This window comes from Paramicrobacterium humi (assembly GCF_900105715.1).
In the GTDB taxonomy this organism is placed as follows: Bacteria; Actinomycetota; Actinomycetes; order Actinomycetales; family Microbacteriaceae; genus Paramicrobacterium; species Paramicrobacterium humi.
This window is the reverse complement of sequence record NZ_FNRY01000001.1, coordinates 2,577,701-2,633,586: the sequence shown is the minus strand read 5'-3', so window position 1 is coordinate 2,633,586 and position 55,886 is coordinate 2,577,701. Positions and strand designations below refer to the sequence as shown.

Here is a 55,886-nt window from a genome sequence, read left to right as displayed (position 1 = left end):
GTCTGCAAGGCGTATGCGGCCTCGGCGAGCTGGTTCCAGTCGACGTCGGGGGCGAAACCCTGCACGACGGCATCCGGACCGTCCTCGGCCTTGCGCGTGACCCGGTAGCCGGCCTTTGTGAGCTCATTGATGAGGCCCTCGCCGCCAACGACGAGAACGAGAGCGCCGTCGGAGACGCGGTCGCGGAGCAGTCGAACCGCGGCCTGGGGGCTCGTGACGATGTCGGACGCCTTCGCGCCGAGGCCGAACCCGGAGAGTTGTTCGGCGACGGTCGCATCCGTTCGGGAGGCGTTGTTCGTGATGTATCCCACGCGAATGCTCTCGGCGACACGGTTGAGGCTCTCGACCGCGTGCGGGATCGCAGCGTGGCCGGCGTACACGACGCCGTCGAGGTCCACGAGCACGGCATCGACGCCATCGAGGGGTTGCACGGTCTTAGTCCTCCGTCGAAGCAGCGCCATCGTTCTCCTCTTCCTCGGCGGCGTGGGCTGGGCCGTCGTCGGTCTCGCGGGCATCGGCGTCGAACGCTTCCGCCGCGTCAACGTCGTCGTCGCTGATCTCGACGGGGATCTCCTCCACGTCTTCCTCTACGACGATGATCGTCTCGTCTTCACCCACGTGGTTGGCTTCCGCGAGTGCCTTCTCGGCGACCTGCGCACGGGCACGCCAGTTGACGGACTCATCCATGCGACCCAGCTCGTCCAGCACCTCCGCGTAGGCGAAGAAGAGATCAGGGCTCCAGCTGTACGCCACAGAAGGATCGAGCTGGCTGATCTGGAGCTCGCCGAGCGCGAGTTCGGGCTGGCCAAGATCGAGTCTCGCCCCGGACATGGCGATGGCAAGCGCCACTTGGCTGCCGACGCTGAGTTTCTCCCGCGGAACCGATCGGCCAAGCTCGAGGGCTCGCTCGGGTCGTCCGACGCCGCGTTCGCTGTCGACCATGAGCGGCAGCTGCTCGTCGGAACCGCCGATCCGGCGGAAGGTGCGCAGCTCCCGAAGCGCCAGAGCGAAGTCGCCTGTGCGGTAGGCGGTGATCGCCAGGGTCTCGCGCACAACAGCGATGCGTCCCGCGCGGCGGGCGGCGCTCTGCGCGTGCTTGTGCGCCTCCTCCGGGTCCACCTCGATGAGGCGCGCCGCCATGGCGAGGTGTCTACCGACCCATTCCGCGTTCTCGGCGCTCAAGGTCTTGAGTTCGTTGCGGGCGACACGGTCGAGATCGTTCAGGGTGACATCGTCCGGCAGATCGGGGTCGTCGTGTCGGGGACGCACCGAACGCAGCTCGCGTTGTCTCAGCTGCTCCACTGTGAGCTCCTGCTCTGCGCGATGTGCGTCGCGGTCTCCACGAGCAGGCCGGCCGTCGCGAGTCCACAGCTTCTTGTCGCGGTCACCGCGCCCGCCGGGCGCTTGACGCGCTCCGCGGTCGCCTCGCTGGTGCGGAGCACCGGAGCGGTCAGGGCGTCCCGCACGGTCATCTGACCACCGGCGTGCGCTCTCGGAGCGATCCCCGCGATCCGGACGTGCCCCCCGCTCGCCGTGGGGACGCGCACCACGGTCAGAGAAACTGGACCGACCGTCGGCAGGGCGGCGCGCACCGTCGCCGCGAGACCGCTGCGCACCACCGTCATAGCGGCGCGCGGCTCCGTCGCCCCGCGCGCCCTCGCCCGATGTCCACTCGCGCCGTCGCTCAGAACTTCCGTCACGGGAAGCCGTGTTTCGACGCTCACCATCACGTGGCGTCCACTCTCGGCGCGCAGGTTTGCCCTCGCGAGGCGTCCAGTTGCGTCTTTCGCCTTTACCCTCGCGCGACGACTTTCCCTGGCCACCCTCACGGCGACCGCCATCGCGACCGGACCCCGATCGCGGCTGCCCGCTGCTTCCGCGCGGCGACCATTCCCGACGCTCGCCTCGGCCGCTGGGGGCGCCGCCTCTGCGGGGCCCGCCACCACGATTTCCCTGCGCTGGTCCGTCGCCACTCGAGGGCGTGCGGGGACCAGAAGAGCGATCGGGGTCGTCGCCGGCGTTCGTCATGATTCTGGTCCTCCTGGTCGGATGCGCATATTGAGTTGAAGCGCCGAAGTCCTTCGGCCTGATCAAGGATACGTCACTAGACTGAGCGCGTGGATAACGCGCTGACGCGCCTTCTCGAAGGCAGAACGGTTCCCATCTTCAACGCCTCAATGGCGGGTGCGGCCGGTGCGCGCCTCGCTTCAGCCGTGAGCGCAGCAGGAGCGATCGGAATGCTTGGGGTCCCGAGCGCTCCGGAACTCGGCACACTCGACCAGGCGGCAGCGGAGCTCGAGGAGCAGGGCGCGGTATGGGGCGCCGGCTTCCTCTCATTCGCTCTCGAACGCGACCTGACGCCGCTGACGCGCGTCCTCTCCCATCACCCCCACGTGATCTCGCTCGGCTTCGGCGAGAGCAGAGCCGCGCTCGATGCTGTCCGCGATGCCGGCGCCGTCGCCCTGGCGCAAGTGGGAAACGTCGACGAGCTCCACAGCGCCATGATGGCCGGTGTAGACGGCATCATCGTTCGTGGCAGTGAAGGCGGCGGGCATGGCCGGAATGAGCTGTCAACGCTCACGCTCCTGCAGATCGCGCTCGACGAGACCGACATTCCGATCATCGCCGCCGGAGGAATCACGACGTCACGAGGACTCGCAGCCGTCATGGCTGCGGGAGCACGTGGAGCATGGATAGGAACCCGTTTCGCGTCGGCGATCGAATCGGACTTCCAAGAGGCGGCGAAGAAGCGTCTCGTCTCCGCAGAACCGGGCGACACCGTCTATACGCGGACCTTCGATATCGCCCAACGCGCAGGATGGCCACCGTACTACGGCGGCCGTGCGCTCGTGAATGACTTCGCCGAGAACTGGCACGGCAGAGAAGACGAGCTGCAGAAGGCGCTCGAGTCGAACGAGACCATGACAACGGACATGCTCGCAGCCCGGAAGGACGGTCGGTTCGATACTGCACCGATCTACGCCGGGGAGGGCTCGGCCCTCATCCACACGATAGAGAGCGCGACGGACATCATCGCGGACCTCACTCGATACCGGGAGCATCTCACGGCAGCGAAGCAGCTCTGAACCGGAACATTCCGGATCCGGCATACGGGGAAGACGGAAAGCAGAAGAGGTTGCAGGGCTTCCAAAACCGGCCCCGTCATCGCAACGCTGTTTGGTGCGTTAAATGCGGAAGGCCACCCCGAAACTGGGGTGGCCTTCCTGACGTTAAGTCCGGCGGTGTCCTACTCTCCCACAGGGTCCCCCCTGCAGTACCATCGGCGCTGAGAGCCTTAGCTTCCGGGTTCGGAATGTGACCGGGCGTTTCCCTCTCGCTATGGCCGCCGTAACAACCATCAACACACGTAAACCATGTGTCAAACCATGTTGAGTTTGTGTTTGGTTCTGACCGTGCGTCAGGAACCACAAAGTGGACGCGAACAACATTTTTTGGACTTGTTGTGTAATCAAGTTGTCGGCTTATTAGTACCAGTCAGCTCCACACATTGCTGTGCTTCCACATCTGGCCTATCAACCCAGTCGTCTGGCTGGGAGCCTCTCCCCCCGAAGGGGATGGAAATCTCATCTCGAGGCCGGCTTCCCGCTTAGATGCTTTCAGCGGTTATCCATCCCGAACGTAGCTAATCAGCGGTGCTCCTGGCGGAACAACTGACACACCAGAGGTTCGTCCAACCCGGTCCTCTCGTACTAGGGTCAGATCCTCTCAAATTTCCTGCGCGCGCAGCGGATAGGGACCGAACTGTCTCACGACGTTCTAAACCCAGCTCGCGTACCGCTTTAATGGGCGAACAGCCCAACCCTTGGGACCTACTCCAGCCCCAGGATGCGACGAGCCGACATCGAGGTGCCAAACCATGCCGTCGATATGGACTCTTGGGCAAGATCAGCCTGTTATCCCCGAGGTACCTTTTATCCGTTGAGCGACAGCGCTTCCACAAGCCACTGCCGGATCACTAGTCCCGACTTTCGTCCCTGCTCGACCTGTCAGTCTCACAGTCAAGCTCCCTTGTGCACTTACACTCGCCACCTGATTGCCAACCAGGTTGAGGGAACCTTTGGGCGCCTCCGTTACTTTTTGGGAGGCAACCGCCCCAGTTAAACTACCCACCAGGCACTGTCCCTGAACCGGATCACGGTTCGAAGTTAGATATCCAGAGTGACCAGAGTGGTATTTCAACAACGACTCCACGAACACTAGCGTGCCCGCTTCACAGTCTCCCACCTATCCTACACAAGCCACACCGAACACCAATACCAAGCTGTAGTAAAGGTCACGGGGTCTTTCCGTCCTGCTGCGCGTAACGAGCATCTTTACTCGTAGTGCAATTTCGCCGAGTTCGCGGTTGAGACAGCTGGGAAGTCGTTACGCCATTCGTGCAGGTCGGAACTTACCCGACAAGGAATTTCGCTACCTTAGGATGGTTATAGTTACCACCGCCGTTTACTGGGGCTTAAATTCACAGCTTCACCCCGAAGGGTTGACCGTTCCTCTTAACCTTCCAGCACCGGGCAGGCGTCAGTCCGTATACATCGTCTTGCGACTTGGCACGGACCTGTGTTTTTAGTAAACAGTCGCTTCCCACTGGTCTCTGCGGCCACCACACCCTTTCGGAGCAAGTCCTAATAGGCGGGCGGCCCCCCTTCTCCCGAAGTTACGGGGGCATTTTGCCGAGTTCCTTAACCACGATTCTCTCGATCTCCTTAGTATTCTCTACCTGACCACCTGTGTCGGTTTGGGGTACGGGCAGCTAGAACCTCGCGTCGATGCTTTTCTCGGCAGCATAGGATCATCGGATCATACCCTTTACGGGTTCCCCTTCGACTCTCAGCCTATGTGGGAGACGGATTTGCCTACCTCCCGGCCTACAGCCTTGGCCTGGGACAACCATCGCCCAGGACCGACTACCTTCCTGCGTCACACCTGTTAATACGCTAGCCGCACCAGCACGGGGTCGAGCGTTCACCAGAACCCATCAGCCCCCGAAGGGACATCCGGAATCCTGGCTAGGACTCTTAGCACCACTGGATTGACTCGGGCGGTTCTTCGCCGGTACGGGAATATCAACCCGTTGTCCATCGACTACGCCTGTCGGCCTCGCCTTAGGTCCCGACTTACCCAGGGCGGATTAACCTGGCCCTGGAACCCTTGGTCTTCCGGAGGACGGGTTTCTCACCCGTCTTTCGCTACTCATGCCTGCATTCTCACTCGTGTAGCCTCCACGGCTGGGTTACCCCGCCGCTTCACCGGCCACACGACGCTCTCCTACCCATCAACACACCTGAACCAACACGACAAGTCGTGCGGCTTGGTACTAATGTCAATGCCACAACTTCGGTGGCGTGCTTGAGCCCCGTTACATTGTCGGCGCGGAATCACTTGACCAGTGAGCTATTACGCACTCTTTCAAGGATGGCTGCTTCTAAGCCAACCTCCTGGTTGTCTCTGCAACTCCACATCCTTTCCCACTTAGCACGCGCTTAGGGACCTTAGATGGTGGTCTGGGTTGTTTCCCTCTCGACGATGAAGCTTATCCCCCACCGTCTCACTGCTGCGCTCTCACTTACCGGCATTCGGAGTTTGGCTGACGTCAGTAACCTGGTAAGGCCCATTAGCCATCCAGTCGCTCTACCTCCGGCAAGAAACACGCAACGCTGCACCTAAATGCATTTCGGAGAGAACCAGCTATCACGAAGTTTGATTGGCCTTTCACCCCTATCCACAGCTCATCCCCTCCATTTTCAACTGAAGTGGGTTCGGCCCTCCACGACGTCTTACCGTCGCTTCAGCCTGGCCATGGATAGATCACTTCGCTTCGGGTCTAGGACATGCGACTGAATCGCCCTCTTCAGACTCGCTTTCGCTACGGCTACCCCACACGGGTTAACCTCGCCACATATCGCTAACTCGCAGGCTCATTCTTCAAAAGGCACGCTGTCACCCCAACAAGGAGGCTCCAACGGTTTGTAAGCAAACGGTTTCAGGTACTATTTCACTCCCCTCCCGGGGTACTTTTCACCTTTCCCTCACGGTACTTGTCCGCTATCGGTCATCTGGGAGTATTTAGGCTTATCAGGTGGTCCTGACAGATTCACACGGGATTTCTCGGGCCCCGTGCTACTTGGGATACTTCATACCGCGCTCATGGCATTTCGACTACGGGGTTCGCACCCTCTCTGACCGGCCATTCAAAACCGTTCGTCTATACCACTCACCACAGCCACCGCGTGTCAGCACAATGACAGAAGTCCCACAACCCCGAACATGCAACCCCTGACAGGTATCACACATGCACGGTTTAGCCTCTTCCGAGTTCGCTCGCCACTACTACCGGAATCACTATTGTTTTCTCTTCCTGTGGGTACTGAGATGTTTCACTTCCCCACGTTCCCTCTACCCGCCCTATACATTCAGACGGGAGTCACCAGGTCAGCACGCCGCCTGGCGGGGTTTCCCCATTCGGAAATCCTCGGATCACAGCTCGTTTATCAGCTCCCCGAGGCTTATCGCAGATTACGACGTCCTTCTTCGGCTCCAGATGCCAAGGCATCCACCGTTTGCCCTTAGAAACTTGAATACATGAGTCCAAAAAATCGATTCCTTCGAAAAGAAATTGACCAGCAACCCACACGACCGAAGCCATGCGGGAAACTTTATTCAAGAAACACCCCCAAAAAGAGGTGCTTCTAAGATGCTCGCGTCCACTGTGTAGTTCTCAACGTACGGTCGGTACCCCAACCCCTCACCCAAAGCGAGAAAGGCCGGAGTCCGAGAAACCATACCCGACACCCGAAGGCACCGGTTTCTGGTCCCTCAGGACCCAATAGCGTGCCGGCCCACCCGGTTGCCTCAAGCCCCGTTCCAACCACTCCCGAAGAAGCGGCGTACTAGAAACCCCAGACACCAAATGAGCCATGTCAAATGTTCCACCCATGAGCTCACCAGCAACACACGGTCGGTGTTGATCTGGTGCTCTACCAACCCGAGGGTTGGAGATGCTCCTTAGAAAGGAGGTGATCCAGCCGCACCTTCCGGTACGGCTACCTTGTTACGACTTAGTCCTAATTACCGGTCCCACCTTCGACAGCTCCCTCCCACAAGGGGTTAGGCCACCGGCTTCGGGTGTTACCGACTTTCATGACTTGACGGGCGGTGTGTACAAGGCCCGGGAACGTATTCACCGCAGCGTTGCTGATCTGCGATTACTAGCGACTCCGACTTCACGTAGTCGAGTTGCAGACTACGATCCGAACTGGGACCAGCTTTTTGGGATTCGCTCCACCTCACGGTATCGCCGCCCATTGTACTGGCCATTGTAGCATGCGTGAAGCCCAAGACATAAGGGGCATGATGATTTGACGTCATCCCCACCTTCCTCCGAGTTGACCCCGGCAGTATCCCCTGAGTTCCCACCATTACGTGCTGGCAACAGAGAACGAGGGTTGCGCTCGTTGCGGGACTTAACCCAACATCTCACGACACGAGCTGACGACAACCATGCACCACCTGTATACGAGTGTCCAAAGAGAACCCTATTTCTAGGGCGTTCCCGTATATGTCAAGCCTTGGTAAGGTTCTTCGCGTTGCATCGAATTAATCCGCATGCTCCGCCGCTTGTGCGGGCCCCCGTCAATTCCTTTGAGTTTTAGCCTTGCGGCCGTACTCCCCAGGCGGGGAACTTAATGCGTTAGCTGCGACACGGAGACCGTGGAAAGGCCCCCACATCTAGTTCCCAACGTTTACGGGGTGGACTACCAGGGTATCTAAGCCTGTTTGCTCCCCACCCTTTCGCTCCTCAGCGTCAGTTACGGCCCAGAGATCTGCCTTCGCCATCGGTGTTCCTCCTGATATCTGCGCATTCCACCGCTACACCAGGAATTCCAATCTCCCCTACCGCACTCTAGTCTGCCCGTACCCACTGCAGGCCCGAGGTTGAGCCTCGGGATTTCACAGCAGACGCGACAAACCGCCTACGAGCTCTTTACGCCCAATAATTCCGGACAACGCTCGCACCCTACGTATTACCGCGGCTGCTGGCACGTAGTTAGCCGGTGCTTTTTCTCCAAGTACCGTCACCCGAAGGCTTCTTCCTTGACAAAAGAGGTTTACAACCCGAAGGCCGTCATCCCCCACGCGGCGTTGCTGCATCAGGCTTTCGCCCATTGTGCAATATTCCCCACTGCTGCCTCCCGTAGGAGTCTGGGCCGTGTCTCAGTCCCAGTGTGGCCGGTCACCCTCTCAGGCCGGCTACCCGTCGTCGCCTTGGTGAGCCATTACCTCACCAACAAGCTGATAGGCCGCGAGTCCATCCCCAACCAGTAAACCCTTTCCACCAAACCCCATGCAGGGCCAGGTCATATCCAGTATTAGACGCCGTTTCCAGCGCTTATCCCAGAGTCAGGGGCAGGTTACTCACGTGTTACTCACCCGTTCGCCACTAATCCACCCAGCAAGCTGGGCTTCATCGTTCGACTTGCATGTGTTAAGCACGCCGCCAGCGTTCGTCCTGAGCCAGGATCAAACTCTCCGTAAATGCATAAACGCACGAACAGCCACAAAGACCATCCGGCACATTCAACATGTGCGACACCCACCGGGAAAACGGCAGACACCACACGAGTTCAATCTGACTAACAGAAACAAAACATCATTACTGACATTCGTTATCCAATTAATCCAAAGGAATCTCAAACCCAACCAAACGGTCAGGCCGAGGATAATTTGGCATTTGACATGTGCACGCTATTGAGTTCTCAAGGACCAGACGCACCCGACTTCAAGTCTCGCGACTCTCACTTCGGGGCAACTTCGCTATCGTATCACCATTCACGACTGTTCAGACCGAGTTATCGGCCGCTTTGCGTGAGGTGGAATGTCTGCCGATTGAGGCCCGTGAGCTCTTCCGCTCTTCGGCACCTTTGTGGCGACGAATGAATACTTTACGCACGCAGAACCGCCGTGCCAAATCACCACTGCATCCCGGGCGTGTCGTGATGATCCGTCGCATTCGCGGGCGTTCCCGGAGTGCGCAGAAGGGGCGGTCTCCCCTGTGGGAAACCGCCCCTTCGGCGCGAGATCGCGCGGCAGTTCAGGACGCGATGGTGACCGCGGCGAGCGTCTTCTTGCCGCGACGGAGCACGGCATAAGAACCGTGCAGCAGGCCGGCCGCCGGCTCGGCGGCATCCGTCACCTTGATGTTGTTGAGGTACACCCCGCCCTGGTCGACGGCGCGGCGCGCCTCGCCGAGGCTCTTGGTCAGTCCGGTCTCGACGAGGAGCTGCGCGATCGAGGTATCCGCCGCAGCGGTCACGCCGGGAAGCTCGTTGAGTGCCGCGACGAGAGTCGCCTCGTCGAGTTGAGTGAGGTCTCCCTGGCCGAAGAGCGCTTCGGCGGCGAGGATCACGGCCTCCGTCTGCGCGACGCCGTGAACGAGGGACGTCACTTCCCAGGCGAGCCGCTTCTGGGCTTCGCGCCGGAACGGCTCGTCGGCGACCTTCTGTGCGAGCTCCTCGATCTCGGCTCTGCTCAAGAACGTGAACACCTTGAGCCGGTCGATCACGTCGGCATCGGACGTGTTGATCCAGAACTGGTAGAACGCGTACGGGCTCGTCATCTGGGCGTCGAGCCAGATGGCGTTCCCCTCGCTCTTGCCGAACTTCGTTCCGTCGGAGTTCGTGATGAGCGGCGTGCCGATCGCGTGCACGCTCTGGCCCTCGACCCGGTGGATGAGGTCGGTGCCGCTTGTGAGGTTGCCCCACTGGTCGCTGCCGCCGGTCTGCAGCACGCAGTCGTAGTTGCGGTACAGCTCGAGGAAGTCCATGCCCTGCAGGATCTGGTAGCTGAACTCGGTGTAGCTGATGCCCGCATCCGAGTTGAGCCGCGCCGCGACGGCGTCTTTCTTGAGCATCGTGCCGACGCGGAAGTTCTTGCCGATGTCGCGCAGGAAGTCGATCGCCGAGAGCGGGCTCGTCCAGTCGAGGTTGTTGACCAGTCGCACGGCGTTGTCGCCGTCCGGGCTCAGGAACGTGGAGACCTGAGCCTGGAGCGAGCGCACCCACTGCTCCACGGTCTCGCGGGTGTTCAAGGTCCGCTCGGCCGTGGGGCGAGGGTCTCCGATGAGGCCGGTCGAACCGCCGACGAGACCGAGCGGCTTGTGACCGGCGAGTTGCAGGCGGCGCATGAGCAGCAGCTGCACGAGGTTGCCCAAGTGCAGGCTCGGCGCCGTCGGGTCGAAGCCGCAATAGTAGGTGATGGGCTCCCCCGCCAGCAGGTCCTTCAGCGCCTCTTGCTCGGTAGAGACGTGCACGAGTCCGCGCCAGACGAGTTCGTCCCAGATGTCCTCGAAGGCGGCATCGTTCGATTGCGTTGAGAGTACGGGGTTTGCCACGTCAGTTACAGTACCAGCGCGCGAAGGCTCGTATCTGGACCGCTTTAGTCCACACCCTAAATGTTGTTGACTTTAGGTTGGGCGCTAACGTAACCTGTGGTTGAGTGAAATCCTCAAGGAGGGGCCCGTGTTCGTGATCACGGCCGATCAGGTCGACAGCCGGCACAGCGCCGATTATGTCGAGGCCGCGCTCGACCGGCTGAACGACGCCTACGGAGCCGACCTCGTCCTCCCCGCCGAACGCACAGCGGGTGACGAGATCCAGGCCCTCACCTCCAGCGCCGCAACCGCTCTGGGAATCGTGCTCGAGCTCTTCCGTGCCGAGCGCTGGAGCATCGGACTCGGCGTCGGAGCAGTCGACCGTCCCCTCGGATCGAGCACTCGTGCGTCCCGGGGTGAGGCGTTCTATGCCGCTCGCGACGCCGTCGAACAGGCCAAATCCTCGCAAGTGCGCTTCGCCGCGGCTGCCGGAGATCACACCGACGACATTCTCACGCGCGATGCGGCCGCGCTCATCGCGCTCTTGCTGCTCATGCTCGAACGGCGCACTGCCGGCGGCTGGGAGATCCACGACCTGCTCGCGGCCGGACTCAGCCAGGCACAGGCTGCCGAGCGCGTCGGAGTCACTCCCGGCGCGGTCAGCCTCCGTGTTCGCACGGCAGGACTTAAACTGCAGGATGCCGCGGTCGACGCGCTCGTTCGAATGCTCGAGTCCGCCGACGCGTCGACAGAGGAGGTCTCGTGATCGGATCAGCGATCGTGATGCTGGTGTACTGGGCTGTGCTCGTCATCGTCCTCGCGGCCGCGACCGCGCTCGCGGTCGGCGCACTTGGCCGCAAGAGTGCGACGCTCGTGCTGTCGAGCGCGGTGCTGCTCGCAATCGCGCTGGGGCTGGCAGCGTGGCCGACATCGCAGCCTCCGGTCATCGTCGCCATGGCCCTCGGTGTGCTCTCGCTCGCGCTGGCCGTGGTCGGCGGCGGTCCAGCCGCCTCGTATGTGCTCGCCGTGGCCACGCGCGGCAGTGTCGCAACCGGCACGTATGGCGGCATCCTCGTCACGGCGGACGCGAGCGACGGTGAGGCTCCGACCAGCGGGCGCCGCGAAGAGGTCATGCGCGGCGGACTCGTGATCGGTCTGCTCGAGCGCCTCGCGATCGGGGCGTCGCTCATGTCCAGTTTCCCCGGCGCCTTCGCCGTCGTGATCGCGGTCAAGGGCGTCGGCCGGTTCACCGAGCTCGCGGCATCCGAAGCGCGCGAGCGGTTCATCATCGGAACCCTCGCGAGCCTGATCTGGGCCACGGCGGCCGTCGGCGTGTGGCTGCTGTGCGTGTGAGCCTCAGTGCGACTTCGGGTGCCGCTTGTACGGCGACACCGTCGGGTCGCCGGGGATCCAGAACCGCCACGGGAACTGCGCCCCTCCCCCTGCTCCGCTGATTCCCGTGCGCGGGCCGGCCATGACGTCCGTCGGTCGCGTCCCGGCGGTCAACGCGAAGGGAGCGGCGAACAGGTCGCTCCCGTCATCGTCCAGCCGAAGCCCGAGTGCCGTGGCGAGTCGCCCAGGTCCCCGCGCGAGATCGCGGTCCTTCTTCGCCGCCGGCCGGCGCAGGCGCGCCAGCTCGAGACCCTCGACCACTTCGCCCGCGCGCATGAGCAGACCGGCGGGCTCCCCCTCGGGCGAGCACACCATGTTGCCGCACACGTGCATGCCGTACGTGAAGTAGGCGTACAGGTGCCCGGGCTCGCCGAACATCGAGGAGTTGCGTTTGGTCTTGCCGCGGTAGGCGTGCGAACCCGGGTCGACGCCGTTGCCGATGTAGGCCTCGAGCTCGGTGAGCCGGATCGTCACGGTGCCCTCATCGGTCGTGTGCGAGATGAGGGTGCCGAGCAGCAGCGGCCCGAGATCGACGGCTGAGCCGAGCAGGTCCGTTCGAGTGAGGCGACGCTCCATCGGGTCAGGCCAGTCCGAGCTCGCTCGCGAGATGCGCCACCCTCTCCGTGAGCTGCGTCTGCTGGTCGGCGACGCGTTCAGGTGCCGTGCCGCCGGCGCCGGTGCGGCTGCCGATGGAGCCGGCGACGCTCAGCACGCTCCTCACCTCGGGCGTGAGGTGAGGGGACACGGCGGCAAGCTCCTCGTCGCTCGGCTCGTGCAGCTCGAGGCCGCGCTGCTCGCAGTAACGCACGAGTTCGCCGCTGATCTCGTGAGCGTCTCGGAAGGCGACGCCCTGCTTGACGAGCCATTCGGCCACGTCGGTGGCGAGAGAGAAGCCCTGCGGTGCGAGCGCGGCCATGCGCTCGGTGTTGAACCGAAGCGTCGCGACCATCCCGGCGAAGGCCGGCAGAAGCACTTCGAGCGTGTCGACGGCGTCGAACACGGGCTCCTTGTCCTCCTGCAGGTCACGGTTGTACGCGAGCGGAAGGCCCTTCAACGTCGTGAGCAGGCCCGTGAGGTTTCCGATCAGTCGGCCGGACTTGCCGCGCGCGAGCTCGGCGATGTCCGGGTTCTTCTTCTGCGGCATGATGCTCGACCCCGTGGAATAGCCGTCGTCGAGAGTGACGAATCCGAACTCCTTCGTGTTCCACAGGATGATCTCCTCGGCGAACCGCGAGAGGTTGATGCCGATCATCGACGTGATGAACGCGAACTCCGCGACGACGTCACGGCTGGCCGTCGAATCGATCGAGTTCTCCCCCGGCCGGGTGAGGCCGAGCTCGCGCGCCACGAGGCTCGCGTCGAGCCCGAGGCTGCTTCCCGCGAGGGCGCCGGCGCCGTAGGGCGACACGGTGGCGCGACTCATCCAGTCGCGCACGCGCTCGAGGTCGCGAACGAGCGGCCAGGCGTGCGCGAGGAGCTGGTGCCCGAGCAGCACGGGCTGAGCGTGCTGCAGGTGCGTGCGACCGGGAAGCGCGGCGTCCGGATGCGCCTCCGCCTGCGACACGATCGCGTCGAGCAGCTGCATGATGTGCCGGCTGATGGCGCGGGCGTGGTCGATGAGGTAGAGCCGCACGAGGGTGGCGATCTGGTCGTTGCGACTGCGCCCAGCGCGCAGCTTGCCGCCGAGGGCCGGCCCGGCGATCTCGATGAGTCCGCGTTCAAGGGCGCTGTGCACGTCCTCGTCGCTCTCCGCCGCCACGAAGCGCCCGTCGGCGACGCGCGCGTCAAGCTCGGTCAGGGCCTCGAGCATCCCGTCGAGCTCCTCGGAGCTCAGGTAGCCGGCATCCGCGAGCGCCTTCGCGTGCGCCTTCGATCCGCGGATGTCGTAGCTCGCGAAAATCCAGTCGAACTGCGTCGACTTGCTCAAGCGGGCGAGTTCCGGCGAGGGTCCGCTCGCGAAGCGGCCTCCCCACAGGGCGCCGGCTTCGCTCGCGCGATTGTTCGTCGTCATGGTCCTCCGTTCAGGCGCGCTCGAGCAGCCAGACCATGAGGGCCTTCTGCGCGTGCAGGCGGTTCTCTGCTTCGTCCCAGATGATGCTCTGCGGCCCGTCGATGACCTCGGCGGACACTTCGAAGCCGCGGTCGGCGGGCAGGCAGTGCATGAACACGGCGTCGTCCTTCGCACGGCTCATGAGCGTCGCGTCGACGCGGTAGGCGGCGAGGGACTCCAGGCGAGCCGCCTTCTCCTCCTCTTTGCCCATCGACACCCACGTGTCGGTGACGATGATGTCGGCGTCGGATGCCGCTTCGCGCGGGTCCGTGAGCACGCTCACCGACCCGCCGGTCTCCGCCGCGCGAGCCGTGGCGTCCGCCACGACGCTCGCGTCTGGTTCGTAGCCGTCGGGCGAGGCGATGCGCACGTGCATGCCCGCGGTCGCGCCGGCGAGCAAGTACGACTGGGCCATGTTGCAGGCGCCGTCGCCGATGAACGTCAGTGTGAGGCCGGCGAGGTCGCCCTTGTGCTCGCGGATCGTGAGCAGGTCGGCGAGCAGCTGGCAGGGGTGGAAGTCATCGGAGAGCGCGTTGATCACCGGCACGGTCGTGCCGGCGGCCATCTCCTCGAGGCCGGCCTGCCCGTAGGTGCGCCACACGATCGCCGAGACCATGCGCTCGAGCACGCGGGCCGTGTCGCTCGGCGTCTCCTTGCCGCCGAGCTGGCTGTTCGCGGTCGAGATGATCAGCGGGCTCCCGCCGAGGTCCGCGATGCCAACAGCGAACGACACTCGCGTGCGGGTCGACGACTTGTCGAAGATCACGGCGACCGTCTGCGGCCCGTCAAGCGGCTTGCGCGCGAAGCGGTCACGCTTCAGCTCGAGGGCCAGATCGAGGATCTCAGCCTGCTCGGCCGGAGTGATGTCGTCATCCCGGAGGAAGTGTCGGGTCATAGTGCTCTTTCGGTGTGTGCGTGTGGTCAGGAGACGGCGTCGAGAGCGACGCGGAAGCGCTTCTCGAAGTCGGCGATCTCGGCGTCGCCGATGATCAGCGGCGGCGCGAGCCGGATCGTCTCGGCGTTCGGCGCGTTGACGATGAGCCCCGCGGAGAGGGCGGCCGCGTGAATCGCGGGAGCGACGGGCTTCGCGAGGGCGATGCCGAGAAGCAGTCCCCGTCCGCGGACGCCCGTGATGAGGGGGCTGCCGAGTCCGGCGATGACCTCGCGCAGCTGCTCGCCGCGCTGCCTCGCGTTCTCGAGCAGTCCGGCGGACTCGATCTCGCCGAGCACGGCGTTGGCGGCCGCGGTCGCGAGGGGGTTGCCCCCGAACGTCGTGCCGTGCTGTCCGGGGTGGAACAGCTCGGACGTCGCTCCGAAGGTGATGATCGCGCCCATCGGCACGCCGCCCGCGATGCCCTTGGCCACCGTCACCGCGTCGGGCGTGATGCCCGTTGCCTGGTAGGCGAACCAGTCGCCCGTGCGGCCGACGCCGGTCTGGATCTCGTCGATGATGAGGAGCGCGCCGACCTCGCTCGTGAGCGCGCGTGCGCGTTCGAGGAACCCGTCGGGCACTTCGTAGACGCCGGCCTCGCCCTTGATGGGCTCGACGATCACGGCGGCGACCTGCTCGTCCATGGCGGCCTCGAGAGCCTCGATCGTCGTGTCGATGTACTCGACGCCGCCCGGGAGCGGTTCGAAGTCGGAGTGCATCGCCGGCTTGCCTGTCAGTGCGAGGGCGCCCATGGTGCGGCCGTGGAAGGAGTCCTTCATCGACAGGATGCGGGTGCGTCTGCCGTCATCGCCGCGATTGAGGCGCGCGAGCTTGAACGCGGCCTCGTTGGCCTCCGTGCCCGAGTTCGCGAAGAATACGCGCCCGGCGTCGCCGGTGCACGCGAGCCGCTTGAGGCGCGCGGCAAGTTCGAGCTGCGGCGGCGTCGCGAAGTAGTTCGAGACGTGGATGAGCGCTTTCGCCTGCTCGGAGACCGCCTCGACGAGAACGGGGTGAGCGTGGCCGAGAACGTTGACGGCGATGCCGCCGAGGAAGTCGAGGTAGCGGGTGCCGTCGCCGTCCTCGACGTAGGCGCCGTCGCCGCGCACGAGCAGCGCTTGCGTCGGGGCGAATGTGCGCATCATGTCGTGCGCCTCGTTGTCCTGCCACGTGGTCATGGCGCCTCCTTTGTGACTTCTGTTCCGATTCCCGTGCCGGTGAAGATCTCGAGCAGGATGGCGTGCGGCACGCGACCGTCGATGATCGCCGCAGCCTGGACGCCCGCGTCCACCGCCTCCAGGCAGGCCGCCATCTTCGGGATCATGCCTGACGCGAGCCGCGGCAGCATTCCGCGCAGCTCGATGTCGGTGATGGCGCTCACGAGCGAGTCGGTGTCGGGCCAGTTGCGGTAGAGACCGGCGACGTCGGTGAGCACGATGAGCTTGCTCGCGACGAGGGCGGCCGCGAGAGCGCCCGCAGCGGCATCCGCGTTGACGTTGAGCGGTCTGCCGATGTCGCCGCCTTCCGGCGCGATCGACGAGACGACGGGGATCTTCCCCGCCTCGATGGCCGTGCGCACGACGGTCGGGTCGACGGCGGTGATATCGCCCACGCGTCCCAGGTCGACGGTGACGCCGTCGACCTCGGCGCCGCGGCGGGTTCCCGTGAACAGTCCGGCGTCCTCCCCCGAGAGGCCCACCGCGAGGTCGCCGTGTTCGTTGAGGAGCTCGACGATCTCGTGGTTGACGCGGTGGCGAAGCACCTCGCGCACGACCTGCATGGCCTCCGGCGTGGTCACCCGGTAGCCGCCGCGGAATTCGCTGTGGATGCCGGCTTCCGTGAGCGCCGAGGATATCTGCGGTCCGCCGCCGTGCACGACGACGGGGTGCAGCCCGGCATGGTGCAGGAACACGATGTCCTCGGCGAAGGCACGCGTGAGCTCGGGCGAGATCATGGCGTTGCCGCCGAACTTCACGACGACGACGGCTCCGCGGTGGCGCTTCAGCCACGGCAGCGCCTCGATGAGGATTCCGGCCTTCGCCGCGGCCTCCGCGGCCGACGTGTTCGACGGCGTCATCTCAGCTGGAGTAGGCACTGTTCTCGTGCACGTAGTCGTGAGTGAGGTCGTTGGTGAGGATCGTCGCCTCCGCGTCGCCGGCATGCAGCTCGATGAGCACGCTGCACGCGCGCGGGGTGAGGTCGACGAGCTCGCGCGGCTGGTCGGGGCCGCCCGCATGGCACACGCGCACGCCGTTCATCGACACGTCGACGGCGTACGGGTCGAACGGGGCGCTTGTCGTGCCGATCGCCGCGAGGACGCGGCCCCAGTTCGGGTCATTGCCGAACACGGCGGCCTTGAAGAGGTTGTTGCGGGCGACGGCGCGGCCGACCTCGACGGCGTCGTCCTCGGTCGCCGCGCCCGTGACGGTGATGGCGATGTCGTGGCTCGCGCCCTCCGCGTCGGACTGAAGCTGCTCCGCGAGGTCACGGCACACCTCGGTGAGCACCGCTGTGAACGCGGCCTCGTCGGGCGCCGCGCCGGACGCGCCGGAGGCGAGCAGGGTGACCTGGTCGTTCGTCGACATGCAGCCGTCCGAGTCGAGCCGGTCGAAGGTCACGCGGGTCGCGTTTCGCAGGGCGGAGTCGAGGGCGGATGCCGCGAGCTGGGCGTCCGTCGTGATGACGACGAGCATCGTCGCGAGGCCGGGCGCGAGCATTCCGGCGCCCTTGGCCATGCCGCCGACGGTGTAGCCCTCCCCCGTGCGCACGCTCGTCTTCGCGTGCGTATCGGTCGTGAGGATCGCGTGTGCGGCAGCGTCGCCGCCGTCCGCGGAGAGCGCGGCGGCGGCATCCGTCACGCCCTGCCGGAGCTTGTCGAGGGGAAGCTGCTCGCCGATGAGCCCGGTCGAGCACACGAGCACGTCGCCGGAGGACACTCCGACAGCCTCCGCGACGGCCTCCGCCGTGGCGTGCGTGGCTTGGAAGCCCTCATGCCCGGTGAAGCAGTTCGCGCCGCCGGAGTTGAGGATGATCGCGGACACCGTGCCGTCGCCGATGACCTGCCGCGACCAGATGATCGGGTTCGCCACGGCGCGGTTGCTCGTGAAGACGGCGGCGGCGGCCTGGCTCGGTCCGCGGTTGACGACGAGGGCCACGTCTCGGTCGCCCGAGTGTTTGAGCCCGGCGGCCACGCCGGCCGCTTCGAATCCCTGTGCTGCCGTGACGCTCACGGTGCGACTCCATTCACGGTGAGGCCCATGGCTTCGGGAAGCCCGAGCGCGATGTTGGCGGACTGGATGGCGGCGCCCGCCGTGCCCTTGGCGAGGTTGTCGACGGCGGTCACGACGACGACTCGCCCGGCGGCCTCGTCGACCGTGACGCTCATGAGCGCCGTGTTCGCGCCGAGAACGTCCGCGGTGCGCGGAACCGAACCGTCGGGCAGCAGCTGCACGAAGGTCTCGTCGGCGTACGCGTCCTCCCACGCGGCGCGCACCTGCTCGGGCGTCGTGCCGGGCACGAGCCGCGCGGTGGAGGTGGCGAGGATGCCGCGGGCCATCGGCACGATGACGGGCGTGAACGAGAGCGTCACGGCGTCGGCGCCGGCCCAGCGCAGCCCCTGCGCGATCTCGGGGATGTGCCGGTGGGTGCCGCCGACGGCATACGGGTTCGCGCTGCCGAGGATCTCGGCGGCGAGCAAGTGCGTCTTGAGGCTCTTGCCCGCACCGGACGGGCCGACCGCGAGCACGGAGACGATGTCGGTCGCCTCGATGACGCCGGCGGCGACGCCGGGAGCGAGGGAGAGCTCGACGGTGCTCGCGTTGCAGCCGGGCGCGGCGATGCGCCGGGCGCCGACGAGGTGGTCGCGCTGGCGGCCCGCGCCGACGATGAGCTCGGGAACGCCGTAAGCCCAGGCGCCGTGGTGCTCGCCGCTGTAGAACGCGGCCCAGTCATCGCCGCTCTCAAGGCGGTGGTCGGCGCCGCAGTCGACGACGAGCGTGTGCTCGGGCAAGTGCGCGGTGAGCTCGCCCGACTTGCCATGCGGGAGGGCGACGAACACGATGTCGTGCCCGGAGAGCGTCTCCGGGCTCGTCTCCGTCAGCACGAGATCGCGCAGGGAGCGCAAGTGCGGGTGAACGGCGATGAGCGGCTCCCCGGCGTGCGAATGCGCGGTCACTGTGGTGATCTCGAAGTCGGGGTGCTCGGCGAGCAGCCGGAGCAGCTCTCCGCCCGCATACCCGGAGGCGCCGGCGACGGCGACGGTGAATGTCATGCTTCTACCTTATTGAGTGGGCGATCGGCTCTGGAGGCGGCGGCGCCCACTCGTGCCCAGGTCACCGGAGCACAGAAGGCGTCGCCGAGGTTCGCCCGGAGACGCGACGTCGACGCAGCGCGCGGGCCGAGAGACCGGCGCGGATGCTGCGGACGAATGAAGCCATGCCCCGAGAATACTCCGGGGGACGGCGCGCGCGCCAATCCGCGGAATCGAGGGTCTCAGAACCGCGTCAGTCCCGTCACGGCGAGCGCCACCTCGCCGGCCGCGTCGGAGGCCGCGAGGTCGACGACGGCGGTGATGCCCCAATCGTGGTCTCCGGCCGGATCGTCGAGGATCTGGCGTACGCGCCAGCTGCCCGTCTCCTCCTCGATGAGGAGCATGTCGGCGCTTCGCGCGTCGCCGCCCGTGAGGATCTCGTCATGGTCGGCGAAGTACGCGTCGAGAGCTCCCGCCCAGTCGTCGGTGCCGAAGCCGGAGTCGCCGTCAAGGTCACCGAGTGCGTCGATCTTCTCGAGGGCGGCGAGCTGGACGCGACGGAACAGCTCGTTGCGCACGAGCACGCGGAACGCGCGGGCGTTGGCGGTGAGGCGGCGCGGGGCCGGCGGAACGACCTCGTCCGCGCGGGCGTCGTGCTCGGCGGCATCCGGATGATTGAGCTCTTCCCACTCGTCGAGCAGGCTCGAGTCCACTTGGCGCACGAGTTCGCCGAGCCACTCGATGATGTCGTGCAGCTCGGGCGTGCGCGCATGCTCGGGGATCATCTGCCGCGCCGTGCGATAGGCGTCGCTCAGGTAGCGCAGAACGACGCCCTCCGAACGGGCGAGCTGGTAGAAGCGCACATACTCGCTGAACGACATGGCGCGCTCGTACATGTCGCGCACGACCGACTTGGGGGCGAGTTCGAAGTCGGCGACCCACGGCTGCGAGGCTTTGAACGTCTCGAACGACTGCTCCAGCAGCTCCTCGAGCGGCTTGGGCCAGGTGATGTTCTCGAGCAGCTCCATGCGCTGCTCGTACTCGATGCCCTCCGCCTTCATCGCAGCCACCGCCTCGCCGCGTGCCATGTGCTCTTGCTGGTTCAGCACGGCGCGCGGGCTGTCGAGGGTCGCCTCGAGCACGGAGAGCATGTCGAGGGCGTATGTGGACGACTCGGGGTCGAGCAGCTCGAACGCGGCGAGGGCGAACGGAGACAGCGGCTGGTTGAGCGCGAAGTTCGCCGGCAGGTCGACCGTGAGTCGGATCTGCCCGCCCTCGGACACCACGATGCCGGCTGCGACGACCGTGCGGTAGATGGCGAGGGCGCGGCGGGCGAGCTCCCGCTGGCGAGCGACGGGCTCGTGGTTGTCGAAGATGAGCCGGCGCACCGTCGCGAACACGTCGCCGCCGCGCGCGATGAGATTGATGAGCATCGCGCTCGTCATCTGCATGTGGCTCGTGAGCGTCTCGGGCTGCGCGGCGATGAGCCGGTCGAAGGAGCCGCGACCCCAGGAGACGAAGCCCTCTGGCGCCTTCTTGCGCACGATCTTTCGGCGCTTCTTGGGGTCGTCGCCCGCCTTCTCGAGCGCCTTGAGGTTGAGCGTCTCATGCTCGGGCGCCTGGACCACGACGGTGCCGGCCGTGTCGAAGCCGGCGCGCCCGGCGCGACCGGCGATCTGGTGGAACTCGCGCGCGTTGAGCTGCCGCATGCGCGTGCCGTCGAACTTCGTCAGAGCCGTGAGGAGAACGGTGCGGATGGGAACGTTGATGCCGACGCCGAGCGTGTCGGTTCCGCAGATGACGGGAAGCAGGCCGCGCTGCGCGAGCTGCTCGACCAGTCGGCGGTACTTCGGCAGCATCCCCGCGTGATGCACGCCGATGCCGGCGCGCAGCAGCTTCGACAGCGTCTTGCCGAATCCCGTGCTGAAGCGGAACGGCCCGACGAGCTCGGCGATCGCCTCCTTCTGGGCGCGGCTCGCGACCTTCGCGCTCGTGAGCGCCTGGGCGCGCTCCATGGCCTGCGCCTGCGAGAAGTGAACGATGTACACCGGCGCGCGGTCGGTGTGCAGCAGCTCGTCGATCGTCTCGTGGATCGGCGCGGTCTCGTAGTGGTAGCTCAGCGGGACGGGGCGTTCGACGCCCGTCACCTCGGCGGTGTCTCGCCCGGTGCGCCGCGTGAGGTCCTCGGCGAGGGCGCTCACGTCGCCGAGCGTCGCCGACATGAGCACGAACTGCGTGTGCTCGAGGATGAGCAGCGGCACTTGCCAGGCCCAGCCGCGATCCGGGTCGCCGTAGTAGTGGAACTCGTCCATGACGACCTGATGGATGCCGGCGTCGGGGCCGCGGCGCAGGGCGAGGTTCGCGAGGATCTCTGCCGTGCAGCAGATGATCGGCGCGTCGGCGTTCACCGCCGAGTCCCCCGTCATCATGCCGACGTTCTCGGCGCCGAAGGTGTCGACGAGGGCGAAGAACTTCTCGCTCACGAGAGCCTTGATGGGCGCCGTGTAGAAGCTGCGCTCGCCCCGCGCGAGTGCCGTGAGGTGCGCGCCGACGGCGACGAGCGACTTTCCGGTTCCCGTCGGGGTCGACAGAATGATGTTGTTGCCGGAGACGACCTCGATGAGGGACTCCTCCTGCGCCGGATACAGCGTGATGCCGCCGGCGGTCGCCCACGCGGTGAACGCGTCGAAGACGGCGTCGGGTTCGGCGGAGTCGGGGACGGCGATGAGACCGTTCATGTCAAACCGCCGTCCTCGATCCTGATCTCCGGGCCCGTCACTCCCTGATCGTCGCGCCGTACAGCTCGCCGGCGCGTGCGGCTCCGGCGAGCTTTGCCTCCGAGGCCTCCGCCGCTGTGAGCGTGCGGTCTGCGGCGCGGAACCGCAGCGCGAAGGTGAGGCTCTTCTCCCCCTCGGGCACGCCGGTGCCGCGGTAGTCGTCGACGAGGCGTATGTGCTCGAGAAGAGCACCCGCTCCGGCCGTGACCGCTTGCTGCACGGAGGCGGCGGCCACTCCCGCTCCGACGAGAAGGGAAAGGTCTTGCGTCGCAGCCGGCTGGGTGAGGATGGCGGATGTCGTGGTGACATGCTCGCCCGCGGCGGTGATGGCGTCGAGGTCGATCTCGGCGACGGCTACGACGCGCGGCAGGTCGTGCTCCTCGGCGAGGGCGGGCAGCAGCTCCCCCGCGACCCCGACGATTCGACCGCCAACGGAGAGCTCCGCCGTGCGTCCGGGGTGCAGCGCCTTGTGAGAGCCCTGCGCAACATCGATACGGATGCCGGAGGCGAGTCCGATCTGCTCGACGGCCGCGAGGACGTCCGCGATGCCCGAGCCGACCGCGTCCTGGCCCGGCTGCTTCTCGATCGCGTTGCCGAGAACGAGAACGCCCACGTGCCGCGGCTGCGGCGGAATGCCGTCGTCGAGCGTCGCGAGCACGTCGGCGCTCGGCCGCTCGACTCCGCTCGGCAGCTCCGCCGTGCCGTAGTCCGTCCCGGTCTCGGGCCGGAAGACACGACCGATCTCGAACAGCGACAGGCTCGTCAGGCCGCGCGCCAGGTTGCGTCGCGCGATGTCGACGAGGCCGGGCAGGAGCGACGTGCGCAGGTACGGCACGGTCGCGTCGAGGGCGTTCGCGAGCTTGACAGCTGCCACCGGTTCGTCGAGACCGGAGCCGAACGCCGCGTTCGCCTCGGCCGACACGAACGGGTAGGCGAGCACTTCGGTGCTTCCGGCCGCCGCAAGCGCATCGGCGACCTTGCGCCGGATGATCTGCTCCCGCGTGAGGCCGTGTCCGGGAGGCGCGACCGGCAGCACGCTCGGGATGCGATCGTAGCCGACGATGCGCGCGATCTCCTCGACGAGGTCGACCTTGACCGTGAGGTCGGGGCGCCAGCTCGGCGGCGTGACCAGGAGGCCCTCCGCCGTGCGCTCGACGTGAGCGCCGATCATCGTGAGCGCACCGCTGACCTCGCCTGGCGTGTAGGCGACACCGACGATCTTCTCGGCGAAGCCCTCGGGCAGCAGGATCGCCTCAGGCTCGCGCGCGTCGTCCAGCACGGAGCCTTCCTCGTCGACGGTTCCGCCGGCGAGTTCGACCATGAGCTCCGCGACCCGCGTCGCCGCGGCTGCCGCGATCTTCGGGTCGACGCCGCGCTCGAATCGCTTTGACGCCTCGCTCGGCAGCTTGTGCCGGCGGGCGGAGCGGGCGATCGACACGGGGTCGAAGTTGGCGGCCTCGATGAGAACGTTGCGCGTGGCGGCATCCATCTCGGTTGTCGCTCCGCCCATGACACCGGCGATGCCGATGGCGCCCGAGTCGTCGGTGATCAGCAGGTCTTCGCGATCGAGGCGGCGCTCCTGCCCGTCGAGCGTCGTCACGGTCTCGCCAGCCTCGGCACGGCGCACGACGATGTCGCCCGTCAGCTTGTCGAGGTCGTAGCCGTGGATGGGCTGGCCGAGCTCGAGCATGACGTAGTTGGTGATGTCGACGAGGATCGACACCGAGCGGATGCCGGCGAGTCGCAGTCGCGCGCTCATCCAGGGCGGTGTCGGCCGTGCGGCGTCGACGCCGCGGACGACCCGCGTGACGAAGACGCTGCAGCCGCTGCGGTCGCGGATCGGCGCCTGGTCTTCCACCCGCACGCTCACACCGGTCAGCTGCTCGGGGACCGCGATGCCCGCCGGGTCGCGGAAGGCGGCACCGGTCGAGTGCGAGTACTCGCGAGCGACGCCGCGCATGGAGAACGCGTAGCCGCGGTCGGGCGTGACGTTGATCTCGATGGCGGTGTCGTCAAGGCCCAGCAGCGAGAGCGCGTCGGTGCCGACTTCGGGGTCGAGGCCGAGCGTGGTCAGGCGCAGGATTCCGTCGTGGTCGTCGCCGATGCCGAGCTCGCGCACGGACGCGATCATGCCGTCGGACAGGTGGCCGTAGGTCTTGCGCGCGGCGATGGGAAACGGGCCGGGCAGAACGGAGCCGGGCAAGGTCACCACGACCTTGTCGCCCTTCACGAAGTTGTGCGCGCCGCAGACGATGCCGTGCACGGCGTCACCGCCGTCTGCCGCGGTCTGGCCGTCGGGAGCGACGCGCACCTGGCACCAGCGGATGACCTTGCCGTTCTTCTGCGGTTCCTCGACGAAGTCGAGGACCTCTCCGACGACGATCGGGCCGGACAGCTCCGAACGGTGGATGGCTTCCTCTTCCAGGCCGACGCGCACGAGAGCGGCCTGCACCGACTCGGGAGTCACATCCTGGGGAAGCTCGACGTATTCAGCGAGCCAACTGAGCGGCACCCGCATCTCTAAACCACCATTCCGAACTGCTGTGAGAAGCGGACATCGCCTTCGACGATCTCGCGCATGTCTTGGATGTCATTGCGGAACATGAGCGTGCGCTCGATTCCCATGCCGAAGGCGAAGCCCGAGTACTCTTCGGGATCGATGCCGGCCGCGCGCAGCACATTGGGGTTCACCATGCCGCAGCCACCCCACTCGATCCAGCGCGCCCCACCCTTGAAGGTGGGGTGCCACAGGTCGAGCTCGGCGCTCGGCTCCGTGAACGGGAAGTAGCTCGGGCGGAGACGGATCATCGCCTCATCTCCGAACATCGTGCGTGCGAAGTGCTCGAGGGTGCCGCGCAAATGCGCCATCGTGAGGCCCTTGTCGACGGCGAGGCCCTCGAACTGGCTGAAGACCGGCGTGTGCGTCGCATCGATCTCGTCGGTGCGATAGGTGCGACCGGGCGCGAGGATGTAGACGGGCAGCTCGCGCTCGAGCAGGGAGCGCACCTGCACGGGCGACGTGTGGGTGCGAAGCACGAGGTGCGACTCTGGCGGCTCGACGAAGAACGTGTCCTGCATCGCGCGTGCCGGGTGGTCGGCGTCGAAGTTGAGGGCGTCGAAGTTGAACCATTCGCTTTCCACTTCGGGGCCCTCCGCGATCTCCCAGCCCATGCCGACGAAGATGTCCGAGACGCGATCCTGCAGCATCGTCAGCGGGTGTCGGGCACCCGGGCGGTAGCGCAGCGCGACGGCCGTCACGTCGATCGTCTCGGCATCGAGACGAGCGGCGTCCTCGAGCGCCGTGATCTCCTCCTGGCGCGCTTGGAAGGTGGCGTTCACGCGCGCCCGCGCTTGGCCGACGAGCTTGCCGAGCGTCGCCTTCTGCTCGTTCGGGACGTTCCGCAGCTGCCCGTTGAGCTTCGCGAGCGGAGAGGACTCTCCGGTGTGCTCGGTGCGCACGGTCTTGAGCGCCGCAGTCGAGTCAGCGGCGGCGATCGCAGCGAGGGCGGCGTCCACCGCCTGCGAGAGTGCTTCTTCTGTGATGGGGATAGCGTCTGACACGATCCCCAAGTCTACCGGTGGGAATGCGAGCGGATTGGCCGCTGTGGATCAGATCTTCCGCTCGCCCGCCTGCGCTTGAATGGCGATCGCCTTCGTCTCCGCGGCGGCGAGATCTTCTCGCGCACCCGGGTCCTTCGGCAGCTTGGAGCTGCGCCGTGTGCGCTGCTCAACCCACTTCGCGACGCCCGCGAGAATGAGGCAGAGAATCACGTAGATCGAGCCGATCACGATGGTGGACGGGATGATCGGGGAACCGTAGGTGACCTGGCTGCCGTAGAACTTGGCGAGGTACAGCAGCTCCTGGAACGTGACGATGAACCCGAGTGCGGTGTCCTTGAGCACGACGACGAGCTGCGAGATGATGACGGGCATCATCGCGCGAATCGCCTGCGGGTACAGGATGACCGACATGACGGCTGTCTTGCGCAGCCCGATCGCGTAGCCGGCTTCCGATTGCCCGCGCGGAAGCGACTCGATGCCGGAGCGGAAGACTTCGGCGAGCACGGATCCGTTGTACAGAATGAGGCCCGTGACCACGGCCACATAGGGACTGATGAAGTCGAAGCCGAGCGGCGGGAGTCCGTAGTACATGATCATCATCAGGATCAGCACGGGGATGGCGCGGAAGATCTCGGTGAACACTGTGACGGGCCAGCGCACCCACGCGTGGTCCGAGACGCGGCCGACGGACAGGAGAAGACCGAGAATGAGGCTTCCGACGGCAGCGACGACGAACGCAGAGAGTGTGGTGAGAGTGGCAGCGCCGATCGCGCGCCACACGGCGGTGTAGCGGAACAGCTGCCACTTCTGAGCGCTGAACTGGCCGGTGTCGAAGAACCGGTACGCGATGAAAGCGACGAACGCGAGGACGATGACGATCGTCACGACCGCGAGGATTCGGTTGCGGAGCCGGGCGCGGGGCCCGGGTGCATCGTAGAGAACGCTGCTCATCGGGCAACCCTCCATCGGTTCTCGAGTCGTCGCTGGATGAAGGCGAGGATCATGACCAGGATCACGAAGAACAGCGCGACCCAGAGAAGCACGATCATCGCTGGCTCGCCTCGCTCGGACGCGTAGGCGCGAATGGCGCCGGCCTCTGCGACGGAGAAGCCCGCAGCGACGGTCGTGTTCTTGAGCAGCGCGATGAGCACGCTCATGAACGGCGGGATCACGGCGCGGAAGGCCTGCGGGAGTACAACGCGCGTCATGGTGGGCACGAACGAGAGCCCGATCGCTCGGGCTGCTTCTGCCTGGCCGATGGGCACGGTGTTGAAGCCCGAGCGCAGCACTTCCGCGATATAGGTGGCGGTGTAGAGGCTCAAGGCGATGATCGCGAGCGTCTCGTACGAAACCTCGCCGAGTCGCAGCTTCGGATATCCGAAGGCGAAGAAGAAGAAGATCAGGGTGAGCGGAGTGTTGCGGACGAGGTTGACGTAGATGGTGCCGACGCCGCGCATGACCGGCACCGGCGAGACGCGCATGGTGCCCACGATCATGCCGAGGATCGTCGAGAAGATCGCCGACCACACGAACAGCACAAGGGTGGTCCGGAAGCCTCTGACGAAGATGTCGAGGTTGTCCAGCAAGACGTCCACGTGGTTTTCCTCTGCTCTGGTTGGGGGAACCGGATGCCGGGTGGCGGCGAGCTGCCACCACCCGGCGTCATGTCGGTTTAGTAGTCGTCGACAGCCGGCTGCTCGACCTTGGTGCCCGACTTGCCAAGGGTGGCGTCGTAGATGCCTTCCCAGGTGTCGTTGCCGTCGGTGAGCACCTTGTTCAGGTAGTGACGAAGCGCGTCGTCACCCTTGGGGATGCCGATGCCGTACTTCTCCGTGGTGAAGGGCTTGCCGACGACCTTGAGGTTGTCGGGGTCCTGGGCGGCGTAGCCGAGGAGGATGGCCTCGTCGGTCGTCACCGCGTCGACGGAGCCGTCCTTGAGGGCGTCAACACACTGCGAGTACACGTCGAACTCGACCGGAGTCGCGTCCTTGTAGTTGTCGCGGATGTTCTGGATCGGCGTGGAGCCGGTCGCCGAGCAGACCTTCTTGCCGGCGAGGTCGGCGTCGCTCTTGATCTCGTCGTTGTCCTTCAGCACGAGCAGACCCTGCCCGGTGATGAAGTACGGGCCGGCGAAGTCGACCATTTCCTTGCGCTTGTCGGTGATCGAGTACGTTCCGACGTACAGGTCGATGTCACCGTTCACGAGCGCCTGCTCACGATTCGCGCTGGGGATCGCTTCGAAGGTGATCTGCTTGTCCGAGAATCCGAGCGATGCGGCCATCCACTTCGCGATCTCGATGTCGAACCCGCTGCGCTCACCGCTCACGGCGTCCTTGTAGCCAAGACCGGGCTGGTCTTCCTTGACGCCGATGGTGATCTTGTCGGCCTTCTTCGCCGCGTCGTACGTCGGGCTGCCCTCGAGGTCGACGTTCTTGTTGACCTCGTACAGCGACGATGTCTTCGCCCCTTCGTCCCCGCTGCCTCCTGGGGTGCCGCTGGGCTCGTCGCCCGCGCAGCCCGACAGAACCAGCGCCGCCGCAGCGGCTGCTGCGAAGAGCGTCAATCCTTTGCGCATCTGCTTTCCTTTCTCGTAGGGGCGTTCGCCCCAGTGTGCCTTCAGCCTCGGCTGCTCAGTGCGTGAGCAGCTTCGACAGGAAGTCTTTCGCCCGGTCGCTCTTCGGCTTTGTGAAGAACTCCTCGGGGGTGGCCTCTTCCACGATCTCGCCGTCGGCCATGAACACGACGCGGTCTGCGGCCTTGCGGGCGAAGCCCATCTCATGGGTGACGACGATCATCGTCATTCCCTCGTGCGCCAGCTGCACCATGACATCGAGCACTTCATTGATCATCTCGGGGTCGAGCGCGCTCGTCGGCTCGTCGAACAGCATGACCTTCGGCTTCATCGCGAGAGCGCGCGCGATCGCGACACGCTGCTGCTGACCGCCGGAGAGCTGCGCCGGCATCTTCGCCGCCTGGACGCCGACGCCCACGCGATCGAGGAGCGCCTTCGCCGCCTTGTCGGCATCCGCCTTCTTCTGCTTGCGCACTCGGATGGGGCCGAGCGTGACGTTCTCGAGGATCGTCTTGTGGGCGAAGAGGTTGAACGACTGGAACACCATGCCGACGTCCGCGCGCAGTGCCGCGAGAGCTTTGCCTTCCTCAGGCAGGCTCTTGCCATCGATGCGGATCTCGCCCGATTGAATCGTCTCGAGACGGTTGATGGTGCGGCAGAGCGTCGACTTGCCCGAGCCGCTCGGCCCGATCACGACGACGACCTCGCCCTTGTTGACGGTGAGGTTGATGTCCTTGAGGGCGTGGAAATCGCCGTAGTACTTCTCGACGTGGTCGACCACGACGAGCGGCTCACCGGTCGCGGCGACGATGGGATTGCTTCGCGTCTCGAATGCGGGCAGCTCGCTGCCGGCAGGCGACGCCGCCTGATCGTTCGAATCCATAACGGATACGCTATGCGACACACTGTTTCAACAATGTGACGAAGCAGCGCCCGTTACTGATTCGTAACCTAATCGTCCGATGACTGCGCGGTGCGTTGCGCGAATGCTGATTCGAACAGGCACACGGATGCCGCTGTCGAGAGGTTCATCGATTCGGCATTGCCGTAGATCGGCACCGTGACCGCCGCGTCCACGAGTGCGAGGCTGTCGTCGGTCAGCCCGCGGGCCTCGTTTCCGAACACCCATGCCGTGGGGTGGTCAAGACTTCCCGCGTTGCGGACCTCGAGAAGGTCCTCGCCCTTGATGTCTGCGGCGAGCACCGCGAGCCCGGCCGACCGGGCCCGCGCGACGACTGTATCGAGACTGGCCCCGACCGCTATCGGGATGTGGAAGAGCGAACCGGTCGTCGAGCGCACGACCTTCGGATTGTAGAGATCGACGGTGCGCCCCGTGAGGATGACGCCGTCGGCGCCCGCCGCGTCGGCCGCTCGGATGATGGTGCCAAGGTTGCCGGGGTCGCGGACCTCTTCGAGGATCGCGACGAGAGCGGGCCTGTCCGAGAGGATCTGCTTGAGCGCCGTCGGGAACTGGCGGCAGACGGCGACGAAGCCTTGGGGCGTGACCGTGTCCGCCATGGCGTCCAGCACCTCTTCGGTGACGAACTCGAGTTCGATGCCCGCCGCTTGCGCCGCTTCGGCTACGTCGCTGTGGCGTTCGCGGGCGCTCGGTGTCGCGTACAGCTCCTCGATCAGCTCCGGTCGGTACGCGATCGCCTCGCTCACCGCTTGCGGTCCCTCGAGGAGGAACAGTCCGGTCTCCTGGCGAGTCGCTCGTCGGGACAGCTTTGCAACGGCCTTCACACGGCCGGCACGCGGGTTCTCGATCACCCCACAAGTGTACGGGCGCAAAAAACGGCGGGCACCGGATCACCGGTGCCCGCCGTCATGCAGGAGGAAGACTACGCTGCGGCGTCTGTCTTCGGCGCCGACGTGTCCGCCGGGAGCGCCTTCTTCGCGGTCTCAACTAGCGCGGCGAACGTCGCGGGCTCGTTCACTGCGAGCTCCGCGAGGATACGACGGTCGACCTCGACGCCGGCCAGGCCGAGGCCCTGGATGAGGCGGTTGTAGGTGAGGCCGTTCTGGCGTGCAGCGGCGTTGATGCGCTGGATCCACAGGCGGCGGAAGTCGCCCTTGCGCTGGCGGCGGTCGCGGTACGAGTAGACGAGCGAGTGGGTGACCTGCTCCTTCGCCTTGCGGTAGAGGCGCGAACGCTGTCCGCGGTATCCCTCGGCGCGCTCGAGGATGACCCGACGCTTCTTGTGGGCGTTGACGGCCCGCTTTACTCTTGCCATTTCTCTATCTTCCTAACGGGTCGTCGGCTCAGAGGCCGAGGAGCTTCTTGGCCATCTTGGTGTCGTGCGCCGACAGGACCTGGTCCTGGTTGAGGCGACGCTTGCGGTGGCTCGACTTCACCTCGAGGTTGTGGCGCATGCCGGCCTGCTGCTTCATGATCTTTCCGCTGCCGGTGATCTTGAAGCGCTTCTTGGCCCCTGAGTGGGTCTTCTGCTTAGGCATTCTTTTCCTCCTGCTTAGCCGCCTTGGTGGCAGCGCGTTGTGCATTGGCCTCGGCCTTGGCCTCTGATTTGTTCTTCAGAGGGCCAATGACCATGACCATGTTTCGACCGTCGATCTTCGGGTTGGACTCAACCGTTCCAAACTCCGCCACATCTTCGGCAAACTTCTGAAGCAAGCGCACGCCCATCTCGGGCCGGGACTGCTCGCGGCCGCGGAACAGGATCATTGCCTTGACCTTGTCTCCGCCCTTGAGGAACCCCTCGGCGCGCTTGCGCTTGGTCTCGTAGTCGTGGGCATCGATCTTGAGGCGGAACCGAACTTCCTTGAGCACGGTGTTCGCCTGGTTGCGCCTGGCCTCCTTGGCCTTCTGCGCAGCCTCGTACTTGAACTTGCCGTAGTCCATGATCTTGGCCACGGGTGGCTTCGAGTTGGGCGCAACCTCGACGAGGTCAAGCTCGGCTTCCTGCGCAAGGCGCAGCGCCACCTCGATCTTGACAACGCCGACCTGCTCGCCACTCGGGCCGACAAGTCGGACCTCCGGGACCCGGATACGGTCATTGGTACGGGGATCGCTGATGCGGAACTCCTCTGATCTCAATCACTACTTCCATGCTTCGGCGGTTGCCGAGTCATGACGAGAGAGGATTCACACGCACGCGACGCTGTCACGTACCGCACCCTGACTACCTCGCCACCGAAGCGGCTCAGCGGAGTGCAACGACCCGGTAACCTAGTAGTCGGTCAAGCGCGGGTGGGAGATTCTCCTCTTTCGTTCCGAGAACAATCCTCGGAGACCGCAATAGTCTACCAGAGGAATTCAGTGAACACGATCGATAACGACGGTACTCCCACGGGCCTTCCCGACGAGGCGGCGCAGGCCACGCGCGACATCGCGGATGTCGCCGCGGTGGAGATCATTACGACCGCCGCTGTCCACCTCATGAGCGCCGCAGCCGTCAAGTGCGGCCTCGCCGATGACCCCGACTCTCAGATCGACCTCGACGAGGCACGCAAGCTCATCAACGCCCTCGCGGGGCTGATCACGGCAGGCGCACCCGAGATCAGCGACATGCACGCGCGGAGCCTCCGTGACGGCCTCCGCTCAGTTCAGCTCGCGTTCCGGGAAGCGTCCTCGCTTCCCGATGCACCGGGACAGGGTCCGGGCGAGAAGTGGACGGGACCCGTCATCTGACCGGCTCGCTCACGCGGCGACGAGTGCGACCTTGAGCGAATCGACGCGGCTCGCGATGATCTCGTCCGCCGCCCAGCGCGCAGCGAGCCGGGCAAGCACCGCGTCGAGCTCTTGACGAGTGAGCCCGGAAGCGAGGCTCAAGCGAACGACGGTCTCCGGCCCGAGCAGGCGACCTTCCGGGTCGCCCGGGGCGAGGGCGACGCCCTGCACGGCGAGCTCGGTGCCGATGGACCGTTCGAACGCCTCGAACACCTCCGGATCGGAGTGGCTCGGCCGCCACTGCTCGGATTGCGCGATGGCCCAGAGCGCCGGCCGCCGGATGGCGAACTCCGTCTCGCTCGTCGGATCGATGACGACAACGTCGGTGCCCTCTTCCGCAGCCGCCAGCGCGACGCGGACCCCTTCGGCGGGCACGGGACGAGCTGCGGCGTTCCAGGAGGACATCGCGGCGACGGATGAGAAGACAGGCAGGACGTTGCGACCGTCGGGACCGCCGACGGTGATTATGGACAGCTCCTGGGTCTTGTCGACGGCGAGTCCCTCATCGGTCACACCGTGCTCGCCCGCGTGGGCGATGAGCGGGATGAGGAACCGCGCGCCGCGCACGACGTCGACGACGGCGCCCTCATCGGCCGTGCCCGCGTGGAACTGCTCGATCGCCGCGACAAGCTCAGGCGGAGCCGATCCGTCGTCCTGTGCTCGGGAATTCGGCTGGAAGCTCCGGCCTTCCCACGGCTGACCGGCTGAGTCCCCCGTATTAGTCGGACGCGACATCCAGCGCCTCAGCGAGAGTGAACGCGCCGGCGTACAGCGCCTTTCCGACGATCGCGCCTTCAAGCCCGAGCGGAACCAGCTCCCGCAGGGCGGCGATGTCGTCAAGGCTCGAGATGCCGCCGGACGCGACGACCGGGCGCTCCGTGTGCTCCATCACCTGGCGCAGCAGATCGACATTGGGGCCCTGGAGCGTGCCGTCCTTTGTCACGTCGGTGACGACATAGCGGGCGCAGCCTGCTTCTTCGAGACGCTCGAGCACCTGCCAGAGGTCGCCTCCCTCGCGCGTCCAGCCTCGCGCGGCAAGGGTGGTGCCGCGCACGTCGAGGCCGACAGCGATCGCCTCGCCGTACTGGCCGATGACGTTCGCTGCCCACTCCGGGTTCTCCAGCGCCGCCGTGCCGAGGTTGATCCGCTTCGCTCCGGTGGCAAGCGCGGCCTCGAGGGAGGCGTCATCTCGGATGCCGCCGGACAGCTCCACCTTGACTCCGCGCACGTTCTTGATGACGCGCCGGATCACGCCCGCGTTGCTTCCACGCCCGAATGCGGCGTCGAGGTCGACGAGGTGCAGCCACTCCGCGCCCTGATCGACCCAGGTCTCGGCCGCATCGACGGGATCCCCGTAGCTTGTCTCGCTGCCGGCCTCCCCTTGGGTCAGGCGCACGGCCTTTCCGCTGGCGACGTCGACGGCGGGCAGCAGTTCGAGTGCCGGCGCCTGATTGAACTCACGCATTCTTGTCCTTAACCATGACGAGCTGTGCCGCACCGGCACAAGTCCCCAATATTAGCGAGAGGTGAGCGTTCCCACCCAATTGGCCAGAAGGCGGATTCCGGCCTCGCCCGACTTCTCCGGGTGGAATTGCGCAGCCCACAGCGGACCGTTCTCGACAGCGGCGACGAACCGGGTGCCGTGTTCCGCCCACGTCACTTTCGGGGACGGGAACGAGCCCGTGGCCTCGAGCGACCATTCCGTCGCCGCATAGGAGTGCACGAAATAGAAGCGCTCACCGGAGAGCCCCGCGAAAAAGCGGGAGTCCTCCGGGGCGTCGACGGTGTTCCATCCCATGTGCGGCAGGACGGGTGCTTCGAGTTCGACGACTGCACCGGGCCACTGGCCTAGACCCTCCGTCTCCTGGCCGCGCTCGACGCCGCGCTCGAACAGCACTTGCATGCCCACGCAGATTCCGAGAACGGGGCGGCCGCCCGCGAGACGCCGGTCGATGACTTCGTCCCCGCCGGAGGCGCGCAGCTGGTCCATCACAGCGCTGAATGCCCCGACACCGGGAACCAGGAGACCGTCCGCCTCGAGCGCGGCACGCTTGTCGCCGGTGAGCTCGACGTCAGCGCCGGCGGCTTCGATGGCCTTCACCGCCGAGTGGACGTTGCCCGAGCCGTAATCGAGGACCACCACTCGAGGACGTGTCATAGTGCACCCTTTGTCGACGGGATGCCGGACACGAGCGGGTCCATCGCCTTCGCCTGCCGGAATGCGCGCGCGAACGCCTTGAACTCGGCTTCCGCTATGTGGTGCGGGTCCCGACCCGAGCGCACGTCGACGTGCATGGTGAGTGCGGAGTTGTAGGCGATCGCCTCGAACACGTGGCGCACCATCGATCCGGTGAAGTGTCCGCCGATGAGGTGGAACTCGAAGCCCGCGGGCTCGCCGCCGTGCACGAGATACGGGCGGCCCGAGATGTCGACGACGGCTTGGACGAGCGCCTCGTCGAGCGGAACGAGCGCGTCGCCGTAGCGCGAGATTCCCTCCTTCGTGCCGAGCGCCGTTCGGATTGCCGTTCCCAAGGCGATGCCGATGTCCTCGACGGTGTGGTGGACGTCGATGTGGGTGTCGCCCTCGGCCCGCACCGTCAAGTCGGTAAGGGAGTGCTTCGCGAACGCGGTCAGCAGGTGGTCGAAGAACGGCACCGAGCTGCTGATGTCGCTCGTGCCGGTGCCGTCCAGGTCGAGACTGAGCTCAATCGACGATTCGCTCGTCTGGCGTCGGATGCTGGCTACACGCGGTGAAGTCATACCTTCGATGTTAGTGCTGCGAGAGCGTCGAGGAACGCGCTGGTCTCAGCCTCCGTGCCGGCGCTCACGCGCATGTGGCCGGGGATGCCGATGTCGCGAATGAGGATGCCCCGCTCAAACAGTGACTGGAAGAGCGCACGGGTGTCGGCGACGCCGCCGAACAGCACGAAATTGCTGCCCGAGCGGTATGGCTTGTAGCCGAGCTCGCTGAGGTGGGCGACGATCCGATCCTTCTGGACGCGGATTTCACCGACCACGGCAAGCATCTCGTGGGAGTGCCGCAGCGCACCGAGTGCGGCGGCTTGGGTCAGCGCAGAGAGGTGATAGGGCAGGCGTACGAGGCGGAGGGCGTCAGCGATCGCCGGGTCGGCAGCGAGGTAGCCGACGCGTGCGCCGGCGAAGGCGAACGCCTTGCTCATCGTGCGCGAAACGATCAGCCGCTCCCGTCCGGGGAGGAGAGTCAGCGCACTCGGCGTACCGACGGGAGCGAACTCGGCGTATGCCTCATCGACCACGACGATGCCGGGCGCGGCATCGTACACCGCTGTGATGGTCTCGAGTGAGAGCGGTGTGCCCGTGGGGTTATTGGGTGAGCACAGAAAGACCACGTCGGGCTGCTCGCGACTGACAGCGGCCGCGGCGGTCTCCGGTGAGAGTTCGAAGTCCTCGTCGCGCTCCGCCGCGATCCAGCGCGTTCCAGTTCCCATCGCCAGAAGCGAGTACATGGAATAGGTGGGCACGAACCCCATGAGCGAGCGACCGCTCCCCGCAAAGGCCTGCAGAATCTGCTGCAGCACTTCGTTCGAACCGTTGGCGGCCCAGATGTTCTCTGCCGAGAGGCCGTGTCCGAGGTAGTCCGCGAGTGCTGTGCGCAATTGCGTGAACTCTCGATCCGGGTAACGGTTGAGGCTCAGAATCGCCGTGGCCACGGAGGCCACGATGTCGTGGGCGACGTCCTCGGGAATTCCGTGGGTGTTCTCGTTCACATTCAGAGCGACCGGGACGGGCGCCTGTGGTGCACCGTACGGTGACTTGCCGCGGAGGTCGTCGCGAAGGGGAAGATCATCGAGTGAGGTCACTCGACAATGCTATGCCGTTCTCATTCGGCATCCGCGTACCGGGCGGGGATGGCCACGCGAGCGCCCGCTCCCACGGAAGAGCTTTCGAGCTGGTTGAGTCGCACGATGTCGGCGACGACGTCGCGCGGGTCAGCGTTGGGCGCAACTCGCTGGGCGAGGCCCCAGAGCGATTCACCGGCGCCGACGGTCACGTATTCGAAGCTCTGCTCGGCCGCGTGCGATGTGGCGAAGGCCGAGGAGGCGTTCGTCGACAGAACGCCGACGCCGACCAGGAGGGGCAGGGCTGCAAGGGCGGTGACGACCGCACGTCCGCGCCGAGTGAGGCGAACGCGGACGGAGGACGACTTCGCTGCTGTGCTCATCAGAGTTCTCCTTTGTGGTGAGATTCGTTCCGACCCCTCGGCCGGGAGGGGCCGGAACGAAGCTGTGTTCCGAACCTATCTTCGAAGTTTCGAAGAGTCAAGGTGCTTTTCGTATTTGCGTCGAAAGAATCCGCGACACACTCGAACAGGTGTTTGTCCTGGCCGGGCAAAACGGATACAGTTTCGATCACAGGGACAACCCCACCATGAGCCTCTGACATCGGGGCAGCGGGGCGACGACGGGAGCACGGAAATGGCGCAGGACGGCAAGGTCAGGACGGGTACTCGTCGCCGCAAGAATCTCAGCGACAAGCAGCGCGCGATTCTCGAGTACATCCAGCGTTCCGTGAGCCAGCGCGGCTATCCGCCGAGCATGCGCGAGATCGGGGACGCTGTCGGTCTCGCCTCCTTGTCGTCCGTGACCCACCAGCTCAACCAGCTCGAGCTCAGCGGCTACTTGCGCCGCGACCCGAACCGGCCGCGCGCGCTCGAGATCCTGATCGACCTTCCGCAGACCATCGATGCGGCCGAGAGCCAGACTCCCGTGGGCGATGCCGCGATGGTGCCCCTCGTGGGACAGATCGCAGCCGGTGTTCCGATCACCGCGGACCAGCAGGTGGAGGAAGTCTTCCCGCTACCCCGCCAGCTCGTGGGCAAGGGCGACCTGTTCATGCTGAAGGTTCAGGGCGAGTCCATGATCGACGCGGCGATCTGCAACGACGACTGGGTCGTCGTGCGCCAGCAGAGCACGGCCGAGAACGGTGACATCGTCGCGGCCATGCTCGATGGGGAGGCGACGGTGAAGGTGTTCCGGCAGCGCGACGGTCACACGTGGCTGCTCCCCCGGAACTCCGCGTTCGAGCCGATCCTCGGCGACAACGCCGAGGTTCTCGGCAAGGTCGTCGCCGTCCTTCGCGCCGTCTGACGCCCGGTCAGCTGCCGGTCGCGAACTCCTGGAGCTGCGCCGCGATCTCCTCGGTCACGGCGGCCTTCACGCGTGTCCCCGCCGCGAGATAGTCGAGCTGGCGCACGGCGCCACGCCGGTGAAGCATTGAGATGATGTCGCCCCGATCGTAGGGCACGAGTAGTTCGACCGCCACGGACGGCCGAGGCAGCATCCGCTCGATGGCGTCGAGCATCTCATCGACGCCCTCGCCCGTCCGCGCCGAGACGAAGACGGCGTCAGGAGCGATGCCGCGCAGGACAAGGCGCTGATCGTCGTCGATGAGGTCGGACTTGTTGAAGACAATGAGTTCGGGAACGTCACGCGCGCCGACATCGCCGACGACGTCGCGAACCGTCGCGATCTGCGCGGCAGGGTCCGGGTGTGCGGCGTCCACGACGTGGACGAGCAGATCCGCCTCCGCGACCTCCTCGAGCGTGGAGCGGAACGCCTCGACGAGCTGGTGCGGCAGGTTCCGGACGAAACCGACTGTGTCGGACAGCGTGTATTCGCGGCCGTCCTTGGTCTTCGTACGCCGTGTCGTGGAGTCGAGTGTCGCAAAGAGCGCGTTCTCCACCAGCACGCCGGCGCGAGTGAGGCGATTCAGCAGGCTTGACTTTCCGGCGTTCGTGTAACCGACGATGGCCACGGACGGCACTTCGTGGCGGTGACGATTTGCGCGCTTCGCCTCGCGCGCCGGTGCGAAGCCCTTGATCTGCTTGCGCAGCTTGGCCATGCGCGTGTGAATCCGACGCCGGTCGAGCTCGATCTTCGTCTCGCCGGGTCCGCGAGAGCCCATTCCCGCTCCCGCGCCGCCGACCTGGCCGCCGGCTTGACGGCTCATCGACTCGCCCCAGCCGCGGAGCCGCGGGAGCAGGTACTCGAGCTGCGCGAGCTCCACTTGCGCCTTGCCCTCCCGGCTCTTCGCATGCTGGCTGAAGATGTCGAGGATGACCGCGGTTCGGTCGATGACCTTCACCTTGACGACGTCCTCGAGCGCGCGACGCTGACTCGGGGCGAGCTCCGTGTCCGCGATGACCGTGTCGGCGCCGAGGGACGTGACGATCTCACGCAGCTCGTGGGCCTTGCCTTTGCCGAGGTAGGTGCTCGGATCCGGGTACGGACGGCGCTGCAGCAGGCCGTCGAGGACGACGGCGCCCGCCGTTTCGGCGAGGGCGGACAGTTCCCGCAGAGAGTTCTCGGCGTCCTCCAGGGTGCCCTGGGCATACACGCCGATGAGCACGACGTTCTCGAGGCGAAGCTGCCGGTACTCGACTTCCGTGACGTCCTCGAGCTCCGTCGAGAGCCCGGCGACGCGGCGGAGCGCCTGACGCTCCTCGCGATCGAATTGCTCGCCGTCGTCCGAACCCGCCGCCGTCGATTCGTCCTGGAGCGCTTGGGCACGACCGAAGATCGAGTAGCCAGCGGCACTGTCGTTGGCGCGGGAGAGAATGCGGTCGACGACGTCGTCGTCGCCTCGGTCAGTCGTGTCAGCCATTGCGTTAAAGCCTAGTGTCTGCCGGCTGGGATAACGTACCTAGATATGACGGGTGACCATTACTTCACAGGCACTCCGGGAAGCGACTTGCGGTTGAAGACCGTGAACGTCACACTCGCCGGACGCGCCTTTCAGCTGACGACTGCGAATGGGGTCTTCAGCCCCGATCGCATCGACACCGGCACCCGAGTCTTGCTCTCGAGCACGGCCCCTCCGCCGACGAGCGGACACTTTCTGGATCTCGGCTGCGGCTGGGGTCCGATCGCCCTCACGCTCGGACTGCTCTCCCCCGACGCCACGGTGTGGGCAGTCGATGTGAACGAACGCTCCCTTGAGCTCGTGCGTCGCAACGCCCGCACGGCCGGGCTGACGAACGTTCGCGCGGTCACTCCCGATGAGGTTCCTGACGACGTCGCGTTCAGCACCATCTGGTCCAACCCGCCCATCCGGGTCGGTAAGAACGAGTTGCACGGCATGCTCGAACGGTGGCTGCCACGGCTTCTGCCCGGCTCTGACGCGTATCTCGTCGTGCAGCGCAACCTTGGTTCCGACAGCCTTCACCGGTGGCTGCAGACCGCGCTCTCCGATGAATTCAGCGTCGTGCGGGCAGCGACGGGCAAGGGATATCGGGTGCTCCGCGCCCGGCGGCACACCGGTCAGACCGAGCCGATCGACGTCGTCGGCTGACGGCAGGTCAGGCCAGCTCGATCGTGCCCGTGTAGACAAGCTCCGCGGGTCCGGAGAGCGCAACGTGCTCGCCGTCCTCCGCGGCGAACATGCGCACGCCGAGCGTTCCGCCCGGCACGTCGACACGCCAATTGTTGGGAGCGCTGCTGCCCGCCCAGTGCCGGGTGGCGAGAGCGGATGCCGCGACGCCGGTGCCGCACGAGAGCGTCTCCCCCGAGCCGCGTTCGTGCACGCGCATGCTGATGCGGCCGATTCCGTCCTTGACGAGCGGGTCGCGCGGGACCACGAGTTCGATGTTCGCCCCGTTCTCCGGTTCAGGCTCCACAACGGGGATGTAGCCGAGATCCGCGTCGGCGAGTTCGTCGAGATCCGCGAGGGCGACGACGATATGCGGATTGCCCACGTCGATGCCTTGGCCGGGCCGGGCCACTTTCAAACCCTTCACACGCACGAGAGGGTCGCCGTCCTCGAGCCGCCAGCGTCCGAGGTCGACCTGGAACCCGTTCGTTGACACTTGCACGTCGCGCACGCCGGCGCGCGTGCCGATCGGGAGAGTCTCGCCAGTCTCGAGCGTGGTCAGCCCGTTGGCGAGCAGGTAACGCACGAAGACCCGAATGCCGTTCCCGCACATCTCCGCGACCGTGCCGTCGGCATTGACGTAGTCCATGAACCACTCGGCGGCTTCGTCCTCGGCCAGTGAGGCGGCCCCGTTGGGGATCGCGTTCGAGCGAACGGCGCGGATGATCCCGTCGGCGCCGATGCCCATGTGCCGATCGCACAGCGCGCGCACTTGCTCCGGGCTCAGGGGCGACTGGCCGGCGGGATCGGTGTAGAGAATGAAGTCGTTCCCGGTGCCATGGCCCTTGGTGAACTGCAGCGTGGTCGGCATACGGCAAGTCTAGGGGCGATGCAGTTGCCCTTCGTTCCGGGCGATGATCTCGAGGGCATCGTCCGGCAGGGACGCGGATGCCGCGTCGAGCCAGTGCAGGTCGCGGTAACGGCGGAACCAGCTCATCTGACGCCGGGCGTAACGGCGGGTGAGTCTCTGGGTGTCGGAGATCGCTTCGGACTCGCTGCATTCTCCGCTCAGCTGGGCCGCCGCTTGCGCGTAGCCGATGGCACGGCCGGCGGTCGTTGAGCGTTTCAGTCCCTGCTCCATGAGCCCGCGCACCTCGGCGAGCAGTCCGGCATCCCACATGCGCTGCACGCGCCCGTCGAGGCGCTCCGTGAGCTCTTCGCGGGGAAGCTGCAGGCCGATGAGCGTCACGGGACGCCAGTACTCGGGCTCGTCGGGCAGCATCCCTGCGGCGGGGGTGCCGGTGAGCTCCGCGATCTCGAGCGCCCGGACAATGCGGCGAGCGTTATGCGGGCCGATTCGGGCGGCGACGGCAGGGTCGAGTTCATGGAGTCGCCGATACAGGGATCCTCGTCCGTCGGCTTCGAGTTCCCCTTCGAGCCGCGCGCGCACGAGCGGATCGGTGCCGGGGAATTGGAACGCGAAGATCACGCTCGAGACGTAGAGTCCCGATCCGCCGACGAGCACCGGTGTTATGCCGTCTCCACAGAGCGCGTCGATGACGTGCCGCGCCCGCGGCTGGTAACCGGCGACCGTCGCGTCCTCGGTGACGTCGAGCACGTCGAGCAGATGGTGCGGGATGCCGCGGCGCTCGTCGACCGCCAGTTTCGCGGTTCCGATGTCCATGCCGCGGTAGAGCTGCATGGCGTCGGCATTCACGATCTCGGCGGGGCGACCGGCGTCTGCGAGTCGTTCGACGAGGTCGAGCGACAACTCCGATTTCCCGGTCCCTGTCGGTCCGACGACGACGATGGGGGCTGGAGTGCTCAGCGCTGCCCGTCCGTCGGGTCGTAGATCGGTGTCGTGGCCACCGTCGGTGTTGCGGCGCGCAGGCCCGGCATTCCGAGAGACACGGCTCCCCCGGTCGCAGCGCCGCCGCCGTGAGCGGGCACCGCGCACGACTCCGCCTGGCCGCGGTCCCATGCGTCACCTGCGCGAGTGCGCCGGATGACGAGCGGCGCCCCATCCGAGGAGTCGGCGAGCAAGTGGAACGGTGCCGCGTCCGTGACGGTGACGGTGACCACGTCGCCCGGTCGCGGGGTCTCGCTGCCCGCGGGAACCGCGAAGTGCACGAGTCTCGAGTCCCGGGCGCGCCCCGTCAAACGGTGCGTCTCGGCGTCCTTCTTTCCCTCACCGACGGCGACGAGCACTTCCACCTGCCGGCCCACGACGGCGCGGTTCTCCTCGAGGCTGATGCGCTCTTGCAAGGCGAGTAGGCGCTCGTAGCGCTCCTGCACGACGGCCTTGGGGATCTGGTCGCCCATCGTCGCCGCCGGTGTCCCGGGGCGTACGGAGTACTGGAACGTGAAGGCGGAGGCGAATCGGGCTTCCTCGACGACGCGGAGAGTTTCTTGGAAGTCTTCTTCGGTCTCACCGGGGAAGCCGACGATGATGTCGGTCGAGATCGCGGCGTGCGGAATGCGCTCCCGCACCTTCTCGAGAATGCCGAGGAACTTCTTGTTGCGGTAGGAGCGCCGCATGGCCTTGAGGATCCGGTCGGAGCCGGACTGCAACGGCATGTGCAGTTGCGGCATCACGTTGGGCGTCTCCGCCATCGCGTCGATGACGTCGTCGGTGAACGCGGCGGGGTGAGGGCTCGTGAACCGGACGCGTTCAAGGCCTTCGATCTGTCCGGCGGCGCGGAGGAGCTTGCTGAACGCCTGCCGGTCGCCGAATTCGACGCCGTACGAGTTCACGTTCTGTCCGAGCAGCGTGACCTCGATGGCGCCGTCGTCGACGAGGGACTGGATCTCCGCGAGGATCTCGCCGGGACGCCGGTCCTTCTCCTTGCCGCGCAAGGACGGCACGATGCAGAAGGTGCAGGTGTTGTTGCAGCCCACCGAGATGGAGACCCAGCCGGAATAGCTGGAGTCCCGCTTCGTCGGCAGCGTGGACGGAAAGGTCTCGAGAGCCTCGAGGATCTCGATCTCCGCTTCGTTGTTGTGGCGGGAACGCTCGAGCAGGCTCGGCAGCGAACCCATGTTGTGCGTTCCGAAGACGACGTCGACCCATGGAGCCTTCTCCAGAATGACGTTCTTGTCCTTCTGGGCAAGGCAGCCGCCGACGGCGATCTGCATTCCTTCGTGGCGACGTTTGACGGCAGCGAGATGACCGAGGTTCCCGTAGAGCTTGTTGTCCGCGTTCTCGCGCACCGCACACGTGTTGATGACGACGATGTCCGGCTCGACGTCGACGGCCTTCACGTACCCCGCAGCTTCAAGGGAGCCGCTCAGACGCTCAGAGTCGTGAACGTTCATCTGGCAGCCGAATGTGCGCACCTCGTAGGTGCGCGGGCCGCCATCGGGCCCAACGGCGGCGTCGGACCGGGGAATGATCGTCGGGCGTTCGGTCAGGGTGCTCATGATCCCCTTAGTTTACGTAGGACTCTGATGGTCTGCAGAATCCGCCGCCCCGGACACCCGGTCAGCGAAAGCGCACCGAGCTGCGTCGCTCCGCCGCGGCTGCCGCGACTGCTTCGCGAACGATGTCGCCCGCGTATCCACGACGTGCCAGGTAGCCCGTGAGCCGTCGGGTGAAGGCTTGATCGTCGGCTGACGACAGTTGCGCTCCGCGCTTGAGCGCGAGCTCGACCGCAACGGTGCGCTCGTGCTCGTCGGAGATGCCGTCAAGCGCCGCGTCGCCGATGTCGCTGGGGACTCCGCGAGCGGCCATCTCGCGTGCCACAACGGCTCGACTCTTTCCTCGCCCGTCAGCGAGGCGGTGCACGAGTTCCTCGGCCACCCGGGAATCATCCACATAACCGAGCTCGCGGAGGCGTTCGAGGACCGCTTCCGCCTGGCGGGCGTCGCCGCCCTTTTCCCGCACGAGCTTCGCCACCTCCCGCTCGGTCAGGTTGCGGCGGCTGAGGGCGCGCACTGCCGCTGCCTCGAGATCCGGCAGCGCGGGCGGAGCATCCTCGGATTCCGCTTCCGGGGCGCGTCGCTCGCCCCTGTGCGCGTCGAGCGACGTCACAGGGGCGAGCTTCTCACCGTCGGATGGTCGGAACGCAACCATGGGTCAGGCGCCGCGGCGTTCCGCGAGCTCGTCGCCCTCGGCGCCCGGCGTCTCAGGACCGAGTCCGAGCTTTGCCTTGATGCGGTTCTCGATCTCGAGGGCGATGTCGGGGTTGTTGCGCAGGAAGTTGCGCGCGTTCTCCTTGCCCTGGCCGAGCTGGTCGCCTTCGTAGGTGTACCACGCGCCTGACTTCTTGACGATCTGGTGTTCGACTCCGAAGTCGATGAGGCTTCCCTCGCGCGAGATTCCGGTGCCGTAGAGGATGTCGAACTCGGCCTGCTTGAACGGCGGGGCCATCTTGTTCTTCACGACCTTGACGCGGGTGCGGTTGCCGACGGCTTCGCCGCCGTCCTTCAGAGTCTCGATGCGGCGGATGTCGAGCCGGACAGAGGCGTAGAACTTGAGCGCCTTTCCGCCGGCGGTTGTCTCCGGGCTGCCGAAGAAGACGCCGATCTTCTCGCGAAGCTGGTTGATGAAGATCATCGTGGTGCCGGTCTGGTTGAGACCGCCCGTGAGCTTCCGGAGCGCCTGCGACATGAGTCGTGCCTGTAGTCCGACGTGAGAATCGCCCATCTCGCCCTCGATCTCGGCGCGGGGCACGAGTGCGGCGACCGAGTCGATCACGACGAGGTCGATCGCGCCGGAGCGCACGAGCATGTCCGCGATCTCAAGCGCCTGCTCTCCCGTGTCGGGCTGCGAGACAAGGAGGGAGTCGATGTCGACGCCGAGCTTCTTCGCGTACTCGGGGTCGAGCGCGTGCTCCGCGTCGACGAAGGCGGCGATGCCTCCTGCCTTCTGCACGTTCGCGATGGCGTGGAGGGTGAGCGTGGTCTTACCACTCGACTCCGGACCGTAGATCTCGACAATGCGGCCCCGGGGCAGGCCTCCGACTCCGAGAGCGACGTCGAGGGCGACGGAGCCCGTGGGAATCACGGCGACGGGGGCGCGCTCGTCGCTGCCGAGACGCATCACCGACCCTTTGCCGAACTGGCGGTCGATTTGCGCGAGAGCTGTCTCGAGCGACTTCTCGCGGTCTGCTGGTGATGCCATGAGGGCGTCTCCTTCGTTCTCGTTATCGGTTCGCCTGTAGGCTGTCGCGCCCCGGAATCATCCGGTTCTCCGACAAGGCTGGGAGCGACTTCCGCTGACGAGAAGAACTGTACGACGACCCTCCGACACTGCATCGGACGCCCGTGCGCGCAGTGGGAAACGTCCCGGTTGCGGCTCTTGTGGAGAGAGTATCACCGCTCGAAGCTGTGTTCGAGGTGTGCTTATCGGCGTGTCGGCATTACTTTCGAGGCTCTGGGAGGCCGACGCCGTGCCGCCGCTCGTCGGGCACATCGGTCGCCTCGCACAGCGCAAGCCACACCGCACGGGGCCGGACGCCAGCGCGGAGGGCCTCTTCAGCGCTCTGTCCATCGAGCGAGGGCAGCACCAGATCACGGACGACGACGCGCCCGTAGCCCTCGCCGTACTCGGTGTCGACGGCGTTCCAGAATTCGCTGAGCTTCACCACTGCCCTTTCATGGAACGGACGCCCCCGAACCAGTCGGGGACGTCCGTCGAATCGTTCGCCGGGATCAGCGCCGAACCAGGTCCGCGTCGAGCTCCGCGACGAGTGCGTCGGGAATGGTGTCGGGGATCGGGTCCATCCCTTCGATGACCGCGAGCCGGTCGCCCACTTCGCGCATGATGATCGAGATCGGCGTGTCGAGGGCTTCGGCTACCGAAGCGAGGATCTCGCTCGACGCTTCCTTCTGTCCGCGCTCGACCTCGCTCAAGTATCCGAGGGCGACGCTCGCCTTGCTCGCCACCTGCCGGAGCGTACGCCCCTTCTGCAGACGGAAGTCACGAAGAACGTCCCCGATTTCCTGTCGAACAAGAACCATGAGACCCTTCCTTTCTGCTTGCCAGTCAAGCGGCGGCTCCGCTGCTTGGGTCGATAAGACTACTACATACAACTCTACCGACGGCGCATCGGAATCCGCCTGATGTTTCCGTGTGAGTCTGACAGCTACAACCTGCTTTGCGACCCGGCTATTCCCGGTTGATCGTCGTCGAGAGAAGCTCGATGACCGCCGCCACCGTCGCAGCCCGAATGCCGTCGCGATCGCCGGAGAGCGTGAGCGGAACGACGGTACTGCGCTCATCGCTGTCGAGGCCGACGAAGACGGTTCCCGGCTGCTGTCCCGATTGCGGATCGGGACCGGCGACCCCGGTGGTCGAGACGCCGATGGTCGCCGCCGCACCGTCGGCGGCGAGAGCGCGGCGCACGCCGGCGGCCATCTGCGCCGCCACCTCGGCGTGGACCGGACCGTGTTCGGCGAGAAGCTTGTCGTCTACGCCGAGAAGGGCGTGTTTGAGTTCCGTCGCGTAGGCCACGATGCCGCCGACGACGACAGCGGATGCTCCCGCCGGGCGGATGAGCTCTGCGCACACGGCGCCGCCGGTGAGCGACTCGGCGACGGCGACGGTCGCACCGGCCGCCGTCAGATCGGCGATGAGCTGTGCCGTGTCGTCGCTCATCGGGAGCGCTTCGCCTTCATCGCCGTCCACACGTAGTCAAGGCCGCTCGCTATCGTGAGGATCACCGCGATCGTCATGAGGATGCCGTTGACGACGAAGATCCAGTCGCCGAGGAACGACCACAGGGGCACGAGCGCGAACGAGATGGCGACCGATTGGAACACGGTCTTGAGCTTGCCCATCCACGCGGCAGCGACGACGTGATCGTGACGGATGATCATGCGGTGCACGGTAATGCCGACCTCGCGGATGAGCACGATGATCGTGACCCACCAGGGCAGCTCGGCGAGGATGGACAGGCCCACGAGGGCGGCCCCCGTGAGAATCTTGTCGGCGATGGGGTCGAGGAGCTTTCCGAGGTCCGTGACGAGGCCGCGAGAACGGGCGATGTGGCCGTCGACGCCGTCAGTGGCGATGCCGACGATGAACAGGATCGCGGCGATCCAGCGCAGAGCGGCATCCGCTCCCCCATCGATGAGGAGGAGCACGAGGAACACGGGCGCGAAGAAGATCCGCACGATCGTGATCGCATTGGGAAGGTTCCAGTTGCTGCCGGTCGTGTCGCTCACGCTTCGATTATTCCCGATCCGTGAGCTGCCAGGCGTCCTCGGACTCATCGGCGTTCGCCGTCTCGTAGCCCTCGAACTGCTGCTCGACGGGATCGGGGTCGCTCGCGGGACCGGGCGTCGCCGAGCCGGCGGGCGGGTCTTCGCCGCGCAGTTTCGCGAGAACGCCGGGGAGCTGTTCCTTGCTGACGAGGACGTCGCGCGCCTTCGAGCCCTCGGAGGGGCCGACGATGTCGCGGGACTCCATGAGGTCCATGAGTCGCCCGGCCTTCGCGAAGCCGACGCGGAGCTTGCGCTGCAGCATGGACGTGGAGCCGAACTGGGTGTTCACGACGAGCTCGACCGCGGCGACGAGAAGCTCGAGGTCGTCGCCGATGTCCGCGTCGATCTCCTTCTTCTCGATCACCTGCTGCACATCGGGCCGGTACTCGGGGCGAGCCTGGGCCGTGACGTGCTTCACGACCTTCTCGATCTCGTTCTCGCTCACCCAGGCGCCCTGCACGCGAAGCGGCTTCGAGCTGCCCATGGGCAGGAAGAGCGCGTCGCCCTGGCCGATCAGCTTGTCGGCGCCCGACTGGTCGAGGATGACGCGGGAGTCGGTGACGCTCGTGACCGCGAAGGCGAGGCGCGATGGCACGTTCGCCTTGATCAGCCCCGTGACGACGTCGACGGACGGACGCTGGGTCGCCAGGACGAGGTGGATGCCGGATGCGCGAGCGAGCTGCGTGATGCGCACGATCGAGTCCTCGACGTCGCGCGGCGCGACAAGCATGAGGTCCGCGAGCTCGTCGACGACGACGAGGAGATAGGGATACGGCTTGAGGACTCGCTCGCTGCCGGGCGGCAGCTGGATCTCACCCGCGATGACGGCTTTGTTGAAGTCGTCGACGTGGCGGTAGCCGAAGCTCGCCAGGTCGTCGTAGCGCATGTCCATTTCCTTCACGACCCACTGCAGCGCCTCGGCGGCCTTCTTGGGGTTCGTGATGATGGGCGTGATCAGGTGCGGCACGCCCGCGTACGGGGCGAGCTCGACGCGTTTGGGGTCGACGAGCACCATGCGGACCTCGCTCGGCTTCGCGCGCATGAGCAGGCTCGTGATCATCGAGTTCACGAAACTCGACTTGCCGGAACCGGTCGAGCCCGCGACGAGGAGGTGGGGCATCTTCGCGAGGTTCGCGACGACGTATCCGCCCCCGACGTCCTTGCCGACGCCGATGGTCATGGGGTGCTTGCTGTTCGTCGCCGCCGCCGAGCGCAGCACGTCGCCGAGCGTGACGATCTCGCGGTCGGTGTTCGGGATCTCGATGCCGATGGCGCTCTTGCCGGGGATCGGCGAGAGGATGCGCACCTCGTTCGACGCCACGGCGTAGGACAGGTTCTTCGACAGAGCCGTGACACGCTCGACCTTCACGCCCGGTCCGAGCTCGATCTCGTACTGCGTGACCGTCGGGCCGCGCGAGAAGCCCGTGACCTTGGCGTTCACCTTGAACTGGTCGAGCACGCCCGTGATCGCGGCGACGACCTCGTCGTTGACGGACGAGCGCTGCTTGGCGGGAGCTCCGGCCGCGAGCGTCGCTGTCGAGGGCAGGCGGTATGGGTGGTCGGCTTCGGTCGGCTTCGCGGGAGCGCCCTCGTCGCCGCGGAGCGCAAGCGACTCCATGCCGGGGAGGACGTCGGTGTCGTCGGCTTCTCCGCCGTCGCCGTGGATTCCGCGGGTGCCGTCGGAGCCCGCATATCCGGCGACGGCGCTCTCGGCAGCGGCGAGCCCGTCGATGACCTCGGTCGGCGCGAACGAGGGACGCTCGGGCTCCTTCTCCACGGCCGAGTCGAAGTGGCCCTCGGGCTCGGCCGCGCCGAGCAGCTCGGTGATGTCATCGTCGACGACGGGAGAGTCGAATGCGGGCTCGGTCTCTCGTCCGCTCTTGTTGCGCCGCCACCAGGGCAACGAGTCCTCGTCGACGTCGTCATCTATCGCGGGCCCGCTCGCCTTGTCGGCGCGGCGCTGCTCGAGCTCCTCCGGGTCGGTGCCGAACATCCATGCCGTGAACTGGCGGATGCGCTGCGGGATCTTGTTCGGGGGCGTCTTGGTGACGATGAACAGCGCGAGCAGGCCGATCAGCCCGAGAACTATCGTCGCGCCGATCCAGGTGATGAGCAGCACGAGCGGCGCCCCCACCATCCAGCCGAGCAGGCCGCCCGCGTCGGCAAGCGCGGGCAGTCCGCCCTCACCCGGCGACGGTTGCTCGCTCAGCGCGTGGCAGATGCCGGTGACGGAAAGCAGGAGCAGTCCGAGGCCGATGCCGACGCGGCCGTTGTCGTTGACGGAGCTCGGGTTGCGGAACAGCCAGACGGCGAGCAGCAGCATCACGACAGGCAGGGCGAAGGCGACGCGCCCGAAGAGCCCGCCGAAGGTCCAGGCCTCGATGGTTCGAGCGACAGGGTCGTTGACCCCGAACCACTCGACGACCATCCCCGTGATCGCCAGGAGCAGGATGAAGAACGGCACTCCGTCGCGGCGCTGATCCTTCTCGAGCTTCTCGGGGCCGAGAGCGCGGGCCGCTCCGCCGGCGAGGTGCGCGAGGCCGAGCCAGAATCGCACGAGCGGATTCGCCTTCGTCGGCTCCGGCTCAAGCTTCTTGGTCTTGGCCGTGGCCGTGCGGGTTCGCGTCTGACCGCCGGCGCTCTTCGACTTGCGAGCGCGCCCGGAGGACGTGGTGCCAGGAGCCATGTTCCAACGGTATCGCCGGGCGCTGACGTTGCCCGGTAATGACTCGGGGTTCGCGAGACCTTGCGGGCTACGCCTCGATCACGAGCGGCACAATCATCGGACGGCGCCGGTACGAGGTGTTGACCCACCGACCGACGGTGCGGCGCACGACCTGCTGCAGCGCGTGCTGGTCGCGCACTCCGTTGCCCGCCGCTTCCGCGAGGGCCGAGACGATCTTGGGCCGCACCTTGTCGAAGACGGCGTCGTCCTCCGCGAAGCCGCGAGCGTGGATCTCCGGTCCGGAGACCACGCGTCCGGTCTGCGCCTCGACAACGACGATGATCGAGATGAAGCCCTCTTCCCCGAGGATGCGGCGGTCTTTGAGATCCGCGTCGGTGATCTCGCCGACGGAAGCGCCGTCGACGTAGACGAAGCCGAGGTCGAGCTGACCGACGACGTCGACGTGGCCGTCCTTCAGGTCGAGGACGGTGCCGTTCTCGGCCAGGAAGGTGTTCTCCTCCGCGATGCCGGTGTCTTGCGCGAGCTTGGCGTTCGCGATCAGGTGCCGGTACTCGCCGTGCACGGGGAGGACGTTCTTCGGCTTGAGGATGTTGTAGCAGTACAGCAGCTCCCCCGCGGCCGCATGCCCGGAGACGTGGACTTTCGCATTCCCCTTGTGCACGACCGTCGCCCCGAGCTTCGTGAGCCCGTCGATGACGCGGTAGATGGCGCTCTCGTTTCCGGGGATCTGGCTCGAGGCGAGGATGACGGTGTCACCGGGGCCGGGTTCGATCGCGTGGTCGAGGTTCGCCATGCGGGACAGCACGGCCATCGGCTCCCCCTGGGAGCCCGTCGACATGTAGACGATCTTGTCGTCGGGGATGTCGGTCGCCTTCTTGTAGTCGATGAGCACGCCCTCGGGAACCCGAAGGTAGCCGAGATCGGCGGCGATCGTCATGTTGCGGACCATCGAGCGCCCGAGCAGAGCGACCCGGCGGCCGTTGGCGTGAGCGGCATCCAGAACCTGCTGAACACGGTGCACGTGGCTCGAGAAGCTCGCGACGATCACGCGGCGAGGCGCGCGCGCGATGACCTGGTCGAGGACGGGGCCGATGGAGCGCTCAAGCGGCGTGAAGCCCGGCACGTCGGCGTTCGTCGAGTCGACGAGGAACAGGTCGACGCCGTCGGCGCCGAGGCGCGCGAAACTGCGCAGGTCGGTGATGCGGCCGTCGAGCGGCAGCTGGTCCATCTTGAAGTCGCCCGTGGCGAGAACGGTGCCGGCCTCGGTCTTGATCGCGACGGCGAGGGCGTCGGGAATGGAGTGGTTGACGGCGACGAACTCGAGCTCGAACGGGCCGAGCTGCTCGGTCTGGCCCTCTTTCACCGTGAGGCTGTACGGCTTGATGCGATGCTCTTTGAGCTTCGCCTCGGTGAGGGCGAGCGTGAGGCCTGAGCCGATGATGGGGATGTCGCTTCGCATGCGGAGCAGGTACGGCACGGCCCCGATGTGGTCTTCGTGACCGTGGGTGAGCACGACGCCGAGGACGTCGTCGAGGCGGTCCTTGAGCTCCGACATGTCGGGGAGGATGAGATCGACGCCCGGCTGGTACTCCTCGGGGAAGAGCACGCCGCAGTCGACGATGAGGATCTTGCCGTCGATCTCGAACGTCGTCATGTTGCGGCCGACTTCGCCGAGACCGCCGATGGGCGTCACACGGAGTGTTCCCTTGGCGAGTTCGGGCGGATCGAATACGGCGTTGGGCATTGGCCCTCCTGGTCAGTGTTGAGATATTCGGATGGTTGCGCGTCAGCGCGTGGTGCCGTGCACCTTGGGCAGTGCTCCGCCGGCCGCGGCATTGCGGTCGGGACGGAAGTTGGAGAAGTCGGCGCCCTCGAGGTTGCGGACGAGCGCGATGTCGTCTTCGATCTGCGCGGCCTCGTGCTCTTCGGGGCCGACGAGGGGAAGCCGAACGCGCGGGCTCTCGATGCGACCGAGGCCGTGCAGGATGTACTTCGTGGAGACGGTCCCGGGCACGTGCGTCATGACGGCGCGCACGAGCGGCTCAAGCCTCTTGTGCGCGGCGGTCGCGGTGTGCAGGTCGCCCGCGTTGACAGCATCCACCATCTCCCGGTAGGGACGGGCCGTGATGTTCGCGGTCACGCCGATGAGTCCCGTGGCTCCGATGGCCATGTGCGGAAGCGCGTTCGCGTCGTCGCCGGAGAAGTACATGAGGTCGGTCTGGTTGAGCACGCGGCTGACCTGGGCGAAATCGCCCTTCGCGTCCTTGACGGCGCGGATGTTCGGGTGCTGCGAGGCGCGCACGATCGTCTCGTAGGTGAGGGGGATGCCGGTGCGGCCGGGGATGTCGTAGAGGATGACGGGCAGGTCGGTGGCGTCGGCGATGAGTCGGAAATGCGTGAGAACTCCGGCTTGCGTCGGCTTGTTGTAGTACGGGGTGACGATCATGACGCCGTCGGCGCCGGCCCGCTCGCTCGCCTTGTAGAGCTCGATGGCGTGCGCGGTCTCGTTCGAGCCGCCGCCGGTGATGATGCGCGCCCGACCGGCCGCGACGGACTTGCCGACCTCGACGAGGCGAATCTTCTCTGGGTCGGTCAGCGTCGAGGTCTCCCCCGTCGTGCCCGTGACGACGATGCCGTCGGCGCCGCCCGCGACGACGTCGTCGATGAGCTTCTCGACGCCCGGCCAGTCGACTTCACCGTCCGCCGTGAACGGCGTCACAAGAGCGACTAGGACCTGACCGAAGGGATTCTCTGCGTTCGTCACTCTTCTAGGCTACCGGCTCGCCCACGACCCGGTCACCGTCCCCGCGCCGCCGCGCGCTGCGTGATCGCCGAAGGGGCGAGGCGACTGAGACCGATGAGCGCCTTGTAGCGCAGCGAGGGGATCGAGACGGAGCGGCCCCGCCCGGCATCCGCAAGCCCTTCAGCCACCACTTGGCCGGGTTCGAGCCACATCCACTCAGGAATGTCGTCGAGTCCCGCGCCGAGCCGCTGGTGGAACTCGGTATGCACGAAGCCGGGGCACACGGCCGTGACGTGAACGCCGTTCGCTCGGTACCGGTTGTTGGCCCAGCGGGAGAACGAAACGACCCACGACTTCACGGCGCCGTAGCTGCCGCGCGGTGTGAAGGCGGCGACGCTCGCGACGTTGATGATGTTGCCCGCTCCCTGCGCGACCATGCCGGGAAGCGCAGCGTGCATGAGCCGCATCGGCACGCGCACGTGGATGTCGAGATGCCGGTCCTCCTGCTCGATGGGCTGCGCCTCGAACGGCTCTTTGAGTCCGAAGCCCGCATTGTTGACGAGCACGCGCACGGGACGCGCGGCCAATCGCTGCTCGACGCTCTCGAGGCCGCTCGCCTCAAGCAGGTCGGCGACGATCACCTCGACAGGAAGCGCGTACCGCGAGATGAGCTCCGACTGCACGCGCTCGAGCCGCTCAGCGTCCCTGGCGACGAGGACGAGCCCGTATCCGCGCTGCGCGAGCTGTTCGGCGAACTCCCGGCCGATGCCGGATGTCGCCCCCGTGACAAGGGCCGTCTCATCACCACGCGCCATCCTTCGACCTCCCGTCAGCCATGCTAACGAACCATCGACCTCGACTGACCGAATCGGTAGGCTCAGAGAGCGGCAGGGTGCCGCGGGCGCCGATTCGCGCCCGGTGAGTGAGGAGAAAGCATGGCTGTCACAAGCGAAGCTACGACCGTATGGAAGGGAAGCCTGTTCGACGGCTCGGGATCGGTGTCGCTCGACTCGTCAAAGGCCGCGACCCTGAACATCGACTGGAAGGCCCGCTCGGAGGGCTCGGACAGCACGACCACCCCGGAGGAGCTGCTCGGCGCCGCGCATGCCGCGTGCTTCTCGATGGCGTTCTCGAACGCTCTCAAGGAAGCCGGCTTCCCGCCCGAGAGCATCCAGACTACGGCCGCCGTCACGTTCGACGCGTCCGGACCCAAGATCACGGGGAGCCACCTTCTCGTCAACGCGAAGGTGCCGAACATCAGCGAGGACGAGTTCGAGCGCGTCGCCGCCGCCGCGAAGGACGGCTGCCCCGTCTCGCAGGCCCTCGCGGGCGTCGAGATCACGCTCGAGGCGAGCCTCGCCTGACCCGACGACAAAGCAGCGACACGGCTGGCCGGCGAGAGCCGACCAGCCGTGTTCAGTGTGCGGCGTGCAGTCTGATCGCGGTGCGCACCGCGTGACGGGCGCGCCGCCCGTCCCCCGCCCCCTTGTAGGCGAGCCCGAGCCGATACCAGGCCTGCCAGCTGTCGGGCTGTGCCTCGACGTCGGCCTTGTAGCGCGGGAACACGGCGTCTGCGGCGTCCCGTTCGACAGCACCGCTCGGCTTGAGCGGCAGCTGCTCGTCGGGCAGCCCGCCCGTGCGCTCGAGCTCTCGCGCGAGGCGCTCGGCGTCGATGCCGAACTTGAGTTCGCGCCACAGTCCCCACGCGCCGACGATCGGCAGGATGATGAGGGCGACGCCGATGCCGACGGCGGCCGGCTCCCCCGTGAGCACGAACATGACGGCGCGCTGGCCGATGAGCACGAGATAGAGCACAAGCAGAACCGCCATCACGGCGACGCCGACGCGCGTGCTCATGCGCGCCCGATGCCCAGATCGAGCACGTTCTCGAGCCCGACGACGACGCCCGTGATGCCGCGAACGGCCTCGAGCGAGAGCTGGATGCCGCGAACGTAGGCGTCCTGGCTGATCGTGTCATGGCGGATGCTGAGGATCTCGCCGTCCCCGCCGAAGGACACCTCTTGCGCCGCGACCATCCCGCGCAAGCGCATGCTGTGCACCGGGATTCCGGCGACGAGCTGCCCACGGGCGCGCTGGTCGCTGTGCGGAGCCTCCACCGGGCCGAGTCCCTCGCGCGCGGCGGCCATGAGCTCGGCGGTGCGCACGGCGGTGCCGCTCGGCGAGTCGACCTTGCTCGCCCGGTGCGCCTCGAGCACTTCGATCGATGAGTAGAAGCGGGAGGCGATGGTCGCGAGCGTCGTGCCGAGCACCGAGCCGAGCGAGAAGTTGGGGATGATGAGCACGCCCGCGTCGCCCGTGACGCGGCCGCGGAGCTCGGCGACGAGCGCTTCCGACCAGCCGGAAGTGCCGACGAGGACCTTCTTGCCGGCGGCGACCGCGCGAGCGACGATCTCGCGACTCGCCTCGATGGTCGTGACGTCGACGACGAGGTCGGCGTCGTCGAGCTCCTCTCGGGCGCTGCCCGAGCCCAGCTGCGCCGTCACCTCGAAACCGTCGAGGTCCTCGATCAGGGAGACGAACAGCCGCCCCATCTTTCCGCTGGCGCCGGCCACCGCAACGCGTGTCGTCATGCTGCCAATCTATCAACTGCGCGGTTCTAGAATCTTCTCGTGCCCCAGCTGATCGAACGCGCCACCACGTCAGTCGAGGCGCAGAGCCTCCTCGATTCCTACTTCGCCCAGCGCGCCGCCGAGTTCCCCGGCGGCGGATACGTCGTCACGCGGCCGAAGCCCGAGAGCTTCGTGCCGCCGGCCGGCGTGTTCCTCGTGCTCGTGGACGACGACGGCAGCGCGATCGGCTGTGGCGGCATCCGCTCTCTCACGCCCGATCGCTACGAAGTCAAGCATCTCTACCTGCGGCCGGAGACCCGCGGCCGCGGGCTCGGCCGGCTGATTCTCGACGAGCTCGAGCGACGCGCTCGCGGCTTCGGAGCGACGGAGGCCGTGCTCGACACGAACGCGTCACTTGCCGCCGCGGGCGGCCTGTACCGCTCGAACGGCTACGCGTCGATCGAGCCGTACAACGACAACCCCAACGCGACCCACTGGTACAGCAAGCGGCTGGACTGATCAGACCGGGAGCGGCTCTGGCAGCCCCGTGCGGAGCTCGAACGGCAGGTGCGCGAGGTCGTTGTGGGTCAGCAGCGTCCACGGACGCCCGGGCTTGCGCTGGATGATCGTGAGCCCGCAGTGCGCCTGGTCGATGGTCATCCAGCGCCAGTCGGGCGCGCCGAGAACCTCGCGCACGAACCACGCGATGACGAAGTTGTGCGTGATGAGCAGCTCGTGGTGCTCGCCCTTCTTGGGCGCGAGGAACTCGGCGACGGCGTCTTCCATCTGAGCGGCGCCCGCCTCGATCTCATCCTCGGTGACGGCGCCGAAGAACGGGTCGTACGCCGACGGGGTGTCTTCGGTCTTGCCTGTGGGGATGCAGTCGAACAACAGCGACGACGGTGTGAGCTCGAGCGCCGGCATCCGCTCGCCGATTATCGACGCGGTCTCCGCCGCGCGCTGCAGCGGGGAGTGATGCGCCTCGGTGAACGGCACTCCGCCGAGCCGCTGCGACAGGAATTCCGCCTGCCTGCGACCTCGCGGCGACAGCGGTCCGTCGGGAAGGCCGTGCTCGGCATCCTGCTGCTCCCCGTGCCTGACGAGGTACACGTACTGCGACACTCAGATCACCCCTCGATCGCGCGACGAGCCGAAGCGGTCCTCATCGACCGCTCCGACTGCGACAAGTGACATCGGCTGAGCCGCGAGGCGCTCGGCCATCGCGGCGACGTCGGCCGCGCTGACGCGCGCGAGCCGGCGAAGATTCTCGTCAAGGTCCTGGTATTCGCCGAGCGAGATCTCCGCGCGGCCCAGAAGGGACATGCGCACATCGGAGTCTTCGAGGCCGAGCGCGGCGCGGCCCGAGATCTGGCCGAGCGCACGGCGCAGCTCGTCGTCGGTGATGCCGCCCGTCGCGACGGACTCGAGCTCGGCGCGCGCGAGCTCGGCTACCGCGTCGGCGTTGCGCGGCGAGCACGCTGCGTAGATGCCCTCGAGCCCCGCGTCGGAATGCGCGGAGGCGAACGAGTACACCGAGTACGCGAGTCCGCGCTTCTCCCGGATCTCGCTGAACAGCCGGCTCGACATGCCGCCGCCGAGTACCGCGTTGAGCACGCTCAGCGTCACGCGCTCGGGGTCGCTCGCGACGAGCGCGGGCATGCCGAGCATCACGTGAACCTGTTCGACGGGACGCGAGATGACGACGCGATCGCGGGTCCCGCTGAGCGTCG

54 protein-coding genes and 3 rRNA genes (2 of these 57 running past the window's edge) are annotated in these 55,886 nt (G+C 66.4%); 8 read left to right on the top strand and 49 right to left on the bottom strand.

Going from position 1 to position 55,886, the window contains the following annotated elements; genetic code table 11:
• The 3 genes in view from BLV49_RS13095 to BLV49_RS13085 are tightly spaced (each overlapping or abutting the next) and all read right to left on the bottom strand, a layout consistent with a single transcriptional unit that may run on beyond the window.
• Positions 1-461, bottom strand: the beginning of a protein-coding gene (locus BLV49_RS13095; RefSeq protein ID WP_091185266.1) for an HAD-IIA family hydrolase. The gene continues 565 nt to the left of window position 1, outside the view; 461 of the gene's 1,026 nt are visible here — the first part of the coding sequence; the start codon lies at positions 459-461; the stop codon falls past the left edge of the window.
• Positions 436-1,302, bottom strand: coding sequence for a hypothetical protein (locus tag BLV49_RS13090; protein WP_245723657.1), 867 nt, complete (start codon positions 1,300-1,302; stop codon positions 436-438). The genes BLV49_RS13095 and BLV49_RS13090 overlap by 26 nt, the downstream gene beginning before the upstream one ends.
• Positions 1,290-1,625 carry a hypothetical protein gene (locus BLV49_RS13085; RefSeq protein WP_091185263.1) on the bottom strand — a complete coding sequence of 112 codons (336 nt, stop codon included), beginning with the start codon at positions 1,623-1,625 and terminating at the stop codon, positions 1,290-1,292. The genes BLV49_RS13090 and BLV49_RS13085 overlap by 13 nt, the downstream gene beginning before the upstream one ends.
• Positions 1,626-2,117: 492 nt before the next feature.
• On the opposite strand from BLV49_RS13085, the gene BLV49_RS13080 reads away from it, so the two are divergent.
• Entirely contained in the window at positions 2,118-3,086 is a 969-nt protein-coding gene (locus tag BLV49_RS13080; RefSeq protein WP_091185260.1) for an NAD(P)H-dependent flavin oxidoreductase, read from the top strand.
• Positions 3,087-3,234: 148 nt separating this feature from the next.
• Here BLV49_RS13080 and rrf read toward each other — a convergent pair.
• The 4 genes from rrf to tyrS all read right to left on the bottom strand — a co-directional run bounded on the left by rrf (position 3,235) and on the right by tyrS (position 10,408).
• Positions 3,235-3,351: ribosomal RNA gene (gene rrf, locus BLV49_RS13075) — 5S ribosomal RNA — on the bottom strand.
• Between the two features lie 114 nt (positions 3,352-3,465).
• Positions 3,466-6,598: ribosomal RNA gene (locus BLV49_RS13070) — 23S ribosomal RNA — on the bottom strand.
• A 429-nt stretch (positions 6,599-7,027) separates the two neighbouring features.
• A 16S ribosomal RNA gene (locus tag BLV49_RS13065) occupies positions 7,028-8,554 on the bottom strand.
• The 16S, 23S and 5S rRNA genes sit together here, the layout of an rRNA operon.
• Positions 8,555-9,109: 555 nt before the next feature.
• Complete coding sequence (tyrS, locus tag BLV49_RS13060; protein ID WP_091185257.1) at positions 9,110-10,408, bottom strand: tyrosine--tRNA ligase; 1,299 nt, start codon at positions 10,406-10,408, stop codon at positions 9,110-9,112.
• Between the two features lie 127 nt (positions 10,409-10,535).
• Here tyrS and BLV49_RS13055 point away from each other — a divergent pair, with 127 nt between their 5' ends.
• Together BLV49_RS13055 and BLV49_RS13050 are read left to right on the top strand one after the other, a co-directional pair.
• Positions 10,536-11,153 (top strand): hypothetical protein, encoded by a 618-nt coding sequence (locus tag BLV49_RS13055; RefSeq protein WP_091185253.1) that lies wholly within the window; start codon positions 10,536-10,538, stop codon positions 11,151-11,153.
• A complete protein-coding gene (locus BLV49_RS13050; protein ID WP_245723656.1) occupies positions 11,150-11,740 on the top strand; it encodes a hypothetical protein in 591 nt (196 codons plus the stop codon). The genes BLV49_RS13055 and BLV49_RS13050 overlap by 4 nt, the downstream gene beginning before the upstream one ends.
• 3 nt (positions 11,741-11,743) lie before the next feature.
• On the opposite strand, the gene BLV49_RS13045 is transcribed toward BLV49_RS13050, so the two are convergent.
• The 18 genes from BLV49_RS13045 to infC all read right to left on the bottom strand — a co-directional run bounded on the left by BLV49_RS13045 (position 11,744) and on the right by infC (position 30,971).
• On the bottom strand, positions 11,744-12,355 hold the full coding sequence (locus BLV49_RS13045) for a DNA-3-methyladenine glycosylase (RefSeq protein ID WP_091185250.1): 612 nt from the start codon (positions 12,353-12,355) through the stop codon (positions 11,744-11,746).
• A 4-nt stretch (positions 12,356-12,359) separates the two neighbouring features.
• Positions 12,360-13,790 (bottom strand): argininosuccinate lyase, encoded by a 1,431-nt coding sequence (argH, locus tag BLV49_RS13040; protein ID WP_091185247.1) that lies wholly within the window; start codon positions 13,788-13,790, stop codon positions 12,360-12,362.
• A 10-nt stretch (positions 13,791-13,800) separates the two neighbouring features.
• Positions 13,801-14,724 (bottom strand): ornithine carbamoyltransferase, encoded by a 924-nt coding sequence (argF, locus tag BLV49_RS13035; protein WP_091185245.1) that lies wholly within the window; start codon positions 14,722-14,724, stop codon positions 13,801-13,803.
• Between the two features lie 26 nt (positions 14,725-14,750).
• On the bottom strand, positions 14,751-15,935 hold the full coding sequence (locus BLV49_RS13030) for an acetylornithine transaminase (protein WP_091185242.1): 1,185 nt from the start codon (positions 15,933-15,935) through the stop codon (positions 14,751-14,753).
• A complete protein-coding gene (argB, locus tag BLV49_RS13025; protein ID WP_091185238.1) occupies positions 15,932-16,834 on the bottom strand; it encodes an acetylglutamate kinase in 903 nt (300 codons plus the stop codon). The genes BLV49_RS13030 and argB overlap by 4 nt, the downstream gene beginning before the upstream one ends.
• 1 nt (position 16,835) lies before the next feature.
• The gene (gene argJ / locus BLV49_RS13020) at positions 16,836-17,987 is read right to left on the bottom strand and encodes a bifunctional glutamate N-acetyltransferase/amino-acid acetyltransferase ArgJ (protein ID WP_091185235.1); all 1,152 of its coding nucleotides are present in this window, start codon (positions 17,985-17,987) and stop codon (positions 16,836-16,838) included.
• Positions 17,984-19,027, bottom strand: a complete 1,044-nt coding sequence (argC, locus tag BLV49_RS13015; protein ID WP_091185233.1) for an N-acetyl-gamma-glutamyl-phosphate reductase — start codon at positions 19,025-19,027, stop codon at positions 17,984-17,986. Before argC ends, argJ begins: the two co-directional genes overlap by 4 nt.
• A 221-nt stretch (positions 19,028-19,248) precedes the next feature.
• Positions 19,249-21,744, bottom strand: coding sequence for a DEAD/DEAH box helicase (locus BLV49_RS13010; protein ID WP_091185230.1), 2,496 nt, complete (start codon positions 21,742-21,744; stop codon positions 19,249-19,251).
• Positions 21,745-21,781: 37 nt separating this feature from the next.
• Positions 21,782-24,301, bottom strand: coding sequence for a phenylalanine--tRNA ligase subunit beta (gene pheT, locus BLV49_RS13005; RefSeq protein ID WP_091185226.1), 2,520 nt, complete (start codon positions 24,299-24,301; stop codon positions 21,782-21,784).
• A gap of 2 nt (positions 24,302-24,303) precedes the next feature.
• Positions 24,304-25,344 carry a phenylalanine--tRNA ligase subunit alpha gene (gene pheS, locus BLV49_RS13000; protein WP_091185221.1) on the bottom strand — a complete coding sequence of 347 codons (1,041 nt, stop codon included), beginning with the start codon at positions 25,342-25,344 and terminating at the stop codon, positions 24,304-24,306.
• 48 nt (positions 25,345-25,392) lie between these two features.
• Positions 25,393-26,295, bottom strand: a complete 903-nt coding sequence (locus BLV49_RS12995; protein WP_091185217.1) for an amino acid ABC transporter permease — start codon at positions 26,293-26,295, stop codon at positions 25,393-25,395.
• On the bottom strand, positions 26,292-26,939 hold the full coding sequence (locus BLV49_RS12990; protein ID WP_091185213.1) for an amino acid ABC transporter permease: 648 nt from the start codon (positions 26,937-26,939) through the stop codon (positions 26,292-26,294). The genes BLV49_RS12995 and BLV49_RS12990 overlap by 4 nt, the downstream gene beginning before the upstream one ends.
• A gap of 77 nt (positions 26,940-27,016) precedes the next feature.
• Positions 27,017-27,919 (bottom strand): glutamate ABC transporter substrate-binding protein, encoded by a 903-nt coding sequence (locus BLV49_RS12985; RefSeq protein WP_091185209.1) that lies wholly within the window; start codon positions 27,917-27,919, stop codon positions 27,017-27,019.
• A gap of 55 nt (positions 27,920-27,974) precedes the next feature.
• The gene (locus BLV49_RS12980; protein ID WP_245723717.1) at positions 27,975-28,727 is read right to left on the bottom strand and encodes an amino acid ABC transporter ATP-binding protein; all 753 of its coding nucleotides are present in this window, start codon (positions 28,725-28,727) and stop codon (positions 27,975-27,977) included.
• A gap of 140 nt (positions 28,728-28,867) precedes the next feature.
• A complete protein-coding gene (locus BLV49_RS12975; protein WP_091185203.1) occupies positions 28,868-29,686 on the bottom strand; it encodes a TrmH family RNA methyltransferase in 819 nt (272 codons plus the stop codon).
• A 71-nt stretch (positions 29,687-29,757) separates the two neighbouring features.
• A complete protein-coding gene (gene rplT, locus BLV49_RS12970; protein WP_091185199.1) occupies positions 29,758-30,150 on the bottom strand; it encodes a 50S ribosomal protein L20 in 393 nt (130 codons plus the stop codon).
• A gap of 28 nt (positions 30,151-30,178) precedes the next feature.
• On the bottom strand, positions 30,179-30,373 hold the full coding sequence (gene rpmI, locus BLV49_RS12965) for a 50S ribosomal protein L35 (protein ID WP_091185194.1): 195 nt from the start codon (positions 30,371-30,373) through the stop codon (positions 30,179-30,181).
• Positions 30,366-30,971: a translation initiation factor IF-3 gene (gene infC, locus BLV49_RS12960; RefSeq protein WP_245723655.1), complete on the bottom strand. Its 606-nt coding sequence runs from the start codon at positions 30,969-30,971 to the stop codon at positions 30,366-30,368. Before infC ends, rpmI begins: the two co-directional genes overlap by 8 nt.
• Before the next feature lie 222 nt (positions 30,972-31,193).
• Here infC and BLV49_RS12955 point away from each other — a divergent pair, with 222 nt between their 5' ends.
• On the top strand, positions 31,194-31,565 hold the full coding sequence (locus tag BLV49_RS12955; RefSeq protein WP_434061460.1) for a DUF1844 domain-containing protein: 372 nt from the start codon (positions 31,194-31,196) through the stop codon (positions 31,563-31,565).
• 9 nt (positions 31,566-31,574) lie between these two features.
• Here the strand turns inward: BLV49_RS12955 and BLV49_RS12950 are convergent, their stop codons facing one another.
• Genes BLV49_RS12950 through BLV49_RS12925 form a run of 6 tightly spaced genes read right to left on the bottom strand, consistent with a single transcriptional unit; the run spans position 31,575 to position 35,805 of the window.
• Positions 31,575-32,339 carry an SseB family protein gene (locus BLV49_RS12950; protein WP_091185190.1) on the bottom strand — a complete coding sequence of 255 codons (765 nt, stop codon included), beginning with the start codon at positions 32,337-32,339 and terminating at the stop codon, positions 31,575-31,577.
• Positions 32,323-33,069 carry a bifunctional 1-(5-phosphoribosyl)-5-((5-phosphoribosylamino)methylideneamino)imidazole-4-carboxamide isomerase/phosphoribosylanthranilate isomerase PriA gene (gene priA, locus BLV49_RS12945; protein ID WP_091185186.1) on the bottom strand — a complete coding sequence of 249 codons (747 nt, stop codon included), beginning with the start codon at positions 33,067-33,069 and terminating at the stop codon, positions 32,323-32,325. The genes BLV49_RS12950 and priA overlap by 17 nt, the downstream gene beginning before the upstream one ends.
• Before the next feature lie 51 nt (positions 33,070-33,120).
• A complete protein-coding gene (gene hisH, locus BLV49_RS12940) occupies positions 33,121-33,762 on the bottom strand; it encodes an imidazole glycerol phosphate synthase subunit HisH (protein WP_091185183.1) in 642 nt (213 codons plus the stop codon).
• Positions 33,759-34,364, bottom strand: coding sequence for an imidazoleglycerol-phosphate dehydratase HisB (hisB, locus tag BLV49_RS12935; protein ID WP_091185180.1), 606 nt, complete (start codon positions 34,362-34,364; stop codon positions 33,759-33,761). The genes hisH and hisB overlap by 4 nt, the downstream gene beginning before the upstream one ends.
• Positions 34,361-35,443: a histidinol-phosphate transaminase gene (locus BLV49_RS12930; protein WP_091185176.1), complete on the bottom strand. Its 1,083-nt coding sequence runs from the start codon at positions 35,441-35,443 to the stop codon at positions 34,361-34,363. Before BLV49_RS12930 ends, hisB begins: the two co-directional genes overlap by 4 nt.
• Positions 35,444-35,463: 20 nt before the next feature.
• Positions 35,464-35,805 (bottom strand): hypothetical protein, encoded by a 342-nt coding sequence (locus tag BLV49_RS12925; protein WP_091185173.1) that lies wholly within the window; start codon positions 35,803-35,805, stop codon positions 35,464-35,466.
• A 253-nt stretch (positions 35,806-36,058) separates the two neighbouring features.
• Here BLV49_RS12925 and lexA point away from each other — a divergent pair, with 253 nt between their 5' ends.
• Complete coding sequence (gene lexA, locus BLV49_RS12920; protein ID WP_091185168.1) at positions 36,059-36,730, top strand: transcriptional repressor LexA; 672 nt, start codon at positions 36,059-36,061, stop codon at positions 36,728-36,730.
• Between the two features lie 7 nt (positions 36,731-36,737).
• On the opposite strand, the gene hflX is transcribed toward lexA, so the two are convergent.
• Positions 36,738-38,246, bottom strand: coding sequence for a GTPase HflX (gene hflX / locus BLV49_RS12915; protein WP_091185164.1), 1,509 nt, complete (start codon positions 38,244-38,246; stop codon positions 36,738-36,740).
• A gap of 45 nt (positions 38,247-38,291) precedes the next feature.
• On the opposite strand from hflX, the gene BLV49_RS12910 reads away from it, so the two are divergent.
• Positions 38,292-38,933 carry a class I SAM-dependent methyltransferase gene (locus BLV49_RS12910; RefSeq protein WP_091185159.1) on the top strand — a complete coding sequence of 214 codons (642 nt, stop codon included), beginning with the start codon at positions 38,292-38,294 and terminating at the stop codon, positions 38,931-38,933.
• Positions 38,934-38,940: 7 nt separating this feature from the next.
• Here BLV49_RS12910 and dapF read toward each other — a convergent pair whose 3' ends face one another.
• From dapF to BLV49_RS12845, 13 genes are all read right to left on the bottom strand, one after another.
• Positions 38,941-39,822 (bottom strand): diaminopimelate epimerase, encoded by an 882-nt coding sequence (dapF, locus tag BLV49_RS12905; protein WP_091185154.1) that lies wholly within the window; start codon positions 39,820-39,822, stop codon positions 38,941-38,943.
• Between the two features lie 9 nt (positions 39,823-39,831).
• The gene (gene miaA / locus BLV49_RS12900) at positions 39,832-40,779 is read right to left on the bottom strand and encodes a tRNA (adenosine(37)-N6)-dimethylallyltransferase MiaA (RefSeq protein WP_091187329.1); all 948 of its coding nucleotides are present in this window, start codon (positions 40,777-40,779) and stop codon (positions 39,832-39,834) included.
• Positions 40,776-42,371: a tRNA (N6-isopentenyl adenosine(37)-C2)-methylthiotransferase MiaB gene (gene miaB, locus BLV49_RS12895; RefSeq protein ID WP_091185150.1), complete on the bottom strand. Its 1,596-nt coding sequence runs from the start codon at positions 42,369-42,371 to the stop codon at positions 40,776-40,778. Before miaB ends, miaA begins: the two co-directional genes overlap by 4 nt.
• 61 nt (positions 42,372-42,432) lie before the next feature.
• Positions 42,433-43,023, bottom strand: coding sequence for a regulatory protein RecX (locus tag BLV49_RS12890; RefSeq protein WP_091185148.1), 591 nt, complete (start codon positions 43,021-43,023; stop codon positions 42,433-42,435).
• A 3-nt stretch (positions 43,024-43,026) separates the two neighbouring features.
• Positions 43,027-44,073, bottom strand: a complete 1,047-nt coding sequence (gene recA, locus BLV49_RS12885) for a recombinase RecA (protein ID WP_091185145.1) — start codon at positions 44,071-44,073, stop codon at positions 43,027-43,029.
• 238 nt (positions 44,074-44,311) lie between these two features.
• Positions 44,312-44,539, bottom strand: a complete 228-nt coding sequence (locus tag BLV49_RS12880; RefSeq protein WP_342706632.1) for a DUF3046 domain-containing protein — start codon at positions 44,537-44,539, stop codon at positions 44,312-44,314.
• A 64-nt stretch (positions 44,540-44,603) separates the two neighbouring features.
• Positions 44,604-44,912, bottom strand: coding sequence for a helix-turn-helix domain-containing protein (locus BLV49_RS12875; protein ID WP_091185142.1), 309 nt, complete (start codon positions 44,910-44,912; stop codon positions 44,604-44,606).
• Positions 44,913-45,060: 148 nt separating this feature from the next.
• Positions 45,061-45,549 (bottom strand): CinA family protein, encoded by a 489-nt coding sequence (locus BLV49_RS12870; protein WP_091187323.1) that lies wholly within the window; start codon positions 45,547-45,549, stop codon positions 45,061-45,063.
• Positions 45,546-46,118: a CDP-diacylglycerol--glycerol-3-phosphate 3-phosphatidyltransferase gene (gene pgsA / locus BLV49_RS12865; protein WP_245723653.1), complete on the bottom strand. Its 573-nt coding sequence runs from the start codon at positions 46,116-46,118 to the stop codon at positions 45,546-45,548. The genes BLV49_RS12870 and pgsA overlap by 4 nt, the downstream gene beginning before the upstream one ends.
• Positions 46,119-46,125: 7 nt before the next feature.
• Positions 46,126-48,843 carry an FtsK/SpoIIIE family DNA translocase gene (locus tag BLV49_RS12860; RefSeq protein WP_091185135.1) on the bottom strand — a complete coding sequence of 906 codons (2,718 nt, stop codon included), beginning with the start codon at positions 48,841-48,843 and terminating at the stop codon, positions 46,126-46,128.
• Positions 48,844-48,910: 67 nt separating this feature from the next.
• Positions 48,911-50,587: a ribonuclease J gene (locus tag BLV49_RS12855; protein WP_091185132.1), complete on the bottom strand. Its 1,677-nt coding sequence runs from the start codon at positions 50,585-50,587 to the stop codon at positions 48,911-48,913.
• A 42-nt stretch (positions 50,588-50,629) separates the two neighbouring features.
• Positions 50,630-51,607 (bottom strand): 4-hydroxy-tetrahydrodipicolinate synthase, encoded by a 978-nt coding sequence (dapA, locus tag BLV49_RS12850; protein WP_091185129.1) that lies wholly within the window; start codon positions 51,605-51,607, stop codon positions 50,630-50,632.
• 32 nt (positions 51,608-51,639) lie between these two features.
• Entirely contained in the window at positions 51,640-52,401 is a 762-nt protein-coding gene (locus tag BLV49_RS12845; protein WP_091185126.1) for an SDR family NAD(P)-dependent oxidoreductase, read from the bottom strand.
• 120 nt (positions 52,402-52,521) lie between these two features.
• Between BLV49_RS12845 and BLV49_RS12840 the strand changes: the two genes are divergently transcribed.
• Positions 52,522-52,950 (top strand): OsmC family peroxiredoxin, encoded by a 429-nt coding sequence (locus BLV49_RS12840; RefSeq protein WP_091185123.1) that lies wholly within the window; start codon positions 52,522-52,524, stop codon positions 52,948-52,950.
• Between the two features lie 52 nt (positions 52,951-53,002).
• On the opposite strand, the gene BLV49_RS12835 is transcribed toward BLV49_RS12840, so the two are convergent.
• Together BLV49_RS12835 and dapB are read right to left on the bottom strand one after the other, a co-directional pair.
• Positions 53,003-53,443, bottom strand: a complete 441-nt coding sequence (locus BLV49_RS12835; RefSeq protein ID WP_091185120.1) for a hypothetical protein — start codon at positions 53,441-53,443, stop codon at positions 53,003-53,005.
• Positions 53,440-54,177: a 4-hydroxy-tetrahydrodipicolinate reductase gene (gene dapB / locus BLV49_RS12830; RefSeq protein WP_091185116.1), complete on the bottom strand. Its 738-nt coding sequence runs from the start codon at positions 54,175-54,177 to the stop codon at positions 53,440-53,442. The genes BLV49_RS12835 and dapB overlap by 4 nt, the downstream gene beginning before the upstream one ends.
• Before the next feature lie 39 nt (positions 54,178-54,216).
• On the opposite strand from dapB, the gene BLV49_RS12825 reads away from it, so the two are divergent.
• The gene (locus BLV49_RS12825; RefSeq protein WP_091185113.1) at positions 54,217-54,675 is read left to right on the top strand and encodes a GNAT family N-acetyltransferase; all 459 of its coding nucleotides are present in this window, start codon (positions 54,217-54,219) and stop codon (positions 54,673-54,675) included.
• Here BLV49_RS12825 and BLV49_RS12820 read toward each other — a convergent pair whose 3' ends face one another.
• Both BLV49_RS12820 and BLV49_RS12815 read right to left on the bottom strand, forming a co-directional pair.
• Positions 54,676-55,278, bottom strand: coding sequence for a histidine phosphatase family protein (locus BLV49_RS12820; RefSeq protein ID WP_091185110.1), 603 nt, complete (start codon positions 55,276-55,278; stop codon positions 54,676-54,678).
• On the bottom strand, positions 55,279-55,886 hold the 3' end of the coding sequence (locus BLV49_RS12815) for a M16 family metallopeptidase (RefSeq protein WP_434061459.1). 763 nt of this gene lie beyond the right edge of the window; the window shows 608 of its 1,371 coding nt (coding positions 764-1,371); its start codon lies beyond the right edge, outside the window — the gene reads right to left on this strand; the stop codon is at positions 55,279-55,281.

What these genes read in the sequence shown, in the direction of transcription:
- BLV49_RS13085 (WP_091185263.1), bottom strand. Translation starts at nt 1,625, where the DNA reads ATGACGGTGGTGCGCAGCGGTCTCGCGGCGACGGTGCGCGCCGCCCTG.
- BLV49_RS13045 (WP_091185250.1), bottom strand. Translation starts at nt 12,355, where the DNA reads ATGGAGCGTCGCCTCACTCGAACGGACCTGCTCGGCTCAGCCGTCGAT.
- argH (WP_091185247.1), bottom strand. Translation starts at nt 13,790, where the DNA reads ATGACGACGAACAATCGCGCGAGCGAAGCCGGCGCCCTGTGGGGAGGC.
- argF (WP_091185245.1), bottom strand. Translation starts at nt 14,724, where the DNA reads ATGACCCGACACTTCCTCCGGGATGACGACATCACTCCGGCCGAGCAG.
- BLV49_RS13030 (WP_091185242.1), bottom strand. Translation starts at nt 15,935, where the DNA reads ATGACCACGTGGCAGGACAACGAGGCGCACGACATGATGCGCACATTC.
- argB (WP_091185238.1), bottom strand. Translation starts at nt 16,834, where the DNA reads ATGACGCCGTCGAACACGTCGGCCGCGGAGGCCGCGGCGAAGGCCGGA.
- argC (WP_091185233.1), bottom strand. Translation starts at nt 19,027, where the DNA reads ATGACATTCACCGTCGCCGTCGCCGGCGCCTCCGGGTATGCGGGCGGA.
- BLV49_RS13010 (WP_091185230.1), bottom strand. Translation starts at nt 21,744, where the DNA reads ATGAACGGTCTCATCGCCGTCCCCGACTCCGCCGAACCCGACGCCGTC.
- pheT (WP_091185226.1), bottom strand. Translation starts at nt 24,301, where the DNA reads ATGCGGGTGCCGCTCAGTTGGCTCGCTGAATACGTCGAGCTTCCCCAG.
- BLV49_RS12995 (WP_091185217.1), bottom strand. Translation starts at nt 26,295, where the DNA reads ATGAGCAGCGTTCTCTACGATGCACCCGGGCCCCGCGCCCGGCTCCGC.
- BLV49_RS12985 (WP_091185209.1), bottom strand. Translation starts at nt 27,919, where the DNA reads ATGCGCAAAGGATTGACGCTCTTCGCAGCAGCCGCTGCGGCGGCGCTG.
- rplT (WP_091185199.1), bottom strand. Translation starts at nt 30,150, where the DNA reads ATGGCAAGAGTAAAGCGGGCCGTCAACGCCCACAAGAAGCGTCGGGTC.
- rpmI (WP_091185194.1), bottom strand. Translation starts at nt 30,373, where the DNA reads ATGCCTAAGCAGAAGACCCACTCAGGGGCCAAGAAGCGCTTCAAGATC.
- BLV49_RS12950 (WP_091185190.1), bottom strand. Translation starts at nt 32,339, where the DNA reads ATGTCGCGTCCGACTAATACGGGGGACTCAGCCGGTCAGCCGTGGGAA.
- priA (WP_091185186.1), bottom strand. Translation starts at nt 33,069, where the DNA reads ATGCGTGAGTTCAATCAGGCGCCGGCACTCGAACTGCTGCCCGCCGTC.
- hisH (WP_091185183.1), bottom strand. Translation starts at nt 33,762, where the DNA reads ATGACACGTCCTCGAGTGGTGGTCCTCGATTACGGCTCGGGCAACGTC.
- hisB (WP_091185180.1), bottom strand. Translation starts at nt 34,364, where the DNA reads ATGACTTCACCGCGTGTAGCCAGCATCCGACGCCAGACGAGCGAATCG.
- BLV49_RS12925 (WP_091185173.1), bottom strand. Translation starts at nt 35,805, where the DNA reads ATGAGCACAGCAGCGAAGTCGTCCTCCGTCCGCGTTCGCCTCACTCGG.
- lexA (WP_091185168.1), top strand. Translation starts at nt 36,059, where the DNA reads ATGGCGCAGGACGGCAAGGTCAGGACGGGTACTCGTCGCCGCAAGAAT.
- hflX (WP_091185164.1), bottom strand. Translation starts at nt 38,246, where the DNA reads ATGGCTGACACGACTGACCGAGGCGACGACGACGTCGTCGACCGCATT.
- BLV49_RS12910 (WP_091185159.1), top strand. Translation starts at nt 38,292, where the DNA reads ATGACGGGTGACCATTACTTCACAGGCACTCCGGGAAGCGACTTGCGG.
- dapF (WP_091185154.1), bottom strand. Translation starts at nt 39,822, where the DNA reads ATGCCGACCACGCTGCAGTTCACCAAGGGCCATGGCACCGGGAACGAC.
- miaB (WP_091185150.1), bottom strand. Translation starts at nt 42,371, where the DNA reads ATGAGCACCCTGACCGAACGCCCGACGATCATTCCCCGGTCCGACGCC.
- BLV49_RS12890 (WP_091185148.1), bottom strand. Translation starts at nt 43,023, where the DNA reads ATGGTTGCGTTCCGACCATCCGACGGTGAGAAGCTCGCCCCTGTGACG.
- recA (WP_091185145.1), bottom strand. Translation starts at nt 44,073, where the DNA reads ATGGCATCACCAGCAGACCGCGAGAAGTCGCTCGAGACAGCTCTCGCG.
- BLV49_RS12875 (WP_091185142.1), bottom strand. Translation starts at nt 44,912, where the DNA reads ATGGTTCTTGTTCGACAGGAAATCGGGGACGTTCTTCGTGACTTCCGT.
- BLV49_RS12870 (WP_091187323.1), bottom strand. Translation starts at nt 45,549, where the DNA reads ATGAGCGACGACACGGCACAGCTCATCGCCGATCTGACGGCGGCCGGT.
- BLV49_RS12860 (WP_091185135.1), bottom strand. Translation starts at nt 48,843, where the DNA reads ATGGCTCCTGGCACCACGTCCTCCGGGCGCGCTCGCAAGTCGAAGAGC.
- BLV49_RS12855 (WP_091185132.1), bottom strand. Translation starts at nt 50,587, where the DNA reads ATGCCCAACGCCGTATTCGATCCGCCCGAACTCGCCAAGGGAACACTC.
- BLV49_RS12845 (WP_091185126.1), bottom strand. Translation starts at nt 52,401, where the DNA reads ATGGCGCGTGGTGATGAGACGGCCCTTGTCACGGGGGCGACATCCGGC.
- BLV49_RS12840 (WP_091185123.1), top strand. Translation starts at nt 52,522, where the DNA reads ATGGCTGTCACAAGCGAAGCTACGACCGTATGGAAGGGAAGCCTGTTC.
- BLV49_RS12835 (WP_091185120.1), bottom strand. Translation starts at nt 53,443, where the DNA reads ATGAGCACGCGCGTCGGCGTCGCCGTGATGGCGGTTCTGCTTGTGCTC.
- dapB (WP_091185116.1), bottom strand. Translation starts at nt 54,177, where the DNA reads ATGACGACACGCGTTGCGGTGGCCGGCGCCAGCGGAAAGATGGGGCGG.